The organism is [Mycobacterium] fortunisiensis, from assembly GCF_019050325.1.
In the GTDB taxonomy this organism is placed as follows: Bacteria; Actinomycetota; Actinomycetes; order Mycobacteriales; family Mycobacteriaceae; genus Mycobacterium; species Mycobacterium fortunisiensis.
This window is the reverse complement of sequence record NZ_VOMB01000020.1, coordinates 459,679-516,804: the sequence shown is the minus strand read 5'-3', so window position 1 is coordinate 516,804 and position 57,126 is coordinate 459,679. Positions and strand designations below refer to the sequence as shown.

Here is a 57,126-nt window from a genome sequence, read left to right as displayed (position 1 = left end):
TGGCAAGTGGTAGCCAGACAACGGACGTCGCGACCGCGCTGCACGAACTGGACTTGCCGTACGGCTACGCGCTGACCTCGAGTGGACGCCTCTCCGGTGTCACCGAGCCGGGCGAGCTGTCGGTGCACTACCCGTTCCCGACGAAGGATCTCGTCGTCCTCGACGACGCCCTGAAGTACGGTTCGCGGGCGGCCAAGGCCCGGTTCGCGGTCTACATCGGCGACCTCGGCGCGGACACCGCGGCCACGGCACGCGCGATCCTGAGCAAGGTGCCCACCCCCGACAACGCGGTGCTGCTCGCGGTCTCACCCGATCAGCGTGCGATCGAGGTGGTCTACGGGGCCGACGTCAAGGGCCGCGGCATCGAAGAGGCCGCCCCGCTGGGCGTCTCGGCGGCCGCCGCCTCCTTCAAGGAAGGCAATTTGATCGACGGTCTGATCAGCGCCGTACGTGTGCTGTCGGCCGGCGTCGCACCTGCCTGATCTCCATATCGCGAGCGTGCGTGTCCGTCTGTGGACACGCCGCTCGCGGTCTGCATTTTGCGCACGCTCACGAGCCGTCACGGTTGCTTAAGTCAGCAGCGCGCGGATCTCCACATACCGCGTCAAGAACGCCCGCTCGTCCAGCCGCTTGCGCCGCATCCAGGTGCTGACCTCGAAATTGCATTTGCTGGCATTGCACGACGCGCAGGCCGGCACCACGTTGTCCACGGTGTAGCGCCCGCCGCGCGAGATCGCCATCACGCAATCCTTCTGGAACGGGCCTTTCGCGCTACCGCAGTAGGCGCAGCCGCCCCATGCGTCCCTGATGGCCTCCCACTGCGCGTCGGTGAGATCGTGCACCGCAAGGTCCATCCGGCGTTTGCGCTTGCGGGCAGCCCGTGCCGCGCGGGTTCTCCTGACCGCCATCAGCACAGCGTATGACCGCGAGCGTGCGCAGAATGCTGCTCTGCGACGGCGTGTCGGCAGCAGGCACGCACGCTCGCGGTGCAAGGGGACCGTTTCGCTAGGTCACGTCGAAGGCACGGGCCCGCAGGGAACGCTCCACGCCGGCGCGGCCCTCCACCACCAGGCGGCGCAGCGCGGGCGGCACCTCCGGATCGGACAGGAACGCATCGGCGGCATCGAGTCCGTTCTGGCTGATGTCCCACGACGGATAGAGCCCGATCACCACCGTTTGGGCGACCTCACTCGACCGCCGCGCCCAGACTCCGGAGACGGCCGCGAAGTACTGGGTGGTGAACGGGGTCAGCAGTTCACTCTGGCCGGGCTGCACGAAACCGCCCACGATGGCGCGGGTGGTGATGTTGGCGAGCGTGTCGTCCTCGATCACCTCTTGCCATGCCGCGGACTTCACCTCGTCCTGTGGCCGGGCCGCCGACGCCGCGGCGGCGTGGCGCTTACCCGCGGCGGTCGGGTCGCGTTCGGCCTCGGCGTCGATGAACGGCGTCTCCGGGCCATCGGCGTCGACCTCCCCGGAGCGGGCCAGCGCGGTGACGATCCGCCAGCGCAGATCCGTGTCCACATCCAGCCCGGCCAGCCCGAGCGTCGTCGGGTCCTTGCCGAGCAGGTCGGCCAGCAGCACCGCATGCGGGGTCGACAGCACCGAGCCGCACAGCGCATTGATGAACGCCAGCTGATGATCCGAACCGGGGGTGGCGCCGCGGGCCAGCTCCAGCAGCCGGTCGGCAAAGGCCGGCCAGCCCTCGGCCGCAGCCCACTCGGGGTCGGCGTAAGAACCGAGCGCGGTCTGCGCCTGCATCAGGAGTCGTTGTGCCACACCGACTTCAGTCTCGGCGTGCACCCCTCCCGAGACCAGGGCGACGAAATCGCGGGCCTTCATCTCGGCCTCCCGGGTCATCTCCCAGGCGGCCGACCAAGCCAAGGTGCGGGGGAGCGGGTCGGCGATGTCCGCGATGCGGGTCAGCACCGTCGACAGTGACGCCGGGTCCAGTCGCAGCGAGCAGTAGGTCAGGTCGTCGTCGTTGACCAGGATCAGCTTGCCGCGGGAAACCCCAACCAGCGCAGGGACTTCCGTGACCGGGCCCTCCACGTCGAGCTCTTCGCGGTGCACCCGCACGAGCTTGCCCGAGCCGAGTGGGTCGTCGTCGTAGATCCCCACGGCCAGTCGGTGCACCCGGGTCTCCCCGGCGCCGGGTGCGGCACCCGACTGGGCGACGACGAATCGCGTGAACGCACCCGACTCGTCGGTGCTGAAATCAGCCCGCAGGGTGTTCAAACCCGTTGTCTTGAGCCACTGCTGGCCCCAGCGGGACAGGTCACGGCCCGAGGACTTCTCCAGCGCGCCCAGCAGATCGCCGAACGTGGCGTTGGCAAAAGCGTGGTCGCGGAAGTAATCCCGCAGCCCGGCCAGGAACTCCTCCAGGCCCACGTAGGCCACCAGCTGCTTCAGCACGCTGGCGCCCTTGGCGTAGGTGATGCCGTCGAAGTTGACCTCCACGGCCGCCAGGTCCGGGATGTCCGCGGCGACCGGGTGGGTGGAGGGCAGCTGGTCCTGGCGGTAGGCCCAGGACTTCTCCACATTGGCGAACGTGGTCCAGGCGGTGTCGTATTCAGTGGCCTCGGCCTGGCACAGCACCGAGGCGAACGTCGCGAAGGACTCGTTGAGCCACAGGTCATCCCACCAGGTCATGGTGACCAGATCGCCGAACCACATGTGCGCCATCTCGTGCAGTACGGTCTCGGCGCGCCGCTCGTAGGAGGCCCGGGTGACCTTCGACCGGAACACGTAGTCCTCCAGGAAGGTCACCGCCCCGGCGTTCTCCATCGCGCCCGCGTTGAACTCGGGCACGAACAGCTGGTCGTACTTGCCGAAGGCGTAGGGCACGCCGAAGTTGCTGTGGTAGAAGCCGAAACCCTGCTTGGTTTCGGTGAACAGCCGCTCGGCATCCATGAATTCGGCCAGCGAGGCGCGGCAGAAGATGCCCAGCGGGATCTCGCCGTGGGTATCGGAATACGAATCCCGCCACACCGCATAGGGTCCCGCGATCAGCGCCGCCAGGTAGGTGCTCATCTTCGGGGTGGTGACGAAGGTGTGCACGGCGACCGCGCCGTCACGCTCGGCCGTGGCGGTGGCCCCGTTGGAGATCACCTGCCAGTGCGCGGGCGCGGTGACCTGGACGTCGAACGTGGCCTTCAGATCGGGCTGATCGAAGCAGGCGAACATCCGCTTGGCGTCGGCGGTTTCGAACTGGGAGTACAGGTAGACCTCGTTGTCGACCGGGTCGACGAACCGGTGCAGGCCCTCGCCGGTGTTCGAGTACAGGCAGTCGGCGTCGACCACCAGGACGTTGTGTTCGGCCAGCCCGGTCAGTCCGATGCCGGTGGATTCGTCGTAACCGGACACATCCAGCGCGACGCCGTTGAGCGTCGCACTGCGGACGGTGTCGGCTGCCAGGTCGATGTAGGTGTCGGCACCGGCGAGGGCATCGAACTTGACGGTCGTCGTGGACCGGAAGGTGCGTTCGCCGGGGTTGCCGTTGCCGTCGGTGAGGTCGAGGACGACGTGGTAGTTGTCGACGGTGACCAGCGCTGCGCGCTCGACGGCCTGATCGCGGGTGAGATTGGGAAGTGCCACGCGTCCAACCTAGTGGCTGGCTGCGCGTGCGACCCAGCTACTGGGGGAAGCCGGCCAGGCCGCCGAGGGCGTTGAGCGCCCCGAGGTTGTTCAGGATCGAGCCGTCACTGATCGACGACATCATCTGCGGGCAGTACATCTGGATCGCGATGCCGGTGAAGAACGACGCCATCTGCGGTGACATCCCGTTGTCGCCGCGCATCTGGGAGGCCACCGAGGCGAAGTCCTTCCCCGGCTCGACGAGCATCGGACACACATCTTGGCCCATCTGAACGGCGGCGTTGGGATCGCCGTAGCCCACCCCGGCGTCGTTGAGGGCATTGAGGAACGAGTCGTCGGTCGGATTGGGCGGGGCCGGATTGGGCGGGATCGGGTCGGCCTGGGCCGGGACCGCCAGTGCGAAAGCGACGGCGAGGGCACCGGCACAGGTGCCGGCGGCCGTCAGGACGTTGCGAGCGGTCATATTCGAGCTCCTCAGCTATCACGCAGAACTCTGATGACGCTCTGCTCACTTGGGCAACACTGGTTGACCAGGGTCACAGGAACAACACGTTTCGGTAAAAGTTCACCCGCTATGCGTTTCCTGTGTCGCTGCCGTGACTTCAGCATGCATCAAGGTTGTCGCAATTGGGACGTGGATAGTTACCCGCAGCGGGAACATCTCCAGGTGGGCGCAGAGTTGTGCTGATGGCAGCTGTGCCCAGGACCACATCGAGAGGACACCCAGATGGCCGATGACAAAGAGAAGTCCGCAGGTCAAAAAGACACGGCCGGTTTTTGGTTCGACCCGCTGTGCCCATGGTGCTGGATCACGTCGCGATGGATCCTCGAAGTGGAAAAGGTCCGCGACATCGACGTGCAGTTCCACGTGATGAGCCTCGCGGTGCTCAACGAGGGCCGCGACCTGCCGGAGAACTACCAGGAGCTGATGCAGCGGGCCTGGGGCCCGGTGCGGGTGGCCATCGCCGCCGAGCAGCTCAAGGGGCCGGACGTCCTCGGCCCGCTCTACACCGCGATGGGATTCCGGATTCACAACCTGGACAACAAGGACCTCGACGAGGTGATCACCCAGGCGCTCGATGAGGTGGGCCTGCCCGCTGATTTGGCCGAGGCCGCCACCACCGACAAATACGACGACGCCCTGCGCAAGAGCCACCACGCCGGGATGGACGCGGTCGGCGAGGACGTCGGCACCCCGACCATCCACGTCAACGGTGTCGCGTTCTTCGGCCCGGTGTTGTCGCGGATCCCGCGCGGCGAAGAGGCCGGCAAGCTGTGGGACGCCTCGGTGACGTTCGCGTCGTACCCGCATTTCTGGGAGCTCAAGCGGTCGCGCACCGAGCGGCCCGAGTTCGACTGAGCAACCTGATCGAGGCGTTAGGGTTACCCGCATGCGCGTCTACCTCGGTGCCGACCACGCCGGCTACGAACTCAAGCAAGCCATCCTCGAGCACCTCACCAACAACGGCCACGAGCCGATCGACTGCGGTGCCTTCAGCTACGACGCCGAGGATGACTACCCGGCGTTCTGTATCGCCGCCGCCGTCAAGACCGTCGCCGACCCCGGCAGCCTCGGCATCGTGCTGGGTGGCTCGGGCAACGGTGAGCAGATCGCGGCGAACAAGGTTCCCGGCGCCCGCTGTGCCCTGGCCTGGAGCGTCGAGACCGCCGAACTGGCCCGCCAGCACAACAACGCGCAGTTGATCGGTATCGGCGGCCGGATGCACAGCACCGAAGAGGCGCTGGCCATCGTGGACGCCTTCCTGGCCACCCCGTGGTCGGAGGCCGAGCGGCATCAGCGCCGCATCGACATCCTGGCCGCCTACGAGAAGGACCACGTGGCCCCGCCGGTTCCCGGCGCCTGACATGCCCGAGGGGCACACCCTGCACCGGCTGGCCCGGCTGCACCAGAAGCGGTTCGGCCGGACCCCGGTGCTGGTGTCCAGCCCGCAGGGCCGGTTCGCCGACGGAGCGGCGGCCGTCAACGGTGCGGTGTTCACCCGAGCCGACGCCTGGGGCAAACACCTGTTCCACCATTACGAAGGTGGCCGCGTGGTGCACATCCACCTCGGCCTGTACGGGGCGTTCACCGAAGCTCGGGTACCGATGGGGTTGCCGGTGGGCCAGGTGCGGATGCGGTTGGTGGGCGCCGAATACGGTACCGACCTGCGTGGCCCCACCCGCTGTGAGCTGATCGCCGAGCCCGAGATCGCCGACGTGGTGGTCCGGCTTGGCCCTGACCCGCTGCGCAAGGACGCCGACCCCGCGCTGGCCTGGAAACGAATCAGCAAGTCACGCAGGACAATCGGCGCGTTGCTGATGGACCAGTCGGTGATCGCCGGGGTGGGCAACGTGTACCGCAGCGAACTGCTGTTCCGTCACCGCATCGACCCGTACCGACCCGGAACGCACATCGGGCAGACCGAATTCGACGACATGTGGACCGATCTCGTCGCGTTGATGAAGGTCGGGGTGCGGCGCGGAAAGATCATCGTGATCCGTCCCGAGCACGACCACGGCGCGCCGGCCTACGGTCCGGGCCGCCCGCGCACCTACGTCTACCGCCGGGCCGGGGAGGCCTGCCGGGTGTGCGGCGCCAGCGTGCGCACCGCAGAATTGGAGGGCCGCAACCTGTTCTGGTGCCCCGACTGTCAGGTGTGAGTGCGCGCCGGGGAACCGGGCACGGGACAATGTCCCGGTGGAATTGATCCTCGTCGTCGTCGGAGCCATCCTCGTCACCGCCGCCGCGCATCGGCGCGGGCAGGAACCCGCCCTGATCATCGTGGTCATCGGCAGCCTGGTCTCGTTCCTCCCGGGATTCGAACCCCCCGAACTCGATTCGCACATCCTGCTGACGGTGGTGTTGCCGCCGCTGCTGTACTCCGCGGCGCTGGACTTCTCCTTCCCGACCTTCTTCCGCAACATCCGCCCAATACTTGGCCTCGGGGTCGGCCTGGTGGTGGTGACCGCATTCGCTGTGGCCGCGGTGTCGTCCTGGCTGGTGCTGGTGCCGTTGACCTTCGGGCTGGCGTTGGTGCTCGGCGCGATCGTGGCGCCCCCGGACGCCGTCACCGCCGTTGCGGTGGGCCGCAAACTCGGTCTGCCGAAACGGGTGATGGCGATCCTCACCGGGGAGAGCCTGATCAACGACGCCGCCGCGCTGACCCTGTTCTCCATCGCGGTGGCCCAGGTGGCCGGCAGCCACACGTTCATCGAGAACCCGTTTCTGCTGTTCGGCTACAGCGCCACGGTCGGTCCGCTGGTCGGTGCGCTGCTGGGCTACGTGACGCTGTGGATCCGCAAGCACCTGGACAATCCGGGGCTGGAAACCGTCCAAGGTCTCGTGGTGCCGTTCGCTGCGTTCATCGTTGCCGAGGAAATGCACGCCTCCGGGGTGCTGGCCGTGGTGGTCGCCGGATTCGTGGTCGGCAACGGCGCGATGGGCGCGGGTTACCAGACCCGGCTGCAGGAACGGTATGTCTGGAACTCGCTGGACGTGCTGCTCGAGGCATTCGTGTTCGCCTACATCGGTCTGCACCTGCGCTTCGTGCTGGAGCACCTCAACGAGGCCCACGAGTCCCTGGTTGAGGTCGCGGTCGCCTCGATCATCGTGTTGGTGATCGTGCTGTTCATCAGGCCGCTGTCGGTGTTCCTGATGTTCGGCCGCAACAAGCTGTCTCGGCATGTGGAGAACAAGTTCAGCGCCTCGGTGTCCGACGGCACACGCGCAGCCCTCAGTTTGGGGAGACGGCGGCCGAGGGCGCGCTGGCGGGAATTGATCGACCGCCGGTCGTTGAGCTGGCGGGAGAACCTCGTCGTGTCCTGGACCGGGATGCGCGGGGTGGTGACGTTGGCCGCCGCCGCGGCGATCCCGGCCACCACCGCCACCGGCGAACCGTTCCCGGAACGTGCCACCATCCAGGCCATCGCCTTCGTGGTGAGCGTGGGGACCTTGCTGATCCAGGGCTGGACACTGCCGTTGTTGATCCGGCGGCTCAACCTGTCCCGGTTCTGTGACGACCATGCCGCCGACCGGGAAGAGGAACTCAAGGCCGAGCGGGTGGTGCACGATGCAGCCGACGAGGTGCTCGACGCCTTCGAGGCCGATCCGCCAGAAGGGCTGGACCGGCATCTGGTGACCGAGATCCGTGCGGTGATCGCCCGGCATTCACAGGACGCCGACGAGATGCCCGACCCCGAGGCGCTGACCAAGCGGGCCGCGGTGTTCTCGGCTCTCTACCGGGATGTGCTCGCGGCGCAACGCGGCGCGCTCATCGCCGAGCGGGACGAAGGCCGGATCGAGGACGAAGCGGTGCGGGCCATGCTGGAGCGGCTGGATCTGCAGGAGGCCGGGGTGTCGGCGCGTCTGGAGAGCCGCCTCTAGAACCCGGGTTCAGAAGCCGCCGAAATCGCCGCCGAAGTCGCCGAAACCGCCACCGTCGAAACCGCCGCCGTCCCAGCCGCCGGCGTCGGTCCCACCCCAGTCGCCGCCGCCGGCGTCGCCGCCGTCGAAGCCCCCGGAATCCTGACCGGCTGCGAAACCGTCGGAGAAGCCGTCGCCGTAGCCACTCTCGAAACCCTGTGCGCCGTAATCGACTCCGTGCATGCCGGAGAACAACGCGTCGAACAGCAGTACCGAACCCAGGCCCCACGCACCGGCCACCAGCGCCGGCTTCCACCACGGCTCGGAGTACCAGCCGGCCGGAACCGGACGCCCGGCCACCCGGCCACCGGGGTAGTAGTTCGGGGTGCGCTGCGACGGGGTGGGGGAGGCCTCGATCTCGCGGCCCTCGAAGTTGATCCGACGATCCTCGGTGACCGCACCGGCCGAGCGCTGCCCACTCAGCGACTCCAACTCCGGACCCGGATCCATGCCCATCGCGGTGCGGGCCGCGCGCACGTAATAGAGGCCCTCGATGGCGCTTTCCTTGGCCAGCGCCGCCTGCTTGACCGTGGTGGCCTGATCGATCTGCGAGGACGCCGCGGTGTAGCGCTCCGACGCGTCGGCCAGGGCCTGCTTGGCGGCATCGTCGGAGCCGGTCAAGTTGAGCACCTGCCCACCGAGCCGTTCGATGAGCCGCCGCGCGTCAGCCTTGGCGTCGGCCAGTGTCTCGGCGGAGCGACGGCCGTTCGCCTGCGACGAGGTGTAGACGACGAACGCGATCGCCGCGATGGCCAAGACGATGAGTACCAGCAAAACGCTGTTCATGCCGTCCAGCGTACCGACGGCAAACGGCGTTCCCCGGTCCTCGAAGAGAACTCAAATTACGCCGAGAGCTGAGTAAACCTCGTTGGAAAGCGCCACGGTCCGAGGGTCGGCATTGCATTTGGTCGCGTCGAAATGGTTCATCACGTACGCGTAGCCGATCCGGTGCTCCAGGTCGACGAACGCGAAGGAACCACCCGACCCGCCATGCCCGAAGATTCCGGTGTTGGGCCCGGACACCCCGCGCTGATTGAGCATGTAGCCCAGCCCCCAACCGTGGTCGGCCACCCGGGCGCCCAACACCACGTCGGCGTCGAATCCGCCCTGCGAGACCCGGCACCGCTCCATGTGCTCCCGCGAGAGCAACTTCTCCTGGGCCAAGGCGTTGTAGACGGTCGCCATGCCCAACGCGGAGACGTGCGCGTTGGTGCTCGGGAACTCCGCGGCGCGCCAAGCGTCCAGGGCCTGCACGCCCAGCTCGTCATCCGGCACGAAATCCATCGACACCGCCCACCCGGCCATCGGATGATCGCCGAGTGAACCGGGCGGCTCGTTGACGCCGTTGTCGGCCAACAGACTGCGCACCGACGGCTTGTTCACCATCTCCGCGCACCGGTGGTGCTGCGCCGCGGGCAGGCCGATGTGGATGTCGGCGCCCAGCGGTTCGGCGATCTCGGTGCGCAGGTACTGGCCCAGCGTGCGACCGGTGACCCGACGCACGATCTCGCCCAGGATGAACCCGAAGGTCACCACCTGATAGCCCTGTGCGCTGCCCGGGGGCCACCACGGGGTGGCCGCAGCGATCCGGGCGCACACCGCATCCCAATCGGTGACGTGGCGCCAGTGCATCGGTTCGCGCGGGCCGATCACTCCCGAGCGGTGGCCCAGCACCATCGCGATCGTGATGTTCTGCTTTCCGGCCTGGCCGAACTCGGGCCAGTACCGGGCCACCGGAGCATCCAGGTCGATCTCGCCGCGCTCGGCCAACAAGTGGATGCAGGTGCTCAACAGTCCTTTGGAGCCCGAATACACGCTGGCCAAGGTGTCCTGCTGCCACGGCCGGGTGCCGGCGGCGTCGGCAGACCCGCCCCAGAGGTTCACCACCAGATCGCCGTCGACCCAGACCGCGACGGCCGCGCCGACCTCACCGCGCTCGGCAAAATTCGCGTCGAAAGCTCGACGGACCCCGTCGAACTCCGGCGCGCAGGTGCCTGCGATGCGGCTCAATACGGGCATGCAACTCCTGCACAGGTGCGGCTTACGGCTGCGGTGCGCGGAACCTGTCTGATCGCGCGGCCATCTTCTTCAGAATCGATTGGTGGACCCCACCCGTTACTCACGCTAGGTGGCTCACCACCGTTACGCACCCCCTCCGGTACGGATCGCAAGGCTTTCGAGACGGGGCCGTGATCAGGCGGCCTGCGCGCCGATCAGCGTCGGCCCAGGGCGGGCAGCCCCGGGCCGGACAACTCTGCGGCTACCGCCTCGACCCGTCCGGTCATCGCCAGCAACAGCGCCTCGCCCGGACCGCGGACCTCGGGCCCGCGACCGGCCGACCAGTCCAGATCGGTGGCGGTCAGGCGCAGGCCCCGGGTGTGCCAGGCGCCGCCGATCACCGGGCTGACCCGGGCGTACGTCAGGGCCGCGCGCAGGGATTCCGCGGCCAGGACACGAGGCAACCCGAGCGGGCGCCGGATGTCCTGCTGGTGGATCAGGCATTCGATGAGCGCCACCCGGCAGCCGTAGAGCGCACCCGCACCCGACGGGTCGGCGCCGGCCCGCATCCGGGCGCGCAGCTGGTCGGGACCGGATCCGGCGCCGGCTCGCAGCGCTCGGTCGTTGATCCGGTCGACGCTGCCGCGTGCGGTCAGCATCGCCGCCGTGAGGCCCAGCCGGGATTGCCCGAGATAGGCCACGGTGTGCGCGACGACATCGCGGACGGTCCAACCGGCACACAACGTCGGGGCCAGCCAGTGCGCCGGACTCAACCCGTCGAGCAGATCGGCGAATTCCTCGCGTTCGCGGCGGGCGAGGCTCCGGACGCTGAACACCGCGCTACCGGGGGTCGGCCGGGCTAGGCCGCGGTACCGAAGCAGTGCGCATTCCGGCCCGGCTCTTGCGATTTGTCCTGCTTGATGACCTCGCCGTTCAGGGTGACCTTGCACTCCGCGCTGCCCCCGGGTTCAGGCTGGACGGTGAGCTGGAATGCCTTGGCGGCGTCGGGGGCGAGTTCGACGTCCTTGCGCCACGGCAGCGCCACGCCTTCCTCGGTGGTCAGATTGCCGAATTCACCCTGCGAATACATCACGGTCGCCGAGCCGTCGGTGCCGGCGACCTCGTACGTCACCGTCACCACGCGCGAGCTGTCGTAGTAGACGAACGCGAGAATGCCGCCGATACCCACGACGATGACCGTGACGATCGCCAGCAGAACCCACAACCAGGTCTTTTTCTTCTTGGGTGGCGGCGGGTAGTAGCCGGGACCGTAGGGCTGGCCGGGAAACGGCTGGGGCGCCATGTTTGGTGGCGGCATCTGTTGCCAGCCGTTGCCGCCCTGTGGATAACTCATTCGCCCGCCCCCGTCGCCGAAAACTGATTCCGTGCACAAGATCTAAGCAGCCCCGGCCCGACGCCGGCACAGAAGGCGGCTCCGCCGATCGTGAGATCTGGATCGGCGGAGCCGGCGGTGAGTTCGGGTCAGTGGCCGACGGGCGTGCCGTGCCGGCCCGACAGGGCGGTGTAGATCGCGATCAACACGATCGCGACCACGACGCCGACCACGAACGGAATGATGGCGAACCCGCCGTTTGCGTTGGTGTATCCGACGGCAGCGGTGAGCCAGGAGCCGATCAAGGCTCCGGCGATACCGAGGACGACAGTCATGAGGGTGCTCAGGTTCTGCCGACCGGGCATGATCAGTCGCGCGAGCGCTCCGATGATCGCGCCGACGACAACTGCGGTGATAATTGCTCCAATCATGACGCTGCCTTTCTACAACGTTGATGTGGTAGGTCCCACTTTCCTCCGGTTTGCCGCCGACTGCCAGTACCGAGATTTGTGCGATAGCAAATCGGTGCACAATCGGTTCGAAGTAATTGCTTACGCCGGGTGCGTAGATGTGTTACCCAAGCGCAATGATGCAAATCGCCCTTGTCGGCGTGTTCGCTGCAAGCGCCGCCTTGATCGTGCCGCCTCTCGCTCATGCGGATCGCGCCGAACCGCCGCCGCTGTACGGGCATTACGACTTGTTCATCGACTTCTCGAAACAGACGTTCAACGGAATACCGACACCGATGAATTCGATCACGGTGCCCGTCGAATTCACCACCACATGCGACGTGAACGGATGTGTGGCGCGCATGGATAATTCGGACGACCACGCCCGCAACCCCGGGGCCCCGGTGGCCTATCAGTACCGGTGGAACACCGACCGCTGGGAAACGAGCGGTGAGTATCCCTACTTCTGCGATCGCAACGACCCCGGCAGCGCGGTGGCGGCCCAACGCTCCGATTACTGGGTCCCGAGCCCGGACGGCAATTTCTCCGGGGAACGCACCCTCGTCGTCGGGGGAGCCGGCTGCCCAGGTGAGGGGCCGGGCACCCATTGGGTGCCGATATCGCTGACTCCCACCGGCCCACCGGCGGGCCGGTGAGTCGGCCCGCCACTGCGGCCACTCACTTCGAGCCTTCCCTAGACTCCGAGAATGCGCGTGCCTCGACGAATCGCAGAGTTCAACAAGCGAGTCACCAATCCGGCGGCTCGCACGATCACACCGTGGCTTCCGAGCCTCGGGACGCTTGAGCACGTCGGGCGGAAGTCGGGTCGGCGATATCGCACGCCCCTTTTGGTATTCAAGACCCACGAGGGCTACGCCATCCTCATCGGCTACGGCCCGCAGACGGATTGGTTGAAGAACGTGCTGGCCGGCGGACCGACGGTGCTGCGCAAGCGTGGACGGGCTGTTGTGCTCATCGACCCACGGGTGGTGAGCAAGGCCGAGGCTGCCGCCCTCGTCATGCGGCGTTCCCGGCTGCTCTACCGAGCGTTTCCCTACAACGAGGCAGCCCTGCTGCTGACAGCTTCGATCGTTTCCAGGGAGTTGCCGCCGCCGCAGAGCTCCTCCGACCCGCGTGGAGGATGGCACTGCGGTGCGACCGGTGGAGCGGGCGACGGGAATCGAACCCGCGTAGCTAGTTTGGAAGACTAGGGCTCTACCATTGAGCTACGCCCGCATGTGCAGCATCAGCACTGTACCGGTGTGTCCCCAATCAAAGCCAATTGAGGGCTTCACGTGCGCAGGCCGTAGTATCTCGCGTGGTCCCTTCGCAGTCCGGCGGGCGGATCGACACGGCTAGATCGACACACGGGGTGTAGCGCAGCTTGGTAGCGCATCCGCTTTGGGAGCGGAAGGCCGCAGGTTCAAATCCTGTCACCCCGACTCACCCGCCAGTACGACCAGGACTATCTAGGAGCAGGAAAGTGAAGAGCACAGTCGAGCAGTTGAGCCCCACCCGGGTGCGCATCAATGTGGAGGTGCCCTTCACCGAGCTTGAGCCCGACTTCGATCGCGCGTTCAAGGCGCTGGCCCAGCAGGTTCGGCTGCCCGGCTTCCGTCCCGGCAAGGCCCCGCGCAAGCTGCTGGAGGCCCGCGTCGGCCGTGGCGCCGTGCTGGAGCAGGTCGTCAACGACGCGCTGCCGGGCCGCTACAGCGAGGCCGTCACCGCCTCCGACGTCAAGCCGCTGGGTCAGCCCGAGATCGAGGTGACCAAGCTGGAGGACGGCCAGGAGTTGGCGTTCACCGCCGAGGTCGACGTGCGTCCGGAGATCACCCTGCCCGACTTCGAGGCACTGAAGGTCACCGTCGACCCGATCGAGATCGCCGACGAGGAAGTCGACGCCGAGCTGCAGTCGCTGCGGGCCCGCTTCGGCACCCTCACCGGCGTCGAGCGCGGTGCCGCCGAAGGTGACTTCGTCTCCATCGACCTGTCGGCCACCGTCGACGGCGAGGACGTGCCCGAGGCCAAGACCGAGGGACTGTCGCACGAGGTCGGCTCCGGTCAGCTGATCGAGGGCCTGGACGAGGCCATCACCGGTCTGAAGGCCGGCGAGTCCAAGGTGTTCACCACCAAGCTGGCCGCCGGCGAGTATGCCGGCAAGGACGCTGAGGTGACGGTGACCGTCAAGTCGGTCAAGGAGCGCGAGCTGCCCGAGCCCGACGACGAGTTCGCCCAGCTGGCAAGCGAATTCGACACGATCGACGAGCTCAAGGAGAGCCTCGTCGAGCAGGTCAAGCGCGTCAAGAGTGTGCAGCAGGCCGAGCAGATCCGGGACAAGACGATCGAGGCGCTGCTGGAGCAGACCGAAGTTCCGTTGCCGGAGAAGATCGTTCAGGCTCAGATCGACGACACCCTGCACAACGCGATCCACGGTCTGGACCACGACGAGGACAAGTTCGCCGAGCAGCTGACCGAACAGGGCAGCAGCCGTGAGGAATTCGACGCCGAGAACAAGACGAACGCCGAAAAGGCGGTCAAGACCCAGCTTCTCATGGACGCCGTCGCCGACAAGCTCGACATCCAGGTGGGCCAGAACGATCTCACCGAGCGTCTTGTGCTGATGTCGCGTCAGTACGGCATCGAGCCCCAGCAGCTGATCCAGATCCTGCAGCAGAACAACCAGCTGCCGGCCATGTTCGCCGACGTGCGGCGCGGGCTGACCATCGCCGCCGTGGTGCATGCCGCCACCGTCACCGACAGCGACGGCACCGTGATCGACACCACGGAGTTCTTCGGCCCGGCCGAGACGCCGCAGGGCGAGGGCGAGGGTGACGACGCGCCCGCCGACGAGGACGCCGACGCCCCCGAGTGACGCTGTGAGCGAACGCGCCCCCGTACGGGAGTGCGGGGCGTCGCAGTTTCGTTAGTGTCGTCAGTACCAATGCGTAGAAGAAAGCAGGTATCCAGTCGTGACTGACATGCGTTCGAATGGGAGCGGGTTCAGCCTCGTCGACTCCGTCTATGAGCGCTTGCTCGCCGAGCGCATCATCTTCCTGGGGTCACAGGTCGACGACGACATCGCAAACAAGCTGTGCGCGCAGATCCTTCTGCTTTCGGCAGAGGATCCGACCAAGGACATCCACCTCTACATCAACTCGCCGGGCGGTTCGATCAGCGCCGGCATGGCCATCTACGACACGATGGTGCTGGCGCCGTGCGACGTCGCCACCTACGCCATGGGCATGGCGGCCTCGATGGGTGAGTTCCTGCTCGCCGCGGGCACCAAGGGCAAGCGGCATGCCCTGCCGCACGCCCGCGTCCTGATGCACCAGCCGCTCGGTGGCGTCACCGGCAGCGCCGCGGACATCGCCATCCAGGCCGAACAGTTCCACGTCATCAAGAAGGAAATGTTCCGGTTGAACGCGGAGTTCACCGGCAAGTCCGTCGAGCAGATCGAGGCGGACTCTGACCGTGACCGCTGGTTCACCGCGCAGGAGGCGCTCGAGTACGGCTTCGTCGATCACATCATCACCAGTGCCAACATCAACGGCACCGGACCGGGAGCAGGACTGGACAAATGACCGATCACACCGATGCCCGCCTGCAGCCGCAGGCCCGTTACATCCTGCCGTCGTTCATCGAGCACTCCAGCTTCGGCGTCAAGGAATCCAACCCGTACAACAAGCTGTTCGAGGAACGCATTATCTTCCTCGGCGTCCAGGTGGACGACGCGTCGGCCAACGACATCATGGCTCAGCTGCTGGTGCTGGAGTCGCTGGATCCCGACCGCGACATCACCATGTACATCAACTCGCCCGGTGGCTCGTTCACCTCGCTGATGGCGATCTACGACACCATGCAGTACGTGCGCGCCGACATCCAGACGGTGTGCCTGGGGCAGGCCGCCTCGGCCGCCGCGGTGCTGCTCGCCGCCGGTACCCCCGGTAAGCGGCTGGCCCTGCCCAACGCCCGGGTCCTCATCCACCAGCCGTCCCTGGGCGGCGTGATCCAGGGCCAGTTCTCCGACCTGGAGATCCAGGCCGCCGAGATCGAGCGGATGCGCACCCTGATGGAGACCACCCTGGCCCGCCACACCGGCAAGGATCCCGAGGTCATCCGTAAGGACACCGACCGCGACAAGATCCTCACCGCCGAGCAGGCCAAGGAGTACGGGATCATCGACACCGTCTTGGAGTACCGCAAGCTCTCTGCGCAGAGCAGCTAGCTTCCGGGCTACCTCCAGCCGATGACACACGCCCTGCCCGGTGACCTCCGGTGCGGGGCGTGCGTCGTTGGGCGGCTCGACGAAATCCGGTTGATCTGCGGTTACCCGGTGACCGCAGCGGTGCCCGGTACCCTCGACCACGGGGAATGGCAGGTACAGGCGGGCCCAGACCGGGGCCGGCGGGCTGTTCGCCCTCGTTTCGCAACGACACGCCAGGGTCACAGTCAGCGTGCCGACGGGTGGCGAGCCGTCAGGAGAGATATGTTCTCCTGCACACGAACAAATACCACCGGAGCGATTCGGCCCTATCGGTCGCACCGCGACGGAACGAACGGGTAGCGTCGGGTCTACGCCCGAGGTAACCCAGCAAGTGGCGTTACGACCGACTGCGAACAGGAAGTAGGACCCCCCCACATGGCGCGCATTGGAGACGGCGGTGACCTGCTGAAGTGCTCGTTCTGCGGCAAGAGTCAGAAGCAGGTCAAAAAGCTCATTGCCGGCCCGGGCGTGTACATCTGCGACGAGTGCATCGATCTGTGCAACGAGATCATCGAGGAGGAACTCGCCGACGCTGACGACGTCAAGCTCGACGAGCTGCCCAAACCCGCGGAGATCCGGGAATTCCTCGAGGGCTACGTCATCGGTCAGGACACGGCGAAGCGGACGCTGGCCGTTGCGGTCTACAACCACTACAAGCGGATCCAGGCGGGGGAGAAGTCCCGTGATTCCCGCACCGAACCGGTGGAGCTGACCAAGTCCAACATCCTGATGCTGGGGCCCACCGGCTGCGGCAAAACCTACCTGGCCCAGACCCTGGCCAAGATGCTCAACGTTCCGTTCGCCATCGCGGACGCGACGGCGCTGACCGAAGCCGGCTATGTCGGTGAGGACGTCGAGAACATCCTGCTCAAGCTGATCCAGGCCGCCGACTACGACGTCAAGCGCGCCGAGACCGGCATCATCTACATCGACGAGGTCGACAAGATCGCCCGCAAGAGCGAGAACCCGTCGATCACCCGTGACGTCTCCGGTGAGGGTGTGCAGCAGGCCCTGCTGAAGATCCTGGAGGGGACGCAGGCCTCGGTCCCGCCGCAGGGCGGCCGCAAGCACCCGCACCAGGAGTTCATCCAGATCGACACCACCAACGTGCTGTTCATCGTGGCGGGCGCGTTCGCGGGTCTGGAGAAGATCGTCTCCGACCGGGTCGGCAAGCGCGGCCTGGGCTTCGGCGCCGAGGTGCGCTCCAAGGCCGAGATCGACACCCAGGACCACTTCGCCGAGGTGATGCCCGAGGACCTGATCAAGTTCGGTCTGATCCCCGAGTTCATCGGCCGGCTGCCGGTTGTCGCCTCGGTGACCAACCTGGACAAGGAGTCCCTGGTCAAGATCCTCTCCGAGCCGAAGAACGCGCTGGTCAAGCAGTACGTGCGGCTGTTCGAGATGGACGGTGTGGAGCTGGAGTTCACCGACGAGGCGCTGGAGGCGATCGCCGATCAGGCCATCCACCGTGGCACCGGTGCCCGCGGGCTGCGCGCCATCATGGAAGAGGTCCTGTTGCCGGTGATGTACGACATCCCCAGCCGCGACGACGTCGCCAAGGTGGTCGTGACCAAGGAGACCGTGCAGGACAACGTGTTGCCGACGATCGTGCCGCGTAAGCCGTCGCGTAACGAGCGCCGCGACAAGACCGCTTAGGGTTTTCGACGGGGCTCAGTGCAATACCCGGTCGGGGCGGGTGTAGACGTTCATCGAATCGCCCCGCAGAAAGGCCACCAACGTCAGCCCGGACTGGCTGGCCAGGTCGACGGCCAGTGAAGACGGTGCCGAGACGGCGGCCAGGATCGGGATGCCGGCCATCACGGCCTTCTGGGTGAGCTCGAAGGAAGCCCGGCCGCTGACCAGGAGCACGGTGGCGGTGGCCGGGATCCGGTGGTGTTCCAGGGCCCAGCCGATCACCTTGTCGACGGCGTTGTGCCGGCCGATGTCCTCGCGGACCACCAGCATTTCGCCGTCGACGGTGAACAGTGCCGCGGCATGCAGGCCACCGGTGCTGGCGAACACCTTCTGGGCCTCGCGCAACTGGGCCGGCATCGCCGAGAGCACCGGCGCGGCGATCGTGGAGGGGTCGTCGCCGGGACAGTGTTTGCTGCTCAGCCGGACGGCCTCCAGTGAGGCTTTGCCGCACACCCCGCAGGACGAGGTGGTGTAGAAGTTGCGGGTCACGTCAACCTCGGGCTTGGGCACATGCGGGGCCAGGGTGGCGTCGAGCACGTTGTAGGTGTTGACCCCGTTTTCCTCGGCACCCCGGCAGTAACGCACGGTCACCAGATCCTCGCGTTGACAGATCAATCCCTCGGTCAGCAGAAATCCTTGGGCCAATTCGACATCGGCGCCCGGGGTGCGCATCGTCACGGTGATGGGCCTGCCGTCGACCCGGATCTCCAGCGGTTCCTCGACCACCAGGGTTTCCGGCCGCGCCTCTGCCGACGCGCCGGTGACGTGGTGGGCGCGACGTCGGGCGGTCACCCGGCCCACTAGACCTTCTCCAACCGGATGACGACGGCCTTCGATACCGGTGTGTTCGATTTCTCGGCTGTGTGATCAAGCGGGACAAGCGGATTGGTCTCGGGGTAGTAGGCCGCGGCGTTGCCCTCCGGGGTGGCGTACGGGACGATCAGGAAGTCTTTGGCGCGGCGTTCGGAGCCGTCGAATTCCGACACCAGGTCGACGCGATCACCGGCGGCGAATCCCAATCGCTCGATGTCGGCGGGGTTGACGAATACCACCCGGCGTCCGCCCTTGATGCCGCGGTAGCGGTCGTCCAGACCGTAGATGGTGGTGTTGTACTGGTCGTGGCTGCGCAGGGTCTGCAGTACCAGCCGGCCCTCGGGCACCGGAACCCACTCCAGCGGGTTCACCGCGAAGTTGGCTTTCCCGGTGTGCGTGGGGAATTCGCGGGAATCGCGCGGCGGGTGGGGGAGCTGGAACCCGTCGGGTCGACGCACCTTGGTGTTGTAGTCCGCGCAGCCGGGGACCACCGCGGCGATCGCGTCGCGCACGGTGTCGTAATCGGAAGCGAACGTCTCCCACGGCACCGGGTGCTCCGGGCCCAGCAGGGTCCGGGCGAGCTCGCAGACGATGGCGACCTCGCTGCGCAGTTGATCGCTGGGGGGATGCAGGCTGCCGCGCGACAGATGCACCATCGACATCGAATCCTCAACCGACACTTGCTGTTTGCGGCCGTTCACGATGTCGCGATCGGTGCGGCCGAGGGTCGGCAGGATCAGGGCTGTTCTGCCGTGCACCAGGTGACTGCGGTTGAGCTTCGTCGAAATCTGAACGGTCAGGGCGCAACTGCGCAGCCCGGCTTCGGTGACCTCGGTGTCGGGGGTGGCCGAGACGAAGTTTCCGCCCATCCCGATGAACACGCCGGCCCGGCCATCGCGCATGGCGCGGATGGCGTCGACCGTGTCGTAGCCGTGCCGGCGGGGGCTGGTGATGCCGAACCGGGCATCGAGTGCGGCCAGGAATTTCTCCGGCATCTTTTCCCAGATGCCCATCGTCCGGTCGCCCTGGACGTTGGAATGCCCGCGCACCGGGCACACCCCGGCGCCGGGCTTGCCGATCATGCCGCGCAGCAGCAACAGGTTGGTGGCCTCGCCGATGGTCGCGACCGCATGGCGCTGCTGGGTCAGCCCCATCGCCCAACACAGCACGGTGCGTTCGGAGGCGGCCAGCAGGTCGGCGACGCGCTGCAACTGTGCCCGCTCGACGCCGGTGGCCTCGGCCACGGTGTCGAGGTCCACGTTGCGGGTCTGAGCCGCGTATTCGTCATAGCCTGCACAGTGCTCGGCGATGAACTCGTGGTCCAGAACTGGCGCGGCCGTGCCACCTCGGTCGTCGGCCTCCAGCAACAGCCGGCCCAGCCCGGCGAACAAGGCCATGTCCCCGCCGATGCGGATCTGCACGAATTCGTCGGCGATCTCGACGCCGTGGCCGACGACACCGTGCACCTTCTGCGGGTCCTTGAACCGGATCAGGCCGGCCTCGGGCAGCGGGTTGATCGCAACGATCTTGGCGCCGTTGGCTTTTGCCTTCTCCAACACCGACAACATGCGGGGATGGTTGGTGCCGGGGTTCTGGCCGGCGATCAGGATCAGGTCGGCCTCGGTGACGTCTTCCACGGTGACCGAGCCTTTGCCGATGCCGATCGACTCGGTCAGCGCGGTGCCCGAGGATTCGTGGCACATGTTGGAACAGTCCGGCAGGTTGTTGGTGCCGTAGCTGCGGACCATCAGCTGATAGAGGAAAGCGGCCTCGTTGCTGGTGCGTCCGGAGGTATAGAACAGCGCTTCATCGGGCGAGGCCAGTGCGTTGAGGTGCTCGGCGATCAGTCGGTAGGCGTCGTCCCACCCGATCGGCCGGTAATGGGTTTCTCCGGGGGCGAGCACCATCGGGTGGGTCAGCCGGCCCTGCTGAGACAGCCAGTATTCGGGCTTGGTCGCGAGCTCGGCGACGCTGTGCCGGGTGAAGAACTCCGGCGTCACGACCCGCTTCGTGGCCTCCTCGGCGACCGCCTTGGCGCCGTTCTCGCAGAACTCGGCGAGTTTGCGGCCGCCGTGTTCTTCCGGCCAGGCGCAGCCCGGGCAGTCGAAACCGTGCCGTTGGTTGAGTCGGGTGAGTGCGGCCGCGGTGCGCAGCGGCCCCATCTGTTCGAAGCCGCGCTGCATGCTGACCAGGACCGCTTTGACCCCAGCGGCCTCGTGTTCGGCGCCGGTGCTGATGACATGGTGCTCGTCGTAATCGGCCTCGATGTCCTTGGCGCTGGTCATGAGGTCAATCTAGTCCCCGAGAAGCTGGACCTCGAAAACAACGGGCGCCCCGGCACACTCACCCCGCGGCAGCCGCAGTTTGCGGCTCAGCCGGGTTCGGCGGTGGGTGCCGGCTCGGCCTTGACCGGTGGCGTCGCGGCAGGCGTCTCGGGTTCTTTCGGCGCCTTGGACTGGGTCACGGTCTGCCCGAAGTGCATGGTGGCCTGGGCGGCGGGTACCGACAATTCCGGTGCGCGGTCGTTCGGAGCGTTTTTCAGCCCCAGCAGTGCCATGGCTGCCGCAGCGGCCATGCCGGCGGTACAGAGGAGAAGCTTCGTCCTGGAACTCATGGGCATCCCTTCTCGAACACATCGATTGCCTATCTAAATGTAGGTCAGCCGATCGTTATTCCATACCCCCGGATGTGATCTGGCTCACGCTCGCCTGTCGGGGAGTGCGGGAGTCCTCGTCGACGGGACACTGCAACCATGTCGCGAGAGCTCGTCCCCGGGGTCACCGTGCTCGGCAATCTGGCGGTCGACGTCATCGACGGTGCGGCGCCGAGTCCGGGTGGTTGTGCTTCGTTCGCGGGGGTCGCACTGCAGGCGGCCGACGTCGCGGGCCGGATCGTCGCGATGGCGGCCGAACGCGATCATGCAGTGTTTGCCCCGTTGCGCGCGCGGTTCGGTCCGTTGGTGGAGATCGTGCCGGCGGCGTCGACGAGCGCGTTCCGCCTCGACTACGACGACACCGATCACCGCCATGTCAGTGTGGCGGCCATCGGCCCGGTGTGGACGGCCGCCGACATCGAAATGGTGGACCCGGTGACGACGTGGGTGCACCTGGCGCCGTTGCTGCGCACCGATTTTCCGGCCGACACGGTCGCGACGCTGGCGGCGCGCGGTCACCGGGTGGCCTACGACGGCCAGGGCCTGGTGCGCGCCGACGGGTGGGGCCGCTGGTCGAGGACCGTCATTTTCCGGCAGATCTGCTGGCCCATCTGACCGTTCTCAAGCTCGCCGAGCACGAGGCGGCGATGGTGGCGGGCGGCGTCTTCGACAAATCGACCGCCGAGCGGATCGGCGTGCCGGAGGTCCTGGTGACGTACGGCTCCGAGGGCTGCGACATCTACGTCGACGGCGCGGTGGCGCGGATCCCGCCCGCCTGGCGGGTTCTCGATGTCCAGACCACGGGGGCGGGTGACATGTTCACCGCCTGCTACGTCGCACATCGGGCGGCCGGCGATGATCCGCAGGGCGCTGCCGAGGCGGCCAGTGTCCTGGTGGCCCGCGAGTTGGCCACGCGGCGCTAGACTCGACAGGTGTCAAGTTCGAGGTCGTCACTGTTGGGGCGGGGCTACCGGCCGGTAGCCTTTTCCTTAGAGAATGACATTCTCCTAAACGTGACGAAAACCACAGTTTTGTCTCAAGCGGGCTTCCTTCACGTCGGTGAACAGCACCTTCACGGTCAGATCACCCGCGTGTCGGGGGGCGTCGCGGTGAAGCGCAGCCTAAGAGCAGTGCAATAATCGGTACTGGTAGTGACATCAAAATTCGGTGGACGTCTATCCGGCCGGCGCGTCACGTGACAGCGGCCCGGACTGACGTGGTCAAAGAACGTGTGAAAGGCGGTAGCCGTGGGTGAGAACGGCAACGGCAATAGCGCCGCGCCGCGGCAGAAGCTCGAGAAGGTTGTCATCCGCTTCGCCGGCGACTCCGGCGACGGTATGCAGCTGACCGGTGACCGCTTCACTTCTGAAGCTGCACTGTTCGGCAACGACCTGGCGACCCAGCCGAACTATCCGGCCGAGATCCGCGCGCCACAGGGCACCCTGCCCGGTGTGTCGTCGTTCCAGATCCAGATCGCCGACTACGACATCCTCACCGCCGGTGACCGACCCGACGTGCTCGTGGCCATGAACCCGGCCGCGCTCAAGGCGAACGTCTCGGATCTGCCCCGCGGCGGGCTGATCATCGCCAACTCTGATGAGTTCACCAAGCGCAACCTCGCCAAGGTCGGATACGACAACAATCCGCTAGAGGATGACACGTTGTCGGACTACGTGGTGACCTCCGTTGCGATGACGACGCTGACCCTGGGCGCCGTGGAGGCGATCGGCGCCACCAAGAAGGACGGCCAGCGCGCCAAGAACATGTTCGCCCTCGGCTTGCTGTCGTGGATGTACGGCCGCGAACTCGAGGCCAGCGAGGCGTTCATCCGGGAGAAGTTCGCCCGTAAGCCCGAGGTCGCCGAGGCCAACGTGCTGGCGCTCAAGGCCGGTTGGAACTACGGCGAGACCACCGAGGCCTTCGCGACCACCTATGAGGTGGCGCCGGCCAAGCTCAAGTCCGGTGAGTACCGGCAGATCTCGGGTAACACCGCGCTGGCGTACGGCATCGTGGCCGCCGGGCACCTGGCTCAGATCCAGGTGGTGCTGGGCACCTACCCGATCACCCCGGCCAGCGACATCCTGCACGAGCTGTCCAAGCACAAGAACTTCAACGTGCTGACCTTCCAGGCCGAGGATGAGATCGCCGGCATCGGCGCGGCCATCGGCGCCTCCTACGGCGGCGCACTGGGCGTCACCAGCACCTCGGGCCCGGGCGTCTCGCTCAAGTCCGAGGCGATCGGCCTGGCCGTGATGACCGAGCTGCCGCTGGTGATCATCGACGTTCAGCGTGGCGGCCCGTCGACGGGTCTGCCGACCAAGACCGAGCAGGCCGACCTGCTGCAGGCGCTGTTCGGGCGCAACGGCGAATCCCCGGTCGCGATACTGGCCCCGCGGTCCCCGTCGGACTGCTTCGACATCGCCGTGGACGCGGCGCGCATCGCGGTGGATTACCACACCCCGGTGATCATCCTGTCCGACGGCGCCATCGCCAACGGTTCGGAGCCGTGGCAGATTCCGGACATCAGCACCTACCCGCCGATCGAGCACACGTTTGCCAAGTCCGGCGAGCCGTTCGCGCCCTACGCGCGCGATCCCGAGACCCTGGCCCGCCAGTTCGCGGTGCCCGGCACCGCGGGCCTGGAGCACCGCATCGGCGGCCTCGAATCGGCCAACGGCTCCGGCAACATCTCGTATGAGCCCAAGAACCATGACCTGATGGTGCGGCTGCGCCAGGAGAAGGTCGCCGGCATCACGGTGCCCGATCTCGTGGTCGACGACCCCACCGGCGATGCCGAGCTGCTGATGCTGGGCTGGGGCAGCAGCTACGGTCCGATCGGCGAGGCCTGCCGCCGGGCCCGGCGCAAGGGCGTCAAGGTGGCCCAGGCCCATCTGCGTCACCTCAATCCCTTCCCGGCCAACCTCGGCGAGGTGCTGCGCCGTTACCCGAAGGTCGTGGTGCCGGAGATGAACCTCGGCCAGCTGGCGTTGCTGCTGCGCGGTAAGTACCTGGTCGACATCCAGTCGGTGACCAAAGTGGAGGGCATGGCCTTCCTGGCCGACGAGGTCGAGGGCATCATCGATGCGGCCCTGGATGGCACGCTCGGTGAGAAGGAAGCGGACAAGGCCAAGTTCGCCCGGTTGGCGGCGGCCACCATCGAGGAACCTACTGAGTCGAATGCCGTGGGAGCGAGCGCATGACAACAGCGAGAAGCGAAGCGGATCGCGGATCAGCACAGTTGATCGGCACGGATCTGGGGCTGAGCGAAGCCCTGAGCAAGACCGCCCTGGTGCCCACCACCGACCAGCCACAGAAGGGCAAGGACTTCACCAGCGACCAGGAGGTGCGCTGGTGCCCCGGTTGCGGTGACTACGTCATCCTCAACACGATCCGCAACTTCCTGCCGGAGTTGGGTCTGAAGCGCGAGAACATCGCCTTCATCAGTGGTATCGGCTGCTCCAGCCGGTTCCCGTACTACCTGGAGACCTACGGCTTCCACTCGATCCACGGGCGTGCCCCGACCATCGCCACCGGCCTGGCCCTGGCCCGCCCGGATCTGTCGGTGTGGGTGGTCACCGGCGACGGTGACTCGTTGTCCATCGGTGGTAACCACCTGATCCACGCGTTGCGCCGCAACATCAACATCACGATCCTGCTGTTCAACAACCGGATCTACGGCTTGACCAAGGGGCAGTACTCGCCCACCTCCGAGGTCGGCAAGGTCACCAAGTCGACCCCGATGGGCTCGCTGGACTACCCGTTCAACCCGGTGTCGCTGGCGCTGGGCGCCGAGGCCACGTTCGTCGGCCGCGCGCTGGACTCCGACCGCAAGGGTCTGTCCGAGGTGCTGCGCGGGGCGGCCGAGCACCGCGGCGCGGCGCTGGTGGAGATCATGCAGGACTGCCCGATCTTCAACGACGGTTCGTTCGACGCCCTGCGCAAGGAGGGTGCCGAGGAGCGGCTGATCAGCGTCACCCACGGTGAGCCGATCACGTTCGGTGCCGACGGCGAGTACTGCGTGGTCAAGTCCGGCTATGGCCTTGAGGTCGCCAAGACCGCCGAGGTCGCGGCCGAGGACATCGTGGTCCACAACGCCGAGATCGATGATCCCGCTTACGCTTTCGCGTTGTCGCGGCTGTCCGAGCAGAACCTCGACCACATGGTCATGGGCATCTTCCGCAAGGTCAACCGCCCCACCTACGACGACGCCGCGCGTCAGCAGGTCAACACGGCGATCGAATCAAAGCCCCATGACACCGCCGCTCTGCAATCCTTGCTGCGTGGCAAAGACACCTGGACCGTCGAATAGTTGCGCCGATCGTACTGATCGCATTGATCTGAGCATCGCCCCGCTCGCCGCGGTAGTTCTGGCGGGCGGGGCTTCGCGTCGTATGGGGCGCGACAAGGCGACCTTGCCGGTGGACGGCGCGACGATGGTCGAGCGCGTGGTCGCCGCCGTGGGTGCGCGCTGCGCGCCGGTTTTCGTCATCGCCGCTCCCGGTCAGCCGCTACCCGAGCTGAACGCGCAGGTACTGCGTGACGAGGTGCGCGGTGTCGGTCCACTGGTGGCCACCGGACGTGGGCTGCGGGCCGCTGCCGACGCCGGCCGGGACCGTGCCTTCGTCTGCGCGGTGGACATGCCCTATCTGTCGTCGGACCTGATCGACACGCTGGCCGTGGCCGCCGAGCGGGTGGCCGCCGACATCGTGCTGCCCTGGGACGGCCGGGATCATTACCTGGCCGGGATCTACCGCACCAGGCTGATCGACCGGATCGCGGGGCTGGTGGCGGACGGCCGGCGCAGTATGCGCGCGCTGGCCGGGTCCGTCGACACCCAGCGGATCGTGATGGCCCCGCAGCGCGCGCTGACGAACGTCAACACCGCGGCCGACCTGCCGTGACTGCTGGGCTCACCAGCGCGTCGCACAGCAAATTGCGAATTCGTACCTGAACTCTGCTGAATTTATCGTTTTGAAATAGTCGGACGACGGTTTGACGCTATTTCAGCCCTAGGAAGCGGGAAAAATTCGAGAAGCGTCAGCACTGGGTGGTCCGTACTGGAATGCCAAAGGTCGTGTTGTTCAACGTAACTCGGCAACCTTGGCGTGACGGAGATTTCGACGTCAGATTCGCTGGAGCCGATGGTGAGCAGGTCTAATTTTGTGTTGAAACAGTCCTGACCGTGAGCTTTGTCGGCATCGCCGTTCGCGACGTCGCGGGCCCCGGGTTGGCCGGGGGGTCTGACGAATCGTTTGTTGCGGTCAAATACGCTGCATCATAAGGTATTTGAAGAGAATCGAGGCGGATTCTCGCGCCCGGTACCGGTTGTGGCGACCACCTTGCTGGCAGGGAATCATGGGCGACAGCGCTTGAGCGTCAACATGTTTGGTCATACGTCAGGTTTCGGACAGTGCCGGCCGGATAGCGAACATATTCGCGCCGCCTGAGCCGAGGTGACACTCGTCAATGGCATCTACCAGCGCTTTTCGGGGCTCCCGACTGCATGGCAGTGTTTGCTGGACTTGCATCAAGTGGGCCAGTTCACAAAAAGGCCGTGATCTGCCTCACGTTCTGTTTGTATCTATCACGAAACGGTAACGGCGTCGGTCGGGTCTGTGACCTGCGGAAACGACCCGTTCAGCGCGCCGTTATCTGGCCGTGATCTTTCCGCTATCGCTTCTACATCGAGATGACTTCTCCCTGAGACCTTTGTACGGTCCAAAGCGTCTCCGTCACGGAGCAAATAATTTCAACACCAAGAACCTGCGTGTGAGTGGGGCCGCGGTGGCGATTTACGCCCGACGCGGGGGCCTGGGTCTGATCCCGGGCCGGGCACTGTGGCCCTCCCTTTCGTGCCTGACCGAGACGGCATGAACCAACCCTTCCGGCCTGGATTCAGGCTGCGTACCCGCATGAGCGGGCGTGGGTGGCGCGCGCTTGGCGAGAGGAATGAAGTGAAGAACATCCGCAAGACGTTTGGGCTGGGCATCATTGCTGGAGCGCTGGCTGTGGCTCCGGTGGCACTCGGTGCCGGTACCGCCAATGCGGACAGCGTCAACTGGGATGCCGTGGCGGCCTGCGAGTCGGGCGGCAACTGGGCGATCAACACCGGTAACGGCTACTACGGCGGCCTGCAGTTCACCATGAGCACCTGGCGCGCCAACGGCGGCTCGGGTTCGCCGCACAACGCCTCGCGCGCGGAGCAGATCCGCGTCGCCGAGAACGTGCTGCGTTCGCAGGGCATCGGCGCCTGGCCGGTCTGCGGCCGACGCGGCTAGTACCGCGGAGCCAGCCGAAAACATTTGGGAGCGGTGCCGGGCAATGCCCGGCACCGCTTCTGTTTCCTCAGCAGGCCCTTCGGTTACTCCAGTCCCCACATCCCCGGAAAAAACTTCAGCCCCGGCTGTAACGCGTGACGTTGGTCACACGAACCCATTAGTGACCGCACAGTTGCACGAACGTGACCGGCATATGCAGCGGTCCTGGTGTCAAAGGTCGGGGAAGGGCCGCGATGATGACCATTCGAAAGGCGTTGAACAGGGCTTTCTGGCTTGCTGCAGCTTCGGCGGGCCTCATCCTGACGCCCGTGTCGGGGATGACGGCGACCGCCGGGGCGGACACGGTGAACTGGGATGCCATCGCCGAGTGTGAGTCCGGGGGCAACTGGTCCACCAACACCGGCAACGGTGCCTATGGCGGCCTGCAGTTCAAGCCGGCCACCTGGGCCGCGCACGGCGGTGTCGGATCGCCGGCCACCGCGTCGCGCGAGGAGCAGATCAGGGTCGCCGAGAACGTCCTGGCGACCCAGGGGATCGGGGCGTGGCCGACGTGCGGTGCCCGCGGCGGGATGCCGGCCGGCTGGGCGGCCCCCAGTGCGCCGACCGGCTGCCAGGCCGTGCGCTCCGGGGCTGTGTTGGGAATCTTCGACCTGCGTCGGATCTGCACGACATTCCTGGACCCGCTGGCCGCGTTCGGCGTGCCGCACTGACCTCAGCGGCCCGGTGTGAATGCGGTGCGGGCGGCGATCGAGGCCAGATGCCGGGTCAACACGTACTCGGGCACCAGGACCGAGGCGCGGGTGGCCGCAGCGCCGAGGACCGCCGGGCGCAGGTTGACCACCCGGCCGATCAACTGTGATTCCCGCACGATCCGCATGACCCGGCGGCGCCGCGCGGCCGCGAACCGGGCGAAGGCGGTCGGCAGATCCGGGGCCCGTTCGGCGAGGCCGGCCAGGATCGCCGCGTCCTCCAATCCCTGGCAGCCACCCTGACCCAGGTGCGGACGCATCGGATGGGCGGCATCTCCGGCCAGGACCACCGGGCCGCGAGCCCAGCAGCGGGCCGGTACGCGGTCGTAGAGATCGTTGCGCAGGATCTGCTCAGGGGCCGTTGTGGCCAGCAGCGTCGGGACCGGCTCCGCCCAGTCGGCGAAGTGCCGCTTCAAGTACGCCAGTTCCCCGTCGGGCGCGGTCTGCCCGCGCGGTGCCCGCTGTGAAGCGAACCAGTACGTGTGATGAGCCCCGAGTGGCACATGGCCGACCTGGATCCCCGCGGCGATCGTCTCGCCCGAGAGTTCGGGGTCGATCACACAGTGCGCCACGCCGCGCCAGGCCGCGTACCCGGCGTAACGGCGGTTCAGCGGGCCGTTGAGGTGACGTGCCACCACCGAATCCACGCCGTCGGCGCCGACCACCGCGGCGGGCTGTCGCACAGACCCATCCGACAACCGCACCCGCACACCGCCGCCGTCGCCGTCGCCGTCGAGCGCCTGCACCCCGACCCCGTAGGCGACGGTTCCCGGGCGCAGGGCCGCGCCGAGGATGTCGGTCAATGCCGTCCGATGGATCACCACCAGCGGCTCGCCGAGCGCCCGGACCATCCGGTCGGCCGCCGGGCGCCGTAACCAGGTGCCGTCGTGCCAGCGCAGCGCCCCCGCGGTGACCCGGCCGCCGGCCGCGCGCACCCGATCGCCGAGGCCGATCTCGTCGAGCGCCGCCAGGGCATTGGGCCAGATGCTGATGCCGGCGCCGGTGGTGGTGTCCGTGCGGGTCTCGACGACGGTGACGTCGAAACCCCGCTGCTGCAAAGCGACCGCCGTGGCCAGGCCGGTGATGCCCGCACCGACGACGAGGATGGGCGCTGCCATCGCTCGAATGTATCGGTCGCCGTTACGGTGAGGAGCCATGACGTTGTTTGACGACCTCGACGACTACCTCGCGCTGCCCAGGGTGTCGGGCCTTGCGGTGTCACCAGACGGCTCGCGACTGGTGGCCACGGTGAGCACCCTCAACGAGAAGCGTACCGAATTCGTCAGTGCCATCTGGGAATTGGATCCAGCCGGTGTCCGGCCCGCGCGTCGGCTGACCCATGGTGTCAAGGGTGAATCGGCACCGACGTTCACCGCCGCGGGCGATCTGCTGTTCATCGCGGTACGGCCCGGCGATGCCGAGGACAAGCCGCCGGCGGCGCTGTGGCGGTTGCCCGCCTCCGGCGGCGAGGCCGTCGAGATGCTGGGCATGCCCGGCGGTGTCACCGGGGCGGTCTCGGCCCGGGCAGCCGACGCCACGGTGGTGGCCGCGCCGCTGCTGCCGTCGTCGAGCGGAATCGACGACGACAAGGCCCGGCGTGATGCGCGCAAGGACAACGCGGTGTCGGCGATCCTGCACACCGGCTATCCGATCCGGCACTGGGACCACGACTTGGGTCCGGATCAGCCGCATCTCGTGGACGCCGACGGCAGGCGAGATCTGACCCCGGGGCCGGGGCCGGCGCTGCAGGAGGCGGTGTTCGACGTCAGCGCCGACGGGGAACTCGTGGTGACGTCGTGGCGGATTCCGGGCCCGGGCGCGGAAACGAGGTCGGCCCTCGTGCGCATCGACCGGGCCACGGGTGAGCGCACCACCCTCGTCGACGAACCCGGCACAGACCTGGATCACCCGGCGATCGCACCCGACGGCAGTGCCGTGGCCTTCACCCGGGAAACCCATTCCAGCCCCACGTCTCCGCCGCGGATCACGTTGTGCTGCATGCGATTCGGTGCCGATCCGGTGGAGCTGGCCAGGGAGTGGGACCGCTGGCCGTCCTCGGTGGCCTGGTCGGCGGATTCGTCGGCGCTGATTGTCACCGCCGACGATGGTGGACGTGGACCGGTCTTCTCCGTCGATCCGGTCTCCGGTGCGGTCACCCGATTGACCCACGACGACTTCACCTACACCGACGTGCGGCCCGCCCCCGGTGGGCTGATCTATGCCCTGCGCAGTTCCTATGCCACACCGCCGCATCCGGTGCGCATCGATCCGGACGGCGCCGTCACCGAACTGCCGTGCGTCGATACCCCCGAACTGCCCGGCACATTGACCGAGGTGACCGCGACGGCCGCCGACGGCACCCCGATCCGGTCCTGGCTCACCCTGCCGGCGGGGGATCAGCCGGCACCGTTGGTGCTGTGGATTCACGGCGGACCGTTGGGCAGCTGGAACAGCTGGCACTGGCGGTGGAACCCGTGGCTGCTCACCGCGCACGGTTACGCCGTGCTGATGCCGGACCCGGGACTGTCCACCGGTTACGGGCAGGACTTCATCGCCCGCGGCTGGGGTGCCTGGGGCGGGCAGCCCTACACCGACCTGATGGCCGCCACCGATGCTGCGTGTGCCCATCCCCGCATTGACGCGTCGCGGACCGCGGCCATGGGCGGATCGTTCGGCGGGTACATGGCCAACTGGATCGCCGGGCACACCGATCGGTTCGACGCCATCGTCACCCACGCCAGCCTGTGGGCGCTGGACCAGTTCGGGCCCACCACCGACGGCGCCTACTACTGGGCTCGTGAAATGACCGAACAGATGGCCCAACACAATTCGCCGCACCGATCCGTCGCCGAGATCAGCACCCCGATGCTGGTGATCCACGGTGACAAGGACTATCGGGTGCCGATCGGCGAGGCGTTGCGGCTGTGGTACGAGCTGCTCACCTCCTCGGGACTGCCCGCCGACGAGCACGGCGAGAGCCCGCACCGGTTCCTGTACTACCCGAGCGAGAACCACTGGGTGCTGGCCCCGCAGCACGCCAAGATCTGGTACCAGGTGGTGACCGCGTTCCTGGGCGAGCACCTCGGTGGTGAACCGGCGCGGTGGCCCGAGTTGCTCGGGTAGCGTCGGGATGGTGACGCAGCGTGAGTTTGATCTGGTGCTGTACGGCGCCACCGGATTCGTCGGCAAATTGACCGCGGAATACCTGGCCCGGGCCGCGGGGCCGGCCCGCATCGCCCTGGCCGGGCGGTCCGAGGACCGACTGCGTGCGATCCGCGACGGACTCGGCCCCTCCGCGCAGTCGTGGCCGCTGATCACCGCCGACGCCACCGCCCCGGCCTCCCTCGGTGCGATGGCCGCACGCACCCAGGTGGTGGTGACCACGGTGGGCCCCTACGCGCGGTACGGCCTGCCACTGGTGGCGGCCTGCGCGGCCGCGGGTACCGACTATGCCGACCTGACCGGTGAGACGACGTTCATCCGGGACAGCATCGACCTGCATCACAAGCAGGCGATCGACACCGGGGCGCGGATCGTGCACTCGTGCGGATTCGATTCGGTCCCATCCGATCTCACGGTGTACGCGCTGTACAAGCGGGCTGCCACGGACGGCGCCGGCGAGCTCGGCGACACGAACCTGGTGGTGCGCACCTTCGCCGGCGGCGTATCGGGCGGGACCGTGGCCTCGATGCTGGAACTGCTCAAGACGCTGTCTTCGGATCCGGAGGCCAGGGCGCTGATGAACGATCCCTACACCCTGAGCCCGGACCGCGCAGCCGAACCCGAACTCGGTGCCCAGCCCGACGTGCGGTGGCGCCGCGGCGGCGAGATCGCCCCCGAGCTGGCCGGGTACTGGACCGGGGCTTTCGCCATGGCGGCGCCCAACACCCGAATCGTCCGTCGCAGCAACGCATTACTGGACTACGCGTACGGACGCCGCTTCGAGTACGCCGAGCAGATGAGCGTGGGCCGCTCGCCGGCGGCACCGTTGGCCGCCGCCGTGGTCACCGGGTCCAACGCCTTCACCCTCGGCGTGGGCGGCCGCTACTTCAACCGGCTACCCGCCGGGCTCGTGGAGCGGTTGGCGCCGAAACCGGGCACCGGGCCCAGTGAACGCACCCGCGAGCGCGGGCACTACCGCATCGAGACCTACACCACGACCACGTCGGGTGCCCGCTATGTGACAAGCATGGCCCAGCAAGGGGATCCCGGATACAAGGCGACGGCAGTCCTGCTCGGTGAATGCGGGCTGGCGCTGGCCACCGACCGCGACGCGCTGTCGGAGTTGCGTGGCGTGCTGACGCCGGTGGCCGCGATGGGAGACGCACTGCTCACCCGGCTGCCGGCCGCCGGGGTGGCGCTGGACACCACCGCGCTGACCTGAATCAGGCGCGCGGTGAATTGATCCGCCTGCGTCGAACACCTGTGGGACAAGATCACATTCGACTACTGTCGAGCTTGAGCACTTCCAGTACGCCAGCAACGAAGGTGGGATGAAAAATGGCCGGTCTCGACGATCTGTTCGCGCAGATCCCGGTGGCGGATATCGCCAACAAGCTCGGCGCCGACGAAGGTGAGGTGAGCGCCGCGATCAAGACGCTGGTGCCCGCGCTCGTCGGTGGTGTGGCAGAGAACGTACAGGCCGACGGCATCGACTCGAGCGATCTCGAGTCGGCGGTCACCGCGCAAGGCGCCAGCGGCCTGCTCGACGGCGGCGTGAGCGTCGACCAGGTCGATGCGAACGAAGGCAACCAGTTCGTCGCCAAGATCTTCGGCGGCAACGACAGCGACCAGGTGGCCTCGGCGCTGGCCGGTACCGGTGCGGCCGGCAGTGGGCTGATGAAGCAGTTGCTGCCGATCCTGGCGCCGATCGTGCTGGCCTACATCGGCAAGCAGTTCGCCCAGAAGAACGCGCCGGCGCAGTCGGCGCCGCAGCCTCAGGCATCGGGCGGCGGGCTCGGCGACGTGCTGGGCAGCATCCTGGGTGGGGCCACCGGCGGCGGCTCCAACAACCCGCTGGGCAGCATTCTCGGCAGCGTGCTCGGCGGCGGTGGCGGCCAGGGCAACGCCATCGGTGAGATCCTCGGCGGCCTGCTCGGCGGCAAGAAGTAGACCCGCCCACACCAGCTCGAAAGCCTCCGATGCCCAGCGAACGCTCCGGGCATCGGGGGCTTTCGCGTATTCGGGCACGTCCTTCTTAGAATGGCTCGGTGACCCCCACCCCTGAGAACCGTGCCGATGCCCTTCCCAAAACCTGGGACCCGGCTGCGGTAGAAGCCGACCTGTACCAGGGCTGGGTGGACGCCGGATACTTCACCGCCGATCCGGCCAGCGACAAACCGCCATATTCGATCGTGCTGCCGCCGCCGAACGTGACCGGCAGCCTGCACATGGGCCACGCGCTCGACCACACCCTGATGGACGCGCTCACCCGGCGCAAGCGCATGCAGGGATATGAAGTGCTGTGGCTGCCCGGCATGGACCACGCCGGCATCGCCACCCAGACCGTGGTGGAAAAGCAGCTGGCCGCTGAGGGGCTGAGCCGGCAAGGCATGGGCCGCGAGCTGTTCGTCGAAAAGGTCTGGGACTGGAAGCGCGAGTCCGGCGGCACCATCGGCGCGCAGATGCGCCGGCTCGGGGACGGCGTGGACTGGAGCCGCGACCGCTTCACCATGGACGAAGGCCTGTCGCGGGCCGTGCGCACCATCTTCAAGCGGCTCTTCGACGCCGGCCTGATCTATCAGGCCGAGCGGCTGGTCAACTGGTCACCGGTGCTGGAGACCGCGATCAGCGATCTCGAGGTCAAGTACGAAGACGTCGAGGGCGAGCTGGTCTCGTTCCGCTACGGCTCACTTGACGACACACAGCCTCATATCGTGGTGGCGACCACCCGAGTCGAGACCATGCTCGGTGACACCGCCATCGCGGTGCACCCCGACGACGAGCGTTACCGCCACCTGGTGGGGACCACGCTGCCGCACCCGTTCGTCGAGCACGGCATGGTGATCGTGGCCGACACCCACGTCGACCCCGAATTCGGCACCGGCGCAGTCAAAGTCACCCCCGCGCACGATCCGAACGACTTCGAGATCGGGCTGCGTCACCAGCTGCCGATGCCGACGATCATGGACGCCAAGGGCCGGATCGCCGACACCGGAACACAATTCGACGGCATGGACCGGTTCGAGGCCCGGGTCAAGGTCCGCGAGGCACTGGCCGAACAGGGCCGGATCGTCGAAGAGAAGCGGCCATACCTGCACAGCGTCGGGCACTCCGAGCGCAGCGGCGAGCCCATCGAACCCCGGCTGAGCCTGCAGTGGTGGGTCAAGGTGGACGGCCTGGCCAAGGCCGCCGGTGATGCGGTGCGCAACGGCGACACCGTGATTCACCCGCCGAGCCTGGAGTCGCGCTGGTTCGCCTGGGTGGACAACATGCACGACTGGTGCATCTCCCGGCAGCTGTGGTGGGGCCACCGGATCCCGATCTGGCACGGGCCCAACGGCGAGACGGTGTGCGTCGGCCCCGACGAGACTCCGCCGGCCGGCTGGGAGCAGGACCCCGACGTGCTCGACACCTGGTTCTCCTCGGCATTGTGGCCGTTCTCCACGATGGGCTGGCCTGAGCACACCCCGGATCTGGCCAAGTTCTATCCGACGTCGGTGCTGGTCACCGGCTACGACATCCTGTTCTTCTGGGTGGCCCGGATGATGATGTTCGGCACCTTCGTCGGCGATGATCCGGCGATCACGTTCGACGGTGCCCGGGATCCCCAGGTTCCCTTCGAGAACGTCTTCCTGCACGGGCTGATCCGCGACGAGTTCGGCCGCAAGATGAGCAAGTCGCGCGGCAACGGCATCGATCCGTTGGACTGGGTGGAGAAGTTCGGCGCCGACGCCCTGCGGTTCACCCTGGCCCGCGGCGCCAGCCCCGGCGGTGACCTGTCCATCGGAGAGGACCACGCCAGGGCCTCGCGCAACTTCGCCACCAAGCTGTTCAACGCCACCCGCTTCGCCTTGATGAACGGGGCGGCTCCCGCCGAACTGCCCGCGGTCGCCGACCTGACCGACGCCGACCGCTGGATCCTCGGACGTCTCGAAGAGGTTCGGGCCGAGGTGGATGCGGCCCTGGACGGCTACGAGTTCAGCCGGGCCTGCGAAGCGCTGTACCACTTCGCGTGGGACGAATTCTGCGACTGGTACGTGGAACTGGCCAAGGTGCAGCTGGGTGACGGGGTGGCTCACACCACTGGGGTGCTGGCCTTCGTGCTCGACGCGCTGCTCAAGTTGCTGCACCCGGTCATGCCGTTCGTCACCGAGACACTGTGGAAGACGCTCACCGATGGCGAGTCGATCGTCATCGCGCCGTGGCCCGAAGCCTCCGGTATCGCGCTGGATCCGGTTGCCGCACAACACATTGCCGATATGCAGAAGCTGATCACCGAGGTGCGCCGGTTCCGCAGCGACCAGGGTCTGGCCGACCGGCAGCGGGTTCCGGCCCGGCTCTCGGCGATCACCGAGGCCGGGTTGACCGAGCAGCTGCCCGCGGTCACCGCGCTGGCGTGGCTCACCGATGCCGGTGACGGGTTCAGCCCGTCGGCCTCGGTCGAGGTGCGGCTGTCGCAGGCCACGGTGCTCGTCGAGGTGGACACCTCAGGCACCGTGGATGTGGCCGCCGAGCGGCGCCGGCTGGAGAAGGATCTGGCCGCCGCGCAGAAGGAACTCGCCACCACCACGGCCAAGCTCGGCAATGAGGCCTTCCTGGCCAAGGCGCCCGAGAACGTCGTCGACAAGATCCGCGGCCGTCAGAATTTGGCCAATGAAGAGGTCGAGCGGATCGCCGCGCGGTTGGCGGGGCTGCCGCAATGACCGATCCGGTCGCTGCCCCCGTTCCAACCCCAGACGAGATCGCAGCCTTGCTGCAGGTCGAGCATCTGCTCGATCAGCGCTGGCCCGAGACCAAGCTGGATCCCAGCACGGCGCGCATCGCCGCGCTGCTCGAGCTGCTGGGATCGCCGCAGCGGGCCTACCCGACGATCCACGTCGCCGGGACCAACGGCAAGACCTCGGTGGCGCGCATCGTCGACGCGTTGCTGACCGCGCTGCACCGGCGTACCGGGCGGACCACGAGTCCGCATCTGCAGTCCGCGGTGGAGCGCATCTCGATCGACGGAAAGCCCATCGCCCCGGCACAGTACGTCGAGACGTATCGCGAGATCGAGCCGTTCGTGCACTTGGTGGACCAGCAGTCCGAAGCTGCCGGAGGGCCGAAGATGAGCAAGTTCGAGGTGCTCACCGCGATGGCGTTCGCCGCGTTCGCCGACGCCCCCGTCGACGTCGCGGTGGTCGAGGTCGGGATGGGTGGGCGCTGGGACGCCACCAACGTCGTCAACGCCCCGGTCGCGGTCATCACCCCGATCGGCATCGATCACACCGACTACCTGGGTGACACCATCGCGGCGATCGCGGGGGAGAAGGCCGGCATCATCACGCGTCAGCCCGACGCCCTGGTGCCCACCGACACCGTGGCGGTGATCGGCCGGCAGGAGCCCGAGGCCATGGAGGTGCTACTGGCCGAGGCGGTGCGCGCGGATGCGGCCGTGGCCCGCGAGGACTCCGAGTTCGCGGTGCTGTCCCGGCAGGTCGCCATCGGTGGCCAGCTGCTGGAACTGCAGGGGCTGGGCGGGGTGTACTCCGACATCTTCCTGCCGCTGCACGGTGAACATCAGGCCCACAACGCCCTTCTCGCCCTGGCCGCGGTCGAGGCGTTCTTCGGCGCCGGCGCGGACCGACAGCTCGACGTCGAGGCGGTGCGGGCCGGTTTCGCCGCCGTGCACAGTCCCGGCCGGATGGAACGAATGCGCAGCGCACCAACGGTTTTCATCGACGCCGCACACAATCCGGCCGGCGCGTCGGCACTGGCGCAGACTTTGCAGCAGGAATTCGACTTCCGATTTCTGGTCGGGGTGGTCTCGGTGATGGGCGACAAGGACGCCGCCGGCATCCTGACCGCGCTGGAGCCGGTGTTCGATCAGATCGTGGTCACTGACAACGGTTCGCCGCGGGCGATGGATGTCGAGTCCCTGGCATTGCTGGCCGAGGAGCGCTTCGGTCCGGATCGGGTGCTCACCAGCACGACGCTGCCCGATGCCATCGAGACGGCCACCGCCCTGGTCGAGGAGGCCGGGGTCGACGAAGGCCTGTCCGGGGCCGGGATGGTGATCACCGGGTCTGTGGTGACAGCCGGGGCAGCCCGGACCCTGTTCGGACGGGACCCCCAGTGAGCGATCAGACCCCCGAAAATCAGCCGTCGAGTGGCCAACCGGACCCCTGGAAGAGCTTCCGGGGGGTGATGGCCGGGACACTGATCCTGGAAGCCATCGTCGTCCTGCTGGCCTTGCCGGTGGTCGGTGTCAGCGGCGCCGGTCTGACCTGGGTGTCGGGCGGATTCGTGATCGGTCTGGCCGTCGTGTTGGTCTTGATGGCGGGGCTGCAGGGCCGGCCGTGGGCCATCTGGGCGAATCTCGGGATCCAGCTGGTGGTGATGGCCGGAGCCGTCATCCATGGGGCGATCGGCTTCATCGGCGTGATCTTCGCGGTGGTCTGGCTGTTGATCGTCTACCTGCGGGCCGAGGTCAAGCGCCGGCAGGAGCGTGGTCTGCTGCCCGGACAGCAACCTCCCCCGGAATAGCTGAGGCGCAGTTCAGCGGCCGTTGTGGGGCCGCGATGGCGAGATCGGTGTTACTGACCGGTACGCTGCATGCCGTGACTGAGCAGACCCTTGTTTTGATCAAGCCCGACGGCGTCCGGCGCCACCTGGTCGGGGAGATCCTCGGCCGTATCGAGCGCAAGGGTCTGACCCTGGCCGCCCTCGAGCTGAAGAACGTCAGCGTCGAGCTGGCCAAGCAGCACTACGCCGAGCATGACGGCAAGCCGTTCTTCGACTCGCTGCTGGAGTTCATCACCTCCGGGCCGGTGGTGGCCGCCATCGTGGAGGGGCCGCGCGCCATCGCCGCCTTCCGTCAGATCGCCGGCGGCACCGACCCGGTGGAGAAGGCCGTGCCCGGCACCATCCGCGGTGACCTGGCGCTTGTCACCCAGGACAACCTCGTGCACGGGTCGGACTCGCCGGAGTCGGCGGCTCGCGAGATCGCCCTGTGGTTCCCTGGCGAAGCCTCGGCTCGATAGTCCTTCTTCGTCAGTCTGGTCAGTACCGCGTCAGTGATGTGGGATACTGGTTGCGGGTAGGCGGCCTCAACCGAGGTCGCACACCCGAATGAAGACTCAGACGAGCGCGACCACCGCAATCCGGTGTGGCGCCGACCGTCCAGCCATCATTCAGCCAGGCACCGGGTGGGTTCGGTAGCGAGCCGCCCGGAGCGAGACCACAACAAGCCCGGGGAAAGTGTTCCGGGCCAATAGCGGAAGCCCTCGCGTGGCCGCGTCGTTCGACGCGCCCGGGGGCTTGAGGAGAATTCGTGGCCGAAGATGCCCAGAATGACGACCTATCAACCCAGGCTCCACAGGAGGGACTCCCAGAGCGGCTGAGAGTCCACTCGTTGGCGCGGGTCTTGGGCACCACCAGCAGGCGGGTGCTCGACGCGCTCGCCGAGTTCGACGGACGGACGCGCAGCCCGCACTCCACGGTCGACAAGGCAGACGCCGAGCGGGTCCGCGACGCGCTGGCGCTGAACCCGACCGAACCGGCCGAACCCGCGGCACTGATCCCCGAGCAGGTCGAATCCGCCGAGCCCGTCGAGGTCGAGGCGGTCATCGTGACCGTGGCCGAGGGCCTCACCGCTCCCGGCCCGGAAACACCGGCGGCTGAAGCGCCGGAGGGCGAGTCCGAGCATGCGCCCGAGCCCGAATCCCAGTCCGCGGCCGAGGCCGTCCTCGTCGGCGATGAGCCCGAGTCCCGGTTGATTCTGGAGACGGCGAACATCCCCCCGGCCCGGGAACCTCATATTGAACGTGCCGACTACCTGCCCCTGTTCGTCGCACCGCAGCCGGTCAGTTTCGAGCCGGTCCGCATCGACGAGGGCGATCACGACGACGACGAAGACGACGCCGACACCGATTCGGACGCCGACTCGGAATCCGATGACGAGCAGGCCGACCGTCCGGCCGCCCGCCGCCGCCGCCGTGGCCGCCGTGGCCGTGGCCGGGGCCGGGGTGAGCAGTTGGACGACAATGCGCCAGAGTCCGGCCCGGACGGCGACTCCGAGGCCGCCGATGACCAAGGTGAGTCCGAGCCGGAGACCGATGACTCCGACGAGTCCGACGAGAGTGGCGACGAGGACACCGCGGGCGGCGACGGCACTACGCGTCGCCGGCGCCGCCGCCGTCGGCGCAAGTCCGGCTCGGGTGACAACGACGATGCCGGTTCGCCGGACGACCCACCGAATACCGTCGTGCACGAGCGCGCGCCCCGGTCCGAGCGGTCGGGTAAGAGCAGTGACGATTCGGAGATCCAGGGCATCAGCGGATCGACGCGCCTGGAGGCCAAGCGTCAACGCCGTCGCGATGGCCGTGACGCCGGTCGCCGCCGCCCGCCGATCCTGAGCGAAGCCGAATTCCTGGCCCGTCGCGAAGCCGTCGAACGCACCATGATCGTGCGCGACAAGGTGCGCACCGAGCCGCCACACGAAGGCGCCCGCTACACCCAGATCGCCGTGCTGGAAGACGGCGTCGTCGTCGAGCACTTCGTGACGTCAGCCGCCTCGGCCAGTTTGGTGGGCAACATCTACCTGGGCATCGTGCAGAACGTGCTGCCCTCGATGGAGGCGGCGTTCGTCGACATCGGCCGCGGCCGCAACGGTGTGCTCTACGCCGGTGAGGTGAACTGGGAGGCCGCCGGCCTCGGCGGGTCCAACCGCAAGATCGAGCAGGCCCTCAAGCCCGGCGACTACGTCGTCGTGCAGGTCAGCAAGGATCCGGTCGGGCACAAGGGGGCCCGGCTCACCACGCAGGTGTCGCTGGCCGGCCGCTACCTGGTCTATGTCCCTGGCGCGTCGTCGACCGGGATCAGCCGCAAGCTGCCCGACACCGAACGTCAGCGGCTCAAGGAAATTCTCAAAGAGGTCGTGCCTGCCGATGCCGGCGTGATCATCCGCACCGCGTCCGAAGGCGTCAAAGAAGAAGACATCCGCTCCGACGTGGAGCGGCTGCAGCAGCGCTGGACCGAGATCGAGGCCAAGGCCGCCGAGATCACCGCGAAGAAGGCCGGCGCTGCCGTCGCGCTGTACGAAGAACCCGATGTCCTGGTCAAGGTCATCCGCGACCTGTTCAACGAAGACTTCACGAGCCTGATCGTCTCCGGTGGCGAAGCCTGGGACACGATCAACTCCTACGTGAACACCGTGGCCCCCGACCTGGTGAGCCGGCTCACCAAGTACGAACCGGCCGGGGGAGCCGACGCGCCGGACGTGTTCGCCGTGCACCGCATCGACGAACAGTTGGCCAAGGCGCTGGACCGCAAGGTCTGGCTGCCCTCGGGCGGCACCCTGGTGATCGACCGGACCGAGGCGATGACCGTCGTCGACGTCAACACCGGCAAGTTCACCGGTGCCGGCGGCAATCTGGAACAGACCGTCACCCGCAACAACCTGGAGGCCGCCGAGGAGATCGTGCGGCAGCTGCGGTTGCGCGACATCGGCGGGATCGTCGTCATCGACTTCATCGACATGGTGCTCGAATCGAACCGCGACCTGGTGCTGCGCCGGCTGACCGAGGCGCTGGGCCGCGACCGCACCCGCCATCAGGTCTCCGAGGTGACCTCACTGGGCCTCGTGCAGCTGACCCGAAAGAAGCTGGGAACCGGTCTGGTCGAGGCGTTCTCGAGCACCTGCACGCATTGCGCGGGCCGCGGCATCGTGCTGCACGGCGACCCGGTCGACACCGCGTCCTCCAACGCCGGCCGCAAGAGCGAATCCGGTGGTGGTGGCCGTCGCAGCAAGCGGGGCAAGAAGGGCAACGCCCAGCCCGAGACCGCCCGCCCCGAAGAGGTGCCGGTGGTCAAGGTGCCCGACCACCCGGCCGGCGAGCACCCGATGTTCAAGGCGATGGCGGCGGCCAACGGTCGGCACCACGACGACGAGTCGCTCGACGAGGACGCCAAGGACCGCGAGAAACTCGACGCCGAGGGCACTGAGGACGAGACCGTCGCGAGTGCACCCGATGCGGACGCCGCCGAGCAGGTGGTGCGTGAAGCCGCCGAGGAAGACTTCGACGAGGACGACTCGGACGAAGAGGACTCGGACGAGGATGACTCCGACGAAGAGGAGATCGAACTCGACGACCTCGACGAGGACGACGATGATGACGATCTGGACGACCTCGACGCGGATGATTCCGACGAGGATGACTCGGGCGACGAGGACTCGGACGAGGATGACGACGACGCTGAAGAGGATGCCTATCAGCCGCCGGTCGTCGTCGAGGCCCCGCCCTCGCGTGGCCGTACCCGTCGACGCGCCGCAGCCCGGCCCGCGGGGCCGCCCGCCCACGAGTAGGGCGGCCATGCGTCTACCCTATGACCGGTGGAGACCGCGCCGATGCACGTTCTTTGGGTCGGTTTGACCCTCTACCCGCTGGTCAAGTACCCTTGACCAGTTGTCTCCAGAGCCTGTAGTCCAGGCCGGTGACGGCGGGGTATCCCGCCACCCAAGACCCGCGCACGCACCGACCGGTAGCGCGCGCCCGCAGAGAGCAGCAGAGCAGAGGACACGATGGCGACATACGCAATCGTCAAGACCGGTGGCAAGCAGTACAAGGTTGCCGCAGGTGACGTGGTGAAGGTTGAGAAGCTCGACGCCGAGCCCGGCGCGTCGGTGTCGCTGCCCGTGGCCCTCGTGGTCGACGGCGCCAAGGTCACCAGCAAGGCTGATGACCTGGCCAAGGTCGCCGTGACCGGCGAGGTGCTGGAGCACACCAAGGGTCCCAAGATCCGCATCCACAAGTTCAAGAACAAGACCGGCTACCACAAGCGGCAGGGGCACCGTCAGCAGCTGACCGTGCTCAAGGTCACCGGCATCAAGTAAGGGAGCGAACGACATGGCACACAAGAAGGGCGCTTCCAGCTCTCGTAACGGTCGTGAATCCGCAGCACAGCGGCTCGGCGTCAAGCGGTTCGGTGGTCAGGTCGTCAAGGCCGGCGAGATCCTCGTCCGCCAGCGCGGTACCCACTTCCACCCCGGCGTGAACGTCGGCCGTGGCGGCGACGACACGCTGTTCGCGTTGGCCCCCGGCGCCGTCGAGTTCGGCTCCAAGCGTGGCCGCAAGCACGTGAACATCGTTCCCGTGCCGCGCCCGGAGGCCTGAGACCAAGAGGATTCTCCGCGAATGTGAAGCAGCTGCGAGTTCTCGATAGGACTATCGCGATAGCTTCACATTCGACGGAGAGGATGTCCGATGCCCCGGTTTGTCGACCGCGTCGTCATTCACGCGAGCGCAGGCAACGGCGGCAATGGCTGCGCCTCGGTGCATCGCGAGAAGTTCAAACCGCTCGGCGGTCCTGACGGCGGCAACGGCGGACGCGGCGGCAGCATCGTGCTCGTCGTCGATCCGCAGGTGCACACCCTGCTGGACTTCCATTTCCACCCGCATGTGGTCGCCCCGTCCGGTAAGCAGGGGGCGGGCAGCAACCGTGACGGTGCGGCCGGCGACGATCTGATCGTGCGAGTTCCAGACGGCACTGTCGTGCTCGACGAGAACGGCAAGATGCTGGCCGACCTGGTCGGTGCCGGTACCCGATTCGAGGCCGCCGCCGGTGGCCGCGGCGGGCTCGGCAACGCCGCATTGGCCTCCCGGGCCCGCAAAGCCCCCGGTTTCGCCCTGCTCGGCGAAAAAGGGCAGACGCGTGATCTCACGCTCGAGCTCAAGACCGTTGCCGATGTCGGTCTGATCGGTTTCCCCTCGGCCGGCAAATCCTCTCTGGTGTCGACCATCTCGGCGGCCAAGCCCAAGATCGCCGACTATCCGTTCACCACCCTGGTGCCCAATCTGGGCGTGGTGTCGGCCGGTGACAACACCTTCACCGTCGCCGACGTTCCCGGCCTGATTCCCGGTGCTTCCGACGGCCGGGGCCTGGGCCTGGATTTCCTGCGGCACCTGGAGCGCTGCGCGGTGCTCGTGCATGTCGTGGACTGCGCCACTATGGAACCCGGGCGTGACCCGATCTCCGACATCGAGGCATTGGAAGCCGAACTCGCGGCGTACACGCCGACCCTGCAGGGTGATTCCACCCTGGGGGATCTGGCGTCGCGGCCACGTGCGGTGGTCCTCAACAAGATTGACGTGCCTGACGCCCGGGAGTTGGCCGACTTCGTGCGTGACGAGGTGGCCGAACGGTTCGGCTGGCCGGTGTACGAGATCTCGACGGTCAGCCGTGATGGCCTGCGCCCGTTGATCTTTGCGTTGTGGGAGATGGTCAAGGCCTACCGCGACGCGCAGCCGGCAGTGGTGCCCAGACGTCCCGTGATCCGGCCGATCGCCGTCGACGAGAGCGGCTTCACCGTGGAGACCGACGGCTACGGCGGATTCATCGTGCGCGGGACTCGTCCCGAGCGCTGGATCGCGCAGACCGACTTCGCCAACGACGAGGCCGTCGGGTACCTCGGTGACCGGTTGGCCCGGTTGGGTGTCGAGGACGAGTTGTTCCGGCTGGGCGCCAAACCCGGCTGCGCGGTGACCATCGGCGACATGACCTTCGACTGGGAGCCGCAGACCCCCGCCGGCATTGACGTTCCGCTGACCGGACGCGGCACCGATGTGCGCCTTGAGCAGACCGACCGGGTGGGCGCGGCCGAGCGTAAGGCGGCCCGGCGCGAACGGCGCCGGTCCGGGAGTGAGGACGCGTGAGCGTCCACCCCGACATATCCGTTCACCGCGAGGCCATTCGCACCGCCCGCAGTGTTGTCGTCAAGATCGGCACCACCGCACTCACCACGCCCTCGGGTGTATTCGACGCCGGCCGGCTGGCGGTCCTCGTGGAGGCCATCGAGGCCCGGATGCGGGCCGGCTCAGACGTGGTGATCGTGTCCTCGGGGGCCATCGCTGCTGGTATCGAGCCGCTCGGGTTGTCCAGGCGCCCAACTGACCTGGCGACCAAGCAGGCGGCCGCCAGCGTGGGGCAGGTGGCCCTGGTCAATGCCTGGAGTTCGGCGTTCGGGGTCTACAACCGCACCGTCGGACAGGTGCTGCTGACCGCCCACGACATCGCGATGCGGGTGCAACACAACAACGCCCAGCGCACCCTGGACCGGCTGCGCGCCCTGCACGCGGTGGCCATCGTCAACGAGAACGACACCGTGGCCACCAACGAGATCCGATTCGGCGACAACGACCGGCTTTCGGCGTTGGTGGCCCAGCTGGTCGGCGCCGACGCGTTGGTCCTGCTGTCCGACATCGACGGCCTGTACGACTCTGATCCGCGAAAAGGAAACGCGCGCTTCATCCCCGAGGTGGCCGCTCACGGTGACCTCGACGGGGTGGTGGCCGGCGGCGGCAGCCACCTCGGTACCGGGGGCATGGCCTCGAAGCTGTCCTCGGCCCTGCTGGCCGCCGATGCCGGCGTGCCGGTGTTGTTGGCCGCCGCCTCCGACGCCGCCGCCGCCCTCAGTGCTGCCTCCGTCGGTACCGTGTTCGCGCCACGGCCGGAGCGGATGTCGGCGCGCCGATTCTGGGTGCGTCACGCCGCGGAGTCGCACGGGGCGCTGACCCTGGACGACGGTGCGGTGCGGGCGGTGGTCAAACAACGACGCTCGTTGCTTCCAGCCGGGATCACCGAAGTCACCGGACATTTCCACGGTGGGGATGTGGTGGATCTGCGGGGGCTTGACGGGCAGACGGTGGCACGTGGCGTGGTGGCCTATGAGGCGTCGGAATTGGCCGCGATCATCGGCCGGTCCACCCCGGACCTGCCGGCTGAGCTGCGCCGGCCCGCGGTACACGCCGACGATCTCGTCGCGCTCTAGGGATTTGTGCACCTCTACCGGCGGTGGGCGCCGGTAGAGGTGCACAAATCACTGAGTTCGCCGGCCAACAGGGCCAGCATCTCCGAACACCCCGCCTCGACCTTGACGGTGGCCAGGTCGTCGCCGCGGGTCGGGCCGCGATTGACGATCGCCACCGGGATGCCGTGTGCGACCGCGTGCCGGACGAACCGATAGCCGGAGTACACGGTCAGTGAGGAACCCGCCACCAGCAGCGCCTCGGCGCCGGCGACCATCGAATAGGCTTGCTCGACACGGTCTTTGGGGACACTTTCGCCGAAGTAGACGATGTCGGGCTTGAGCATGCCCGCACACGCCGGACAGTCCACGACGACGAACGATTCGGTCTGGTGCACCACAGCGTCGGCATCGGGTGCCACCGCGATGCCACCGACCGATTCCGCGCGCTCCAAGAAGCCCGGATTGGCCGCCTCCAGCAGGTCGGCCAGGCCGGCACGGCTCATGGTCGCGCCGCACTCCAGGCAGACCACCTGCGCGTAGGTGCCGTGCAGGTTCACCACCGAGCGGCTACCGGCCTTGCTGTGCAGCAGATCCACGTTCTGGGTGATCAACCCGGTGACCACACCGGCGGCTTCCAGCGCGGCCAGCCCGCGGTGCCCGGCGTTGGGCAGCGTCTCGTCCATGTGCCGCCAGCCGACGTGATTACGGGCCCAGTAGCGCCGGCGGAACACTGGATCGGAGGTGAACTGCCGGATCGTCATGGGATTGCTCGGCGGGGAATCCGGGCCGCGGTAGTCGGGGATCCCGGAATCGGTGGACATCCCGGCGCCGGTCAGCACCGCGACACGGCGGCCTTGCAACAGGGCGACGAGTTCGGGGGCATCCACGGATCCCAGGGTAGATCGGTTCAGAGAAGCGTTTGCTTCCCGTGACAGGGTGGCGGCATGCCTACGTCCCTGCCGCCCCCTGACCTGGCTGACCGTACCCGGCGCGCGGCCCAGGCCGCGCTGGAAGCCGGGCGTGCGCTGGGCTTGGCCGCCGAGAAGGCGACCGTGCTGCACGACGCGTTCTCGGTCGTCGCGCACCTCGAACCGACCCCGGTGGTGGCCCGCGTCCAGGTGGTGTTGCCGCCGGGGATGACCCGGCAGGACCAGGCTGAGCGGCAGCAGCGCGAATTGGACGTGGCGGCGTGGCTCGACAGTCAGGGAGTGCCCGTCGTGGCACCGGCACCACAGTTGCCCCGGTCGCCGGTACGCCGGGGCGGCTTCGGAATGACGTTCTGGGATTTGGCCGATGTCGCCGCGGACCACGAGCCGTACTCGGCCGTCCCGATGGCGCAGGCAGCGACGCTGCACGCAGCCCTGGCGCGGTATCCGCAGGAATTGGCGTTTCTCACCCCGTTCAACCGATCGCTCGGTGGGTTGATCGGTGCCTTGGACGACGCACCCGTGCTGCTGCCGAGCGATATTCGCCGTGCCCGTGGCGAATACGCGGTGCTGCGTTCCGCCCTGGCCGACCGCGCCGCGTTCCACTCGAGGTTCCCCGATGTGAGTGTGCAGACCATCCACGGAGATGGTCCGGCGCTCAACGTGATCCGGACCACCGATGGGGTGCGGTTCTCGGATTTCGAGGACGTCACCTGTGGGCCGGTGGAGTGGGATCTCGCACTGGCCGGGCCGGTGGAGTGGGATCTCGCACTGGCCGGGCCGGCGGCGGTCGCCGAATACGACGACGCGGCGCGAGAATTCGGCCTGCGGACCACGAATCCCGAAGTGCAGCGCCTTGTCGACGCTGCCGCGACGTTGATGATGGTCAGCTGTGTGTCGCTGATCCGGCAATTGCCGTTGCTCGGCGAGGGATTGATGCCAGTGGTGGAGTCATGGCGGGAGTCCACGCCGCTGACGTGACGGTCATCTGAGGCAGTGGGCGGCGGGTACCACCTCGGCACTCATGTTGCGCCGCATCATCTGCAGCGCCGCATCACCCAGGTCGGCGTCGATGTGGGCCACGGCGTCGGAGGGGATCACCACGTCGAAATGCCGGACGTAGGCATCCAGCGCGCTGTAGAGGATGCACTGCTCGGTGACCTGTCCGGCCAGGACCACCCGGCGGGTGCCCAACCGGCCCAGCAGGTAGTCCAGCGCGGTGGCGTAGAACACGCTGTGGCGCACCTTGGTCAGCAGGAGGCAGCCGTCGGCGGGCACGATCGGACGCACCAGGTCCGGGTGCGCCCCGGCCAGCGCCGCCGCGACGATGTCGCTGAACTGTGCGGTGAAATCACCGTAGTTGTCGTTGACGTAGATCAGGTCCACGTCGTCGCGGCGCCGCGCACTCTCGATCAGTCCGACCAGCGGATCGATGATCGTGGCCACGTTGGGCGCCAACTGTTCGGCATCCTCGTGCCGGTATTGATTGAGCATGTCCACAACCACCACGGCGGTATCACTCATGCGTCATTTGGTACCCGATGGCCCGATCTTGACACTTTTCGGGTGACAATGGCCCCGATGGACTTCTACAGCGCCTACCACCATGGTTTTGCGCGGGTTGCCGCCTGCACGCATCACACGGCACTGGCGGATCCGCCGGCGAACGCCGAATCGGTGTTGCGGCTGGCGCAGGCCTGTCACGACGACGGCGTGGCCGTCGCGGTGTTTCCCGAGTTGACGTTGTCGGGTTACTCGATCGACGACATCCTGCAGCAGGACGCGCTGCTGGAGTCGGTGGAGCAGGCCCTCATCGAGATCGTCGCCGCTTCGGTGGTGTTGACCCCGGTGCTGGTCGTCGGTGCACCGCTGCGGCACCGGCACCGGATCTACAACGCGGCGGTGGTGATCCACCGCGGCGCGGTGCTGGGCGTGGCGCCCAAGTCCTATCTGCCGACCTACCGGGAGTTCTACGAACGCCGGCAGATGGCCGCCGGTGACGACATGCGTGGCACCATCCGGGTGGCCGGCGCAGAGGTTCCGTTCGGCCCGGATCTGCTGTTCGTCGCCTCTGACCTGCCCGAGTTGGTGCTGCACGTCGAGATCTGCGAAGACATGTTCGTGCCGATCCCGCCGAGCGCGCAGGCCGCGTTGGCCGGGGCCACGGTGCTGGCCAACCTGTCGGGCAGCCCGATCACCGTGGGCCGTGCCGAGGACCGGTGTCTGCTGGCGCGTTCGGCTTCCTCACGGTGCCTGGCCGCCTACGTCTACGCCGCGGCCGGTGAGGGGGAGTCGACCACCGACCTGGCTTGGGACGGCCAGACAATGATCTGGGAGAACGGCGTGCTGCTCGCCGAGAGCGAGCGCTTCCCACGCGGTGAACGACGTGCGGTGGCCGATGTGGACTTGGAGTTGCTGCGCGCCGAACGGTTGCGGATGGGGACGTTCGACGACAACGCCCGCCATCACGGACAGATGGTGGATGCGTTCCGCCGCATCGAGTTCCAGCTCGATCCGCCCACCGGTGACATCGGGCTGCTGCGCGAGATCGAGCGGTTTCCTTTTGTGCCGTCGAATCCGGCACGGCTGCAACAGGATTGCTACGAGGCCTACAACATTCAGGTCTCCGGCCTGGAGCAGCGGTTGCGGGCCCTGAACTACCCGAAGGTGGTGATCGGGGTGTCGGGCGGTTTGGATTCCACCCATGCCCTGATTGTGGCGGCCCGGGCGATGGACCGGGAGAACCGGCCGCGCAGCGACATTCTCGCGTTCACCCTGCCCGGCTTCGCCACCGGTGACCGGACCAAGAACAACGCCATCCGGTTGAGCCGGGCGCTGGGCGTGACGTTCGAAGAGATCGACATCAAGAAGACCGCCGAGCTGATGCTCACCGAGATGGACCACCCGTTCGGTCGTGGTGAAAAGGTCTACGACGTCACCTTCGAGAACGTGCAGGCCGGACTGCGCACCGATTACCTGTTCCGGCTGGCCAACCAGCGCGGCGGTATCGTGCTCGGCACCGGCGACCTGTCGGAGTTGGCGCTGGGCTGGTCGACCTACGGGGTCGGCGACCAGATGTCGCACTACAACGTCAACGGCGGGGTGCCGAAAACCCTGATCCAGCATCTGATCCGGTGGGTGATCTCGTCGGCGGAGTTCGGGTCCGAGGTGAACGAGGTGCTGCAATCGGTGCTGGACACCGAGATCACCCCGGAGCTGGTGCCCACCGGTGAGGACGAGGAGATCCAGAGCAGCGAGGCCAAGGTCGGTCCCTATGTGCTGCAAGACTTCTCGCTGTTCCAGGTGCTGCGCTACGGGTTCCGGCCGTCGAAGGTGGCCTTCCTGGCCTGGCACGCCTGGCGCGACGCGGCCCTCGGTGACTGGCCGGCCGGCTTTCCGGAGGACAAGCGGCCGGCGTACTCGCTCAAGGAGATCCGGCACTGGCTGCAGGTCTTCGCGCAGCGGTTCTACTCGTTCGCACAGTTCAAGCGCTCGGCGTTGCCCAACGGTCCCAAGGTGTCGCACGGTGGCGCGCTGTCGCCCCGCGGGGACTGGCGGGCGCCGTCGGACATGTCGGCGCGGATCTGGCTCGACGAGATCGAACGGAACGTGCCCGAGCAGTAGCCGGGGCCGGCTCTCAGCGCAGTATCCGAGCCCAATCAAAATTGACTTTGAAAAAAATTGACAAGCTAACCTTCTGCATCCCATCGACGCGCTAATGTGCGGCAGGTCACATTCGGCAGCGGAGATCCAGGAGGTCGCGTTGGGTGCTGGGAAGTACGTCGGTCGAGTCGGGGGATTGGCGGTCGCACTCGGGGTCGGGTCCGCACTGGTGCTGAGCGCGCCGACGGCGTCGGCGTCCCCGCGCTCCAGCGACACATCGTCGCAATCCTCGTCCGCACGGGCCGGGCACAAGGCTGCCAAGGACCGCCACGCTGAGCATTCGTCCCGCTCATCACGGCAATCGGCGGCACGTGACGCGACCACGCACCGGGTGGCGCGCAACGTCGGTGAGTCCGGTCGGCACCGGCTGGATGCGACGACGCAGCGCTCCGAGAGCGACGACTCGACCGCCGAGCGGTCGGCCCGGTCAGCGGCCAAGGCCCGCCATGGGGCGGCGCACGACACCACGATCCTCCAGCCGTCCGCTGACACGCCGCGGGCCGCGCAGAAGCCGGCAGATGCTCCGGCGGCGCCGCGCCACCAGCGTGGTCGGGTTCGGCTCGACGAGCCGGCCGTCGCGGCGGCCGAGCCGGTGGCCGCTGCCACCGCGCCCGCGAGCTCGTCACCGATTGAGCCAGCTGCGCCGGCTGAGTCGGCCGCTCCGGCTGAGTCGGCCGCTCCGTCCGCTCCCGTCCAGCCGGCACGCAGCGTGCTCGCCACCGTGATCAACGACATCGCCACGACGCTGGCCGGCAACTCGCCGAGCGCGCCGGCCGGCGACTCGCCTGCCGAGTGGGTGTTGCTGGCCGCTGCGCGACGCGAGTTCGCTGCCGCTGCCACCCCGGCCTCCTCCGTCAGCGTCACCGGAGGCATCACCGCGGTACCGGCGGTCGACCTCACCGACGGCATCATCCACGGCACCACCGGGGCCACCACGTCGAGCGGCCTGCCGCTGACCTACACCGTGATCGGTGCCCCGAGCGCGGGCGGCAAGGTCCGGCTGAACTCGGCGGACGGCACCTTCACCTTCCTGCCGTATGCCACCGTCGTTGACAGCGCCGGCTCCGAGGCCTTCACCGTGCTGGTAGCCGAGACCACCGAGTTCGACGTTGCGCTGCAACAGATTCCGGTGTTCGGTTCGTTCGTTCCCCAGGTGCTGGTGATGGTGCATCAGATGCCGGTCCTCGGCGAGGCGTTGGCGCCGCTCATCGGTGACGCCGAGGTGGTGGACGTCAACGTCGACGTCGGGGAGCTGGCACCCGCGGGCACGCCGATGGCCTACACGGTCAAGGTGGCCTCGTTCGACGGCGCCGAGATCAGCATGAACTATTTCCCGGCGTCGGGCCTGCAGGCCGGGGACACCGCGCCGACGATCTTCAGCGGCGCAGGGCTTTCCAGTGCGGGCGACGTGAACCCGTACGCCGGCGGCGCGACCGGCGTCGGCACGTTCCGTGACGCCGGCTACAACGTGGTGACCTGGGACTCCCGCGGCGAGCACGATTCGGGCGGGATCTTGCAGCTGGACAGTCCGTTCTTCGAGGGCCGCGACATGTCGGCCCTGATCGACTACGTCGCAGGGCGGCCCGGGACGCTGCTGGACGGCGCGAACGACCCGCGGATGGGCATGGTGGGCGGTTCCTACGGCGGCGGCATCCAGTGGGTCACCGCAGGCACCGATGACCGGGTCGACGCCATCGTGCCGACGATCTCGTGGAATTCGCTGAACAGTTCGCTCTATCCCAACCAGGCGTTCAAGACGTCGTATGCGGCGCTGCTGTTGCTGTCGCTGGTGACGTCGGGGGCGAACATCAACTCGCAGCTGTACAGCGGGATCTTCACCGGCGCGCTGCTCGGGATGCTCACCCCCGAACAGCAGGCGGTGCTGGCCGCCAGCGGTCCGACCGCCCTGGTCAACGAGATCAGCGCGCCCACCCTGATCGTTCAGGGCACGGTGGACGTGTTGTTCCCGTTGCAGCAGGCGATCGACAACGCCCAGATCCTCGACGCCAACGGGGTGCCGGTGAAGATGGTGTGGTTCTGCGGCGGGCACGGCAACTGCGAAACCCCGGCCGGTGACAGCACCGAGATGGTCGAGACCGCGACCATGAGCTGGCTGGACGCCTACGTCAAGCACAAGGGCGAAGACGTCGATGACGGTCTGCCGACATTCCAGTGGATCGACCAGAACGGTGACCACTACACCTCCGATGTGCTGCCTTCGGATCCCGATTTCGCCGGCACCCCGGTCACCGTGTCGCACGGCGGCGGGGTGCTGGGAATCGTGCCGATCCTCGGCGGCTCGGGACCGGGCGCGGCGGGGATCCCGTTCGGGCTCGGTGACGGAACCAAGGCGGCGAACGCGGTCAACGTCACGGTCACCGCGCCGTCGGACACCGCCACGCAGGTGGTCGGTGCTCCCGAGCTGACGCTGACGTATTCAGGGCTGGGCACCAGCCGCCACGTCTACGCCCAGATCATCGACGACCAGACCGGCCAGGTGATCGGCAACATCGTCACCCCGGTGCCGGTCACCCTCGACGGCAAGGAACACACCGTCACCATTCCGATGGAGGCCGTGGCCTATACGCTCGAACCCGGGCACACCGCCACGGTGCAGATCACCACCTCGGCTACCCCGTTCCTCAACCTCACCCAGTTCGGCGTCATCAACATCTCCGGCATCGAGGTGTCGCTGCCCACCGTCGGGTCCGGCGCCGGTGCGCAGCCCGCGGCGGCCACCGATCGGGATCTCGTCCGCGTATAACCGCACAAAAACCAGTGGCGGCCACGCCCCTGCGAGAGGACCATGGGGGATGGATGATCATCCCTCCGATCAGGCCGGATGCGTCGTCCAGGCGGAGGGCGCGAAGATGAAAAAGCTGAATTTCGCGACGATTGCGGCCGCCGACCTTGCTGTTGTCAGTTTCGGGCTGGCGGTGCCCGCAACGGCGGCCCCCTCTGACACCGGAGCGGCCCAAGACACGATCAACGAGCTGGAGGCGCAGGGCTACCACGTCATCGTGCACAAGGTGGGCAGTGCGCCATTGAGCCAGTGCGCCGTCAGCGCGACGAAGCCCGGCCACACATACTCCAGGACCGACAGCGGCGTTCCCGGCGGCGGCCACACCACAACGGTCACGGCCAAGACGATCAACGTCTATCTCAGTTGCTGAATCGCCGGTCGATCGGACGTTGATCGCGGCGCAACCAGGAAGGTGGTCAGCGGATGATCCAGCACCTGCAATCCCGGCTGAATTCGCATGCGCCCGCCGTTGTCAGCGTCTGCCGGATCGTGCTCGGGTTGATGTTCACCCTCAACGGCACGGTGAAGCTGTTCGGCTGGCCGGTCGGCCCCTCGGTGGCCGTTGGTGACTGGCCGTTCTGGTGGGCCGGGCTGATCGAGCTGATCGCCGGTCTGCTGATCGTGCTGGGATGGTTCACTCCGATCGCCGCACTTGTGGCGTCGGGCGAGATGGCGGTCGCCTACTTCTGGCTGCACCAGCCCAACGCGTTGTGGCCGGTGGATCCGCAGAACGGCGGCGAGTTCGCGGTGCTGTACTGCTTCGCTTTCCTGCTGTTGGCATTCGCCGGGCCCGGTGCCTGGGCACTGGACACCATGCGCGGCCGCTCGCACGACGAGCGTGACGAGGTATCCGCCGTCTAGATCCGGCCGTCGGTGCGCAGGTCCGGATGCACCCAATCCGGTGACCGGCGCGCCTTGAACGCCCGGAATCCCTCGGCGGCCTCCTCGCCGCTGTAACTGGCCTTCATCCCGATCCGGTCGTAGAGCCCCATGTAGCTGTCCAGGCTGGACTTCACCACGCCGCGGGCCCGCGGTGCGGTGCGGCAGCACTGCGTGAGCACTTCGGTTGCCGCGCTGAGCAATTCGTCGTGCGGCACCACCCTGGCCACCATGCCCCAGTCGACGGCTTCGGCCGCGCTGAGCGTGCGGCCGGTGAACATCAGGTCGCGGGTGCGCACCGGGCCGATGAGCCGGGCCAGCATCTGGCTGTAGTAGGTGTCGGCGATGCCGCGGTAGAGCTCGGGCACCCGGAACGTGGCGCGATCGCTCACCACGGCCATGTCGCTGCAGATCGCGATCTGCAGCCCGCCGCCCTGACACAGGCCGTTGACCGCACTCACCACCGGCTTGACCGATTGCCGCAGGGTTTCGAACGGCGTGACGTCCATCGACAGTGCGGCGCCGAAGCTCATCCAGTCGTCGACACCGTTGCCGCCGCCCAGGTCACCGCCGGGAGCGAAGACGTCCCCGGTGCCGGTGATCAGCAAACCGGCCAGATCGGGGTCGGCCTCGACGTGGGTGACGGCGTAGCGGATGCCGAAGTACATGGCCGGGGTCATCGCGTTGCGGGCCTCGGGCCGATCCAGGGTGACCACGCCGAACGGCCCCTGCCGGTCGAACTTCAGGTATGGCGTGCCGAGCCAGTCGCCCTCGGGCGGCCGCGGGGTGAGGTCCTGGGTCATGGTTGGCGACTATAACCACAACGGTATCGGCTTCAGTTGGGCCGGTCTCAGTGCGTCAGGACGGCGTCGATATCGGCGGCCGAGGGGGCGCAGGTGCCGGCCCCGCGCACCAGGGTGGCCAGCGCCCCGGCCGCGCAGGCCCGCCGCAGCGCCGGCTCGTGGCCCGCACTCCAGCCCGCGGCCAGCACCCCGGCGAACACGTCGCCGGCCCCGGCGGTGTCCAGGGCCCGCACCGCCGGTGCCGGGACGTCGAAGCGCTCGTCGGAGCCGAGGTAGCTGGCCCCGCGGGAGCCCCGGGTGATCACCAGGTGCCGCACCGGCCAATGCCACTCGGCCGCCTCGGTTTCGTTCACCACCACCACGTCCACCAGGTCCGACAGTGCCAGCAGATGATGGGCGGCGGTGCCGGGCGGGGAGGCGTTGAGCATGACCACCGCACCGGCGGCCCGGGCCAGTTTGGCCGCGGCGATCGCCGTCGTCACCGGGATTTCCAGCTGGATCAGCACCACCTCGCTCCAGACGATGGCCGTGCGTGCCGCGTCGCTGTCCACCTCGAGCCGGGCGTTGGCGCCGGGCGCCACCACGATGCTGTTCTCCCCGACGGCATCGACGAGGATCGCGGCCGATCCGCTGGCGCCGGGCACACAGGTCACCGCGTCGGAACGGACCCCGTTGTCGTGCAGGTGACGGCGCAGCAGGTCGGCGGCGGCGTCGTCACCGAGCGCGGCCACCAGCGCCACCTCGGCGCCGGCGCGTGCGGCCGCCACCGCCTGGTTGCCGCCCTTACCCCCCGGGGCGGAGGTCAGTGACGACGCCAGCACGGTCTGGCCGGGGCGGGGCAGGGTATTGACGACGAACGTCTGGTCAGCGTTGATGCTTCCAACTACGCACACCCGCGAAGCCGCCATAGTCGACAACGCTAATCCCGTCGCGCCCCGGCCGGGCGCTGACACGTGTCGAACCGCGCGAACACCTCCGATACCCTGGGGCAATGAGCGTGCAGACACCGCCCGTCACCGCCGGAACGCAGGACCTCCGCGAGCAGGTGCACGCGGCCGCGCGGCGGGCCCGCACCGCGGCCCGCGCGTTGGGCACGCTGAGCGCCGAGACGAAGAACCGCGCGCTGCACGCCGCCGCCGACAGCGTGCTCGCGCACGTCCACGAGGTGCTGGCCGCCAACGCCGCCGATGTCGAGGCGGCCCGGGCGGCCGGGACACCCGAGGCCATGTTGGATCGGCTGGCGCTCAACCCGCAGCGGGTCGACGGCATCGCGGCCGGGCTGCGTCAGGTCGCGGGTCTGCCGGATCCGGTCGGTGAGGTGCTGCGCGGCCGCACCCTGCCCAACGGTCTGCAACTGCGTCAGCAGCGGGTGCCGCTCGGTGTGGTCGGCATGGTTTACGAGGGCCGGCCCAACGTCACCGTCGACGCGTTCGGGCTCACCCTCAAGTCGGGCAACGCCGCGTTGCTGCGGGGCAGTTCCTCGGCGGCCCGGTCCAATGCCGCTCTGGTGGAGGCACTTCGGTCCGCGCTGGCGGCCGAGGGGCTGCCGCTGGATGCGGTGCAGCTGCTGCCCAGTCACGACCGCGCCAGCGTCACCCACCTGATCCAGGCCCGCGGCCTGGTCGACGTGGTGATCCCGCGCGGGGGAGCCGGTCTGATCGAGGCGGTGGTGCGCGATGCGCAGGTGCCGACGATCGAGACCGGTGTCGGCAATTGCCATGTCTACGTGGATGAGTCGGCCGATATCGACGTGGCCGAGCAGATTCTGCTGAACTCCAAGACCCGGCGTCCCAGCGTCTGCAACGCCGCCGAGACGCTGCTGGTGGACAAGGCGCTGGCGGCCACCGCGCTGCCCCGGCTCACCGCGGCGCTGCGTGCGGCCGGAGTCACCGTGCACGAGGATCCCAGCGACGAGGACTTGCACGCCGAGTTCCTGTCGATGGACATCGCGGTGACCCTCGTCGACGGAGTGGACGGCGCGATCGATCACATCAACACCTATGGCACCGGGCACACCGAGGCCATCGTGGCAACGAATCTTGCTGCGGCCCAGCGGTTCACCGAGCAGGTGGATGCGGCCGCGGTGATGGTCAACGCGTCCACCGCGTTCACCGACGGAGAGCAGTTCGGCTTCGGCGCCGAGATCGGCATCTCCACCCAGAAACTGCATGCCCGCGGACCGATGGGCCTGCCCGAACTGACCTCGACCAAGTGGATCGTGTGGGGCGACGGTCAGACCCGACCGGCCTAGCCGGACCAGACACAGACCAGGAGACCAGATGAGCGTGCCCGCTCGCCCCGCCCCGTTGTTCGCCGACATCGACGATGTCGCGCGGCGGCTGGCGGAGACCGGCTACCTGCCCGACACCGCCACCGCGACAGCGGTTTTCCTCGCCGACCGGCTGGGCAAGCCACTGCTGGTGGAAGGTCCCGCCGGCGTCGGCAAGACCGAACTGGCCCGCGCGGTGGCGCAGTCGACGGGCTCGGAGCTGGTGCGGTTGCAGTGCTATGAGGGTGTCGACGAGGCCCGCGCGCTCTACGAGTGGAACCACGCCAAGCAGATCTTGCGGATCCAGGCCGGGCAGAACAGCACCGGTGGCGACTGGGACCAGACCAAGATGGACGTGTTCAGCGAGGAGTTCCTGCTGACCCGTCCGCTGCTCACCGCGATCAAGCGCACCGATCCGACTGTCCTGCTGATCGACGAGACCGACAAGGCCGACATCGAGATCGAGGGTCTGCTGCTGGAGGTGTTGTCCGACTTCGCGGTGACCGTTCCCGAACTCGGCACCATCAGGGCTGAGCGGCCGCCGTTGGTGGTGCTGACGTCCAATGCCACCCGTGAGCTCTCC

General features: G+C 67.6%; 53 protein-coding genes, 2 tRNA genes and 1 pseudogene (3 of these 56 running past the window's edge). 39 read left to right on the top strand and 17 right to left on the bottom strand.

Annotation, left to right across the window (positions count from 1 at the left end):
* Positions 1 to 13, top strand: the final stretch of a protein-coding gene (gene ctaJ / locus FR943_RS18445; RefSeq protein ID WP_217159658.1) for an aa3-type cytochrome oxidase subunit CtaJ. It extends 221 nt beyond the left edge of the window; only the last 13 of its 234 coding nucleotides appear in the window; its start codon lies off the left edge, out of view; the stop codon is at positions 11 to 13.
* Positions 1 to 482, top strand: the 3' portion of a protein-coding gene (locus FR943_RS18440) for a DUF5130 domain-containing protein (protein ID WP_217159657.1). The gene continues 1 nt to the left of window position 1, outside the view; the window shows 482 of its 483 coding nt (coding positions 2-483); the start codon is cut by the window's left edge — 2 of its three bases fall inside, at positions 1 to 2; its stop codon occupies positions 480 to 482. The genes ctaJ and FR943_RS18440 overlap by 14 nt, the downstream gene beginning before the upstream one ends.
* A gap of 87 nt (positions 483 to 569) precedes the next feature.
* Here FR943_RS18440 and FR943_RS18435 read toward each other — a convergent pair whose 3' ends face one another.
* From FR943_RS18435 to FR943_RS18425, 3 genes are all read right to left on the bottom strand, one after another.
* Positions 570 to 908: an HNH endonuclease gene (locus tag FR943_RS18435; RefSeq protein WP_217159656.1), complete on the bottom strand. Its 339-nt coding sequence runs from the start codon at positions 906 to 908 to the stop codon at positions 570 to 572.
* A gap of 97 nt (positions 909 to 1,005) precedes the next feature.
* Complete coding sequence (gene pepN / locus FR943_RS18430) at positions 1,006 to 3,597, bottom strand: aminopeptidase N (RefSeq protein ID WP_217159655.1); 2,592 nt, start codon at positions 3,595 to 3,597, stop codon at positions 1,006 to 1,008.
* 37 nt (positions 3,598 to 3,634) lie between these two features.
* Complete coding sequence (locus tag FR943_RS18425; protein WP_217159654.1) at positions 3,635 to 4,060, bottom strand: DUF732 domain-containing protein; 426 nt, start codon at positions 4,058 to 4,060, stop codon at positions 3,635 to 3,637.
* A 264-nt stretch (positions 4,061 to 4,324) separates the two neighbouring features.
* Between FR943_RS18425 and FR943_RS18420 the strand changes: the two genes are divergently transcribed.
* From FR943_RS18420 to FR943_RS18405, 4 genes are read left to right on the top strand one after another with little or no spacing between them, the layout of a single operon-like run.
* Entirely contained in the window at positions 4,325 to 4,957 is a 633-nt protein-coding gene (locus tag FR943_RS18420; protein ID WP_217159653.1) for a mycothiol-dependent nitroreductase Rv2466c family protein, read from the top strand.
* A 31-nt stretch (positions 4,958 to 4,988) separates the two neighbouring features.
* Complete coding sequence (locus FR943_RS18415; protein WP_217159652.1) at positions 4,989 to 5,462, top strand: ribose-5-phosphate isomerase; 474 nt, start codon at positions 4,989 to 4,991, stop codon at positions 5,460 to 5,462.
* A gap of 1 nt (position 5,463) precedes the next feature.
* Positions 5,464 to 6,258, top strand: coding sequence for an Fpg/Nei family DNA glycosylase (locus FR943_RS18410; RefSeq protein ID WP_217159651.1), 795 nt, complete (start codon positions 5,464 to 5,466; stop codon positions 6,256 to 6,258).
* A 37-nt stretch (positions 6,259 to 6,295) separates the two neighbouring features.
* A complete protein-coding gene (locus FR943_RS18405) occupies positions 6,296 to 7,981 on the top strand; it encodes a cation:proton antiporter (RefSeq protein WP_217159650.1) in 1,686 nt (561 codons plus the stop codon).
* 9 nt (positions 7,982 to 7,990) lie between these two features.
* Here FR943_RS18405 and FR943_RS18400 read toward each other — a convergent pair whose 3' ends face one another.
* From FR943_RS18400 to FR943_RS18380, 5 genes are all read right to left on the bottom strand, one after another.
* Positions 7,991 to 8,806 carry a DUF1542 domain-containing protein gene (locus FR943_RS18400; RefSeq protein ID WP_217159649.1) on the bottom strand — a complete coding sequence of 272 codons (816 nt, stop codon included), beginning with the start codon at positions 8,804 to 8,806 and terminating at the stop codon, positions 7,991 to 7,993.
* 51 nt (positions 8,807 to 8,857) lie between these two features.
* Positions 8,858 to 10,039 (bottom strand): serine hydrolase domain-containing protein, encoded by a 1,182-nt coding sequence (locus FR943_RS18395; protein WP_217159648.1) that lies wholly within the window; start codon positions 10,037 to 10,039, stop codon positions 8,858 to 8,860.
* Positions 10,040 to 10,233: 194 nt separating this feature from the next.
* On the bottom strand, positions 10,234 to 10,854 hold the full coding sequence (locus tag FR943_RS18390) for a maleylpyruvate isomerase family mycothiol-dependent enzyme (RefSeq protein WP_217159647.1): 621 nt from the start codon (positions 10,852 to 10,854) through the stop codon (positions 10,234 to 10,236).
* Between the two features lie 23 nt (positions 10,855 to 10,877).
* The gene (locus FR943_RS18385) at positions 10,878 to 11,372 is read right to left on the bottom strand and encodes an MmpS family transport accessory protein (protein WP_217159646.1); all 495 of its coding nucleotides are present in this window, start codon (positions 11,370 to 11,372) and stop codon (positions 10,878 to 10,880) included.
* Between the two features lie 128 nt (positions 11,373 to 11,500).
* Positions 11,501 to 11,782 carry a GlsB/YeaQ/YmgE family stress response membrane protein gene (locus tag FR943_RS18380; RefSeq protein ID WP_217159645.1) on the bottom strand — a complete coding sequence of 94 codons (282 nt, stop codon included), beginning with the start codon at positions 11,780 to 11,782 and terminating at the stop codon, positions 11,501 to 11,503.
* Between the two features lie 158 nt (positions 11,783 to 11,940).
* On the opposite strand from FR943_RS18380, the gene FR943_RS18375 reads away from it, so the two are divergent.
* Positions 11,941 to 12,456 carry an MBOE_33420 family protein gene (locus FR943_RS18375; RefSeq protein WP_217159728.1) on the top strand — a complete coding sequence of 172 codons (516 nt, stop codon included), beginning with the start codon at positions 11,941 to 11,943 and terminating at the stop codon, positions 12,454 to 12,456.
* A gap of 51 nt (positions 12,457 to 12,507) precedes the next feature.
* A pseudogene (locus tag FR943_RS18370) lies at positions 12,508 to 12,882 on the top strand (nitroreductase family deazaflavin-dependent oxidoreductase); the annotation flags it as partial.
* An 80-nt stretch (positions 12,883 to 12,962) separates the two neighbouring features.
* On the opposite strand, the gene FR943_RS18365 reads toward FR943_RS18370, so the two are convergent.
* Positions 12,963 to 13,036: transfer RNA gene (locus FR943_RS18365), tRNA-Gly, on the bottom strand.
* A gap of 132 nt (positions 13,037 to 13,168) precedes the next feature.
* On the opposite strand from FR943_RS18365, the gene FR943_RS18360 reads away from it, so the two are divergent.
* From FR943_RS18360 to clpX, 5 genes are all read left to right on the top strand, one after another.
* Positions 13,169 to 13,242 (top strand) — tRNA-Pro (locus FR943_RS18360).
* A 41-nt stretch (positions 13,243 to 13,283) separates the two neighbouring features.
* Positions 13,284 to 14,672, top strand: a complete 1,389-nt coding sequence (gene tig, locus FR943_RS18355; protein WP_217159644.1) for a trigger factor — start codon at positions 13,284 to 13,286, stop codon at positions 14,670 to 14,672.
* Between the two features lie 106 nt (positions 14,673 to 14,778).
* Complete coding sequence (locus FR943_RS18350) at positions 14,779 to 15,381, top strand: ATP-dependent Clp protease proteolytic subunit (protein WP_217159727.1); 603 nt, start codon at positions 14,779 to 14,781, stop codon at positions 15,379 to 15,381.
* Positions 15,378 to 16,025, top strand: coding sequence for an ATP-dependent Clp protease proteolytic subunit (locus FR943_RS18345; protein ID WP_217159643.1), 648 nt, complete (start codon positions 15,378 to 15,380; stop codon positions 16,023 to 16,025). The genes FR943_RS18350 and FR943_RS18345 overlap by 4 nt, the downstream gene beginning before the upstream one ends.
* Positions 16,026 to 16,439: 414 nt before the next feature.
* Positions 16,440 to 17,720 (top strand): ATP-dependent Clp protease ATP-binding subunit ClpX, encoded by a 1,281-nt coding sequence (gene clpX, locus FR943_RS18340; RefSeq protein ID WP_217159642.1) that lies wholly within the window; start codon positions 16,440 to 16,442, stop codon positions 17,718 to 17,720.
* Between the two features lie 15 nt (positions 17,721 to 17,735).
* On the opposite strand, the gene fdhD is transcribed toward clpX, so the two are convergent.
* From fdhD to FR943_RS18325, 3 genes are all read right to left on the bottom strand, one after another.
* A complete protein-coding gene (fdhD, locus tag FR943_RS18335) occupies positions 17,736 to 18,560 on the bottom strand; it encodes a formate dehydrogenase accessory sulfurtransferase FdhD (protein WP_217159641.1) in 825 nt (274 codons plus the stop codon).
* The gene (locus FR943_RS18330) at positions 18,560 to 20,857 is read right to left on the bottom strand and encodes an FdhF/YdeP family oxidoreductase (RefSeq protein ID WP_217159640.1); all 2,298 of its coding nucleotides are present in this window, start codon (positions 20,855 to 20,857) and stop codon (positions 18,560 to 18,562) included. Before FR943_RS18330 ends, fdhD begins: the two co-directional genes overlap by 1 nt.
* A gap of 86 nt (positions 20,858 to 20,943) precedes the next feature.
* Positions 20,944 to 21,186 carry a hypothetical protein gene (locus FR943_RS18325; protein ID WP_217159639.1) on the bottom strand — a complete coding sequence of 81 codons (243 nt, stop codon included), beginning with the start codon at positions 21,184 to 21,186 and terminating at the stop codon, positions 20,944 to 20,946.
* Positions 21,187 to 21,324: 138 nt separating this feature from the next.
* Between FR943_RS18325 and FR943_RS26475 the strand changes: the two genes are divergently transcribed.
* The 7 genes from FR943_RS26475 to FR943_RS18295 all read left to right on the top strand — a co-directional run bounded on the left by FR943_RS26475 (position 21,325) and on the right by FR943_RS18295 (position 28,213).
* Entirely contained in the window at positions 21,325 to 21,840 is a 516-nt protein-coding gene (locus FR943_RS26475) for a hypothetical protein (protein WP_246585086.1), read from the top strand.
* Positions 21,786 to 22,148, top strand: a complete 363-nt coding sequence (locus tag FR943_RS26470; RefSeq protein ID WP_308170593.1) for a PfkB family carbohydrate kinase — start codon at positions 21,786 to 21,788, stop codon at positions 22,146 to 22,148. Before FR943_RS26475 ends, FR943_RS26470 begins: the two co-directional genes overlap by 55 nt.
* Before the next feature lie 324 nt (positions 22,149 to 22,472).
* Complete coding sequence (locus FR943_RS18315) at positions 22,473 to 24,425, top strand: 2-oxoacid:acceptor oxidoreductase subunit alpha (protein WP_217159638.1); 1,953 nt, start codon at positions 22,473 to 22,475, stop codon at positions 24,423 to 24,425.
* Positions 24,422 to 25,534, top strand: a complete 1,113-nt coding sequence (locus FR943_RS18310) for a 2-oxoacid:ferredoxin oxidoreductase subunit beta (RefSeq protein ID WP_217159637.1) — start codon at positions 24,422 to 24,424, stop codon at positions 25,532 to 25,534. The genes FR943_RS18315 and FR943_RS18310 overlap by 4 nt, the downstream gene beginning before the upstream one ends.
* Positions 25,535 to 25,562: 28 nt before the next feature.
* On the top strand, positions 25,563 to 26,126 hold the full coding sequence (gene mobA / locus FR943_RS18305; RefSeq protein WP_275957467.1) for a molybdenum cofactor guanylyltransferase: 564 nt from the start codon (positions 25,563 to 25,565) through the stop codon (positions 26,124 to 26,126).
* 1,053 nt (positions 26,127 to 27,179) lie between these two features.
* Positions 27,180 to 27,503 carry a transglycosylase family protein gene (locus FR943_RS26465; RefSeq protein WP_308170592.1) on the top strand — a complete coding sequence of 108 codons (324 nt, stop codon included), beginning with the start codon at positions 27,180 to 27,182 and terminating at the stop codon, positions 27,501 to 27,503.
* A gap of 233 nt (positions 27,504 to 27,736) precedes the next feature.
* Complete coding sequence (locus FR943_RS18295; protein ID WP_217159635.1) at positions 27,737 to 28,213, top strand: transglycosylase family protein; 477 nt, start codon at positions 27,737 to 27,739, stop codon at positions 28,211 to 28,213.
* A 2-nt stretch (positions 28,214 to 28,215) separates the two neighbouring features.
* Here the strand turns inward: FR943_RS18295 and FR943_RS18290 are convergent, their stop codons facing one another.
* The gene (locus FR943_RS18290; RefSeq protein WP_217159634.1) at positions 28,216 to 29,370 is read right to left on the bottom strand and encodes an FAD-dependent oxidoreductase; all 1,155 of its coding nucleotides are present in this window, start codon (positions 29,368 to 29,370) and stop codon (positions 28,216 to 28,218) included.
* Between the two features lie 37 nt (positions 29,371 to 29,407).
* On the opposite strand from FR943_RS18290, the gene FR943_RS18285 reads away from it, so the two are divergent.
* The 12 genes from FR943_RS18285 to proB all read left to right on the top strand — a co-directional run bounded on the left by FR943_RS18285 (position 29,408) and on the right by proB (position 45,221).
* Positions 29,408 to 31,375, top strand: coding sequence for a S9 family peptidase (locus FR943_RS18285; RefSeq protein ID WP_217159633.1), 1,968 nt, complete (start codon positions 29,408 to 29,410; stop codon positions 31,373 to 31,375).
* A gap of 7 nt (positions 31,376 to 31,382) precedes the next feature.
* Entirely contained in the window at positions 31,383 to 32,636 is a 1,254-nt protein-coding gene (locus tag FR943_RS18280; protein ID WP_217159632.1) for a saccharopine dehydrogenase family protein, read from the top strand.
* Positions 32,637 to 32,752: 116 nt separating this feature from the next.
* On the top strand, positions 32,753 to 33,364 hold the full coding sequence (locus FR943_RS18275) for a DUF937 domain-containing protein (RefSeq protein WP_217159631.1): 612 nt from the start codon (positions 32,753 to 32,755) through the stop codon (positions 33,362 to 33,364).
* 98 nt (positions 33,365 to 33,462) lie between these two features.
* On the top strand, positions 33,463 to 36,117 hold the full coding sequence (locus FR943_RS18270; RefSeq protein ID WP_217159630.1) for a valine--tRNA ligase: 2,655 nt from the start codon (positions 33,463 to 33,465) through the stop codon (positions 36,115 to 36,117).
* Positions 36,114 to 37,532 carry a bifunctional tetrahydrofolate synthase/dihydrofolate synthase gene (gene folC, locus FR943_RS18265; RefSeq protein ID WP_217159629.1) on the top strand — a complete coding sequence of 473 codons (1,419 nt, stop codon included), beginning with the start codon at positions 36,114 to 36,116 and terminating at the stop codon, positions 37,530 to 37,532. The genes FR943_RS18270 and folC overlap by 4 nt, the downstream gene beginning before the upstream one ends.
* Complete coding sequence (locus FR943_RS18260) at positions 37,529 to 37,939, top strand: DUF4233 domain-containing protein (protein ID WP_217159628.1); 411 nt, start codon at positions 37,529 to 37,531, stop codon at positions 37,937 to 37,939. The genes folC and FR943_RS18260 overlap by 4 nt, the downstream gene beginning before the upstream one ends.
* Before the next feature lie 74 nt (positions 37,940 to 38,013).
* Positions 38,014 to 38,436 carry a nucleoside-diphosphate kinase gene (gene ndk / locus FR943_RS18255; protein ID WP_217159627.1) on the top strand — a complete coding sequence of 141 codons (423 nt, stop codon included), beginning with the start codon at positions 38,014 to 38,016 and terminating at the stop codon, positions 38,434 to 38,436.
* A 290-nt stretch (positions 38,437 to 38,726) separates the two neighbouring features.
* On the top strand, positions 38,727 to 41,759 hold the full coding sequence (gene rne, locus FR943_RS18250) for a ribonuclease E (protein WP_217159626.1): 3,033 nt from the start codon (positions 38,727 to 38,729) through the stop codon (positions 41,757 to 41,759).
* Positions 41,760 to 41,975: 216 nt separating this feature from the next.
* Positions 41,976 to 42,287 carry a 50S ribosomal protein L21 gene (gene rplU, locus FR943_RS18245; protein WP_029367319.1) on the top strand — a complete coding sequence of 104 codons (312 nt, stop codon included), beginning with the start codon at positions 41,976 to 41,978 and terminating at the stop codon, positions 42,285 to 42,287.
* A 13-nt stretch (positions 42,288 to 42,300) separates the two neighbouring features.
* Complete coding sequence (gene rpmA, locus FR943_RS18240) at positions 42,301 to 42,567, top strand: 50S ribosomal protein L27 (RefSeq protein WP_067847176.1); 267 nt, start codon at positions 42,301 to 42,303, stop codon at positions 42,565 to 42,567.
* Positions 42,568 to 42,657: 90 nt separating this feature from the next.
* Complete coding sequence (gene obgE, locus FR943_RS18235) at positions 42,658 to 44,106, top strand: GTPase ObgE (protein ID WP_217159625.1); 1,449 nt, start codon at positions 42,658 to 42,660, stop codon at positions 44,104 to 44,106.
* Positions 44,107 to 44,120: 14 nt separating this feature from the next.
* Entirely contained in the window at positions 44,121 to 45,221 is a 1,101-nt protein-coding gene (gene proB, locus FR943_RS18230; RefSeq protein ID WP_217159725.1) for a glutamate 5-kinase, read from the top strand.
* Positions 45,222 to 45,235: 14 nt separating this feature from the next.
* Here the strand turns inward: proB and FR943_RS18225 are convergent, their stop codons facing one another.
* The gene (locus FR943_RS18225) at positions 45,236 to 46,087 is read right to left on the bottom strand and encodes an NAD-dependent protein deacetylase (protein ID WP_217159624.1); all 852 of its coding nucleotides are present in this window, start codon (positions 46,085 to 46,087) and stop codon (positions 45,236 to 45,238) included.
* Between the two features lie 57 nt (positions 46,088 to 46,144).
* Here FR943_RS18225 and FR943_RS18220 point away from each other — a divergent pair, with 57 nt between their 5' ends.
* Positions 46,145 to 47,107 carry a phosphotransferase gene (locus tag FR943_RS18220; RefSeq protein ID WP_246585083.1) on the top strand — a complete coding sequence of 321 codons (963 nt, stop codon included), beginning with the start codon at positions 46,145 to 46,147 and terminating at the stop codon, positions 47,105 to 47,107.
* Positions 47,108 to 47,110: 3 nt separating this feature from the next.
* Here FR943_RS18220 and FR943_RS18215 read toward each other — a convergent pair whose 3' ends face one another.
* Positions 47,111 to 47,650: a cysteine hydrolase family protein gene (locus tag FR943_RS18215; protein WP_217159623.1), complete on the bottom strand. Its 540-nt coding sequence runs from the start codon at positions 47,648 to 47,650 to the stop codon at positions 47,111 to 47,113.
* Positions 47,651 to 47,707: 57 nt separating this feature from the next.
* Between FR943_RS18215 and FR943_RS18210 the strand changes: the two genes are divergently transcribed.
* The 4 genes from FR943_RS18210 (at position 47,708) to FR943_RS18195 (ending at position 53,453) form a co-directional block, all read left to right on the top strand.
* Positions 47,708 to 49,750: an NAD(+) synthase gene (locus tag FR943_RS18210; RefSeq protein ID WP_217159622.1), complete on the top strand. Its 2,043-nt coding sequence runs from the start codon at positions 47,708 to 47,710 to the stop codon at positions 49,748 to 49,750.
* 139 nt (positions 49,751 to 49,889) lie between these two features.
* Positions 49,890 to 52,553: a S15 peptidase family protein gene (locus FR943_RS18205; RefSeq protein ID WP_217159621.1), complete on the top strand. Its 2,664-nt coding sequence runs from the start codon at positions 49,890 to 49,892 to the stop codon at positions 52,551 to 52,553.
* 49 nt (positions 52,554 to 52,602) lie between these two features.
* The gene (locus FR943_RS18200; RefSeq protein WP_246585082.1) at positions 52,603 to 52,962 is read left to right on the top strand and encodes a hypothetical protein; all 360 of its coding nucleotides are present in this window, start codon (positions 52,603 to 52,605) and stop codon (positions 52,960 to 52,962) included.
* A gap of 53 nt (positions 52,963 to 53,015) precedes the next feature.
* Positions 53,016 to 53,453, top strand: coding sequence for a DoxX family protein (locus FR943_RS18195; protein WP_217159620.1), 438 nt, complete (start codon positions 53,016 to 53,018; stop codon positions 53,451 to 53,453).
* Here the strand turns inward: FR943_RS18195 and FR943_RS18190 are convergent.
* Positions 53,450 to 54,274, bottom strand: coding sequence for an enoyl-CoA hydratase/isomerase family protein (locus FR943_RS18190; protein WP_217159619.1), 825 nt, complete (start codon positions 54,272 to 54,274; stop codon positions 53,450 to 53,452). The genes FR943_RS18195 and FR943_RS18190 overlap by 4 nt on opposite strands.
* Before the next feature lie 47 nt (positions 54,275 to 54,321).
* Positions 54,322 to 55,182, bottom strand: coding sequence for a PfkB family carbohydrate kinase (locus tag FR943_RS18185; protein WP_217159618.1), 861 nt, complete (start codon positions 55,180 to 55,182; stop codon positions 54,322 to 54,324).
* A gap of 83 nt (positions 55,183 to 55,265) precedes the next feature.
* Here FR943_RS18185 and FR943_RS18180 point away from each other — a divergent pair, with 83 nt between their 5' ends.
* Positions 55,266 to 56,525, top strand: coding sequence for a glutamate-5-semialdehyde dehydrogenase (locus tag FR943_RS18180; RefSeq protein WP_217159617.1), 1,260 nt, complete (start codon positions 55,266 to 55,268; stop codon positions 56,523 to 56,525).
* A gap of 28 nt (positions 56,526 to 56,553) precedes the next feature.
* Positions 56,554 to 57,126 carry the 5' portion of an AAA family ATPase gene (locus FR943_RS18175; protein WP_217159616.1) on the top strand. It continues 315 nt past the right edge of the window, so only the first 573 of its 888 coding nucleotides appear in the window; it begins with the start codon at positions 56,554 to 56,556; the stop codon falls past the right edge of the window.

Coding starts and splice junctions, on each gene's coding strand:
- FR943_RS18435 (WP_217159656.1), bottom strand. CDS start 908: ATGGCGGTCAGGAGAACCCGCGCGGCACGGGCTGCCCGCAAGCGCAAA.
- FR943_RS18425 (WP_217159654.1), bottom strand. CDS start 4,060: ATGACCGCTCGCAACGTCCTGACGGCCGCCGGCACCTGTGCCGGTGCC.
- FR943_RS18420 (WP_217159653.1), top strand. CDS start 4,325: ATGGCCGATGACAAAGAGAAGTCCGCAGGTCAAAAAGACACGGCCGGT.
- FR943_RS18415 (WP_217159652.1), top strand. CDS start 4,989: ATGCGCGTCTACCTCGGTGCCGACCACGCCGGCTACGAACTCAAGCAA.
- FR943_RS18410 (WP_217159651.1), top strand. CDS start 5,464: ATGCCCGAGGGGCACACCCTGCACCGGCTGGCCCGGCTGCACCAGAAG.
- FR943_RS18400 (WP_217159649.1), bottom strand. CDS start 8,806: ATGAACAGCGTTTTGCTGGTACTCATCGTCTTGGCCATCGCGGCGATC.
- FR943_RS18395 (WP_217159648.1), bottom strand. CDS start 10,039: ATGCCCGTATTGAGCCGCATCGCAGGCACCTGCGCGCCGGAGTTCGAC.
- FR943_RS18385 (WP_217159646.1), bottom strand. CDS start 11,372: ATGAGTTATCCACAGGGCGGCAACGGCTGGCAACAGATGCCGCCACCA.
- FR943_RS18380 (WP_217159645.1), bottom strand. CDS start 11,782: ATGATTGGAGCAATTATCACCGCAGTTGTCGTCGGCGCGATCATCGGA.
- FR943_RS18375 (WP_217159728.1), top strand. CDS start 11,941: ATGCAAATCGCCCTTGTCGGCGTGTTCGCTGCAAGCGCCGCCTTGATC.
- FR943_RS18350 (WP_217159727.1), top strand. CDS start 14,779: ATGCGTTCGAATGGGAGCGGGTTCAGCCTCGTCGACTCCGTCTATGAG.
- FR943_RS18345 (WP_217159643.1), top strand. CDS start 15,378: ATGACCGATCACACCGATGCCCGCCTGCAGCCGCAGGCCCGTTACATC.
- clpX (WP_217159642.1), top strand. CDS start 16,440: ATGGCGCGCATTGGAGACGGCGGTGACCTGCTGAAGTGCTCGTTCTGC.
- FR943_RS18330 (WP_217159640.1), bottom strand. CDS start 20,857: ATGACCAGCGCCAAGGACATCGAGGCCGATTACGACGAGCACCATGTC.
- FR943_RS18325 (WP_217159639.1), bottom strand. CDS start 21,186: ATGAGTTCCAGGACGAAGCTTCTCCTCTGTACCGCCGGCATGGCCGCT.
- FR943_RS26475 (WP_246585086.1), top strand. CDS start 21,325: ATGTCGCGAGAGCTCGTCCCCGGGGTCACCGTGCTCGGCAATCTGGCG.
- FR943_RS18310 (WP_217159637.1), top strand. CDS start 24,422: ATGACAACAGCGAGAAGCGAAGCGGATCGCGGATCAGCACAGTTGATC.
- FR943_RS18295 (WP_217159635.1), top strand. CDS start 27,737: ATGATGACCATTCGAAAGGCGTTGAACAGGGCTTTCTGGCTTGCTGCA.
- FR943_RS18290 (WP_217159634.1), bottom strand. CDS start 29,370: ATGGCAGCGCCCATCCTCGTCGTCGGTGCGGGCATCACCGGCCTGGCC.
- FR943_RS18285 (WP_217159633.1), top strand. CDS start 29,408: ATGACGTTGTTTGACGACCTCGACGACTACCTCGCGCTGCCCAGGGTG.
- FR943_RS18280 (WP_217159632.1), top strand. CDS start 31,383: ATGGTGACGCAGCGTGAGTTTGATCTGGTGCTGTACGGCGCCACCGGA.
- FR943_RS18275 (WP_217159631.1), top strand. CDS start 32,753: ATGGCCGGTCTCGACGATCTGTTCGCGCAGATCCCGGTGGCGGATATC.
- folC (WP_217159629.1), top strand. CDS start 36,114: ATGACCGATCCGGTCGCTGCCCCCGTTCCAACCCCAGACGAGATCGCA.
- rplU (WP_029367319.1), top strand. CDS start 41,976: ATGGCGACATACGCAATCGTCAAGACCGGTGGCAAGCAGTACAAGGTT.
- rpmA (WP_067847176.1), top strand. CDS start 42,301: ATGGCACACAAGAAGGGCGCTTCCAGCTCTCGTAACGGTCGTGAATCC.
- obgE (WP_217159625.1), top strand. CDS start 42,658: ATGCCCCGGTTTGTCGACCGCGTCGTCATTCACGCGAGCGCAGGCAAC.
- FR943_RS18220 (WP_246585083.1), top strand. CDS start 46,145: ATGCCTACGTCCCTGCCGCCCCCTGACCTGGCTGACCGTACCCGGCGC.
- FR943_RS18215 (WP_217159623.1), bottom strand. CDS start 47,650: ATGAGTGATACCGCCGTGGTGGTTGTGGACATGCTCAATCAATACCGG.
- FR943_RS18210 (WP_217159622.1), top strand. CDS start 47,708: ATGGACTTCTACAGCGCCTACCACCATGGTTTTGCGCGGGTTGCCGCC.
- FR943_RS18200 (WP_246585082.1), top strand. CDS start 52,603: ATGGATGATCATCCCTCCGATCAGGCCGGATGCGTCGTCCAGGCGGAG.
- FR943_RS18195 (WP_217159620.1), top strand. CDS start 53,016: ATGATCCAGCACCTGCAATCCCGGCTGAATTCGCATGCGCCCGCCGTT.
- FR943_RS18190 (WP_217159619.1), bottom strand. CDS start 54,274: ATGACCCAGGACCTCACCCCGCGGCCGCCCGAGGGCGACTGGCTCGGC.
- FR943_RS18185 (WP_217159618.1), bottom strand. CDS start 55,182: ATGGCGGCTTCGCGGGTGTGCGTAGTTGGAAGCATCAACGCTGACCAG.
- FR943_RS18180 (WP_217159617.1), top strand. CDS start 55,266: ATGAGCGTGCAGACACCGCCCGTCACCGCCGGAACGCAGGACCTCCGC.